51 protein-coding genes and 1 pseudogene (1 of these 52 only partly in view) are annotated in these 56,955 nt (G+C 73.1%); 20 read left to right on the forward strand and 32 right to left on the reverse strand.

Annotated elements, in window-relative coordinates; all coding sequences use genetic code 11:
* The 5 genes and pseudogenes from A8711_RS08770 to A8711_RS08790 all read right to left on the reverse strand — a co-directional run.
* A pseudogene (locus A8711_RS08770) lies at nt 1-611 on the reverse strand (ABC transporter permease); the annotation flags it as partial.
* 75 nt (nt 612-686) lie between these two features.
* Nucleotides 687-1,613 carry an ABC transporter permease gene (locus tag A8711_RS08775; protein ID WP_013288523.1) on the reverse strand — a complete coding sequence of 309 codons (927 nt, stop codon included), beginning with the start codon at nt 1,611-1,613 and terminating at the stop codon, nt 687-689.
* Nucleotides 1,614-1,759: 146 nt separating this feature from the next.
* On the reverse strand, nt 1,760-3,403 hold the full coding sequence (locus A8711_RS08780) for an ABC transporter substrate-binding protein (protein ID WP_064446567.1): 1,644 nt from the start codon (nt 3,401-3,403) through the stop codon (nt 1,760-1,762).
* Nucleotides 3,404-3,987: 584 nt separating this feature from the next.
* Nucleotides 3,988-4,665, reverse strand: coding sequence for a response regulator transcription factor (locus tag A8711_RS08785; RefSeq protein ID WP_030501521.1), 678 nt, complete (start codon nt 4,663-4,665; stop codon nt 3,988-3,990).
* Nucleotide 4,666: 1 nt separating this feature from the next.
* A complete protein-coding gene (locus A8711_RS08790) occupies nt 4,667-5,938 on the reverse strand; it encodes an ATP-binding protein (protein WP_082930979.1) in 1,272 nt (423 codons plus the stop codon).
* Nucleotides 5,939-6,093: 155 nt separating this feature from the next.
* Here A8711_RS08790 and A8711_RS08795 point away from each other — a divergent pair, with 155 nt between their 5' ends.
* The 3 genes from A8711_RS08795 to A8711_RS08805 all read left to right on the forward strand — a co-directional run bounded on the left by A8711_RS08795 (nt 6,094) and on the right by A8711_RS08805 (nt 9,746).
* Entirely contained in the window at nt 6,094-7,941 is a 1,848-nt protein-coding gene (locus A8711_RS08795; protein WP_069087930.1) for a PspC domain-containing protein, read from the forward strand.
* Nucleotides 7,938-8,339, forward strand: coding sequence for a hypothetical protein (locus A8711_RS08800; RefSeq protein WP_043328346.1), 402 nt, complete (start codon nt 7,938-7,940; stop codon nt 8,337-8,339). The genes A8711_RS08795 and A8711_RS08800 overlap by 4 nt, the downstream gene beginning before the upstream one ends.
* A gap of 159 nt (nt 8,340-8,498) precedes the next feature.
* Nucleotides 8,499-9,746: a phosphatidylserine decarboxylase gene (locus tag A8711_RS08805; protein WP_069087963.1), complete on the forward strand. Its 1,248-nt coding sequence runs from the start codon at nt 8,499-8,501 to the stop codon at nt 9,744-9,746.
* 57 nt (nt 9,747-9,803) lie between these two features.
* On the opposite strand, the gene A8711_RS08810 is transcribed toward A8711_RS08805, so the two are convergent.
* From A8711_RS08810 to A8711_RS08820, 3 genes are all read right to left on the reverse strand, one after another.
* Nucleotides 9,804-10,718 carry a phosphatidylcholine/phosphatidylserine synthase gene (locus tag A8711_RS08810; protein WP_043328345.1) on the reverse strand — a complete coding sequence of 305 codons (915 nt, stop codon included), beginning with the start codon at nt 10,716-10,718 and terminating at the stop codon, nt 9,804-9,806.
* 346 nt (nt 10,719-11,064) lie between these two features.
* A complete protein-coding gene (locus A8711_RS08815) occupies nt 11,065-11,976 on the reverse strand; it encodes an NUDIX hydrolase (RefSeq protein WP_069087964.1) in 912 nt (303 codons plus the stop codon).
* Nucleotides 11,977-12,103: 127 nt separating this feature from the next.
* Nucleotides 12,104-13,051: an NUDIX domain-containing protein gene (locus A8711_RS08820; protein WP_069087931.1), complete on the reverse strand. Its 948-nt coding sequence runs from the start codon at nt 13,049-13,051 to the stop codon at nt 12,104-12,106.
* Nucleotides 13,052-13,195: 144 nt separating this feature from the next.
* Between A8711_RS08820 and A8711_RS08825 the strand changes: the two genes are divergently transcribed.
* Complete coding sequence (locus tag A8711_RS08825) at nt 13,196-13,507, forward strand: PspC domain-containing protein (protein ID WP_069087932.1); 312 nt, start codon at nt 13,196-13,198, stop codon at nt 13,505-13,507.
* Nucleotides 13,508-13,513: 6 nt separating this feature from the next.
* On the opposite strand, the gene guaA is transcribed toward A8711_RS08825, so the two are convergent.
* A complete protein-coding gene (gene guaA / locus A8711_RS08830) occupies nt 13,514-15,070 on the reverse strand; it encodes a glutamine-hydrolyzing GMP synthase (RefSeq protein WP_069087933.1) in 1,557 nt (518 codons plus the stop codon).
* Nucleotides 15,071-15,189: 119 nt separating this feature from the next.
* Complete coding sequence (locus A8711_RS08835; protein WP_069087934.1) at nt 15,190-16,872, reverse strand: FAD-dependent oxidoreductase; 1,683 nt, start codon at nt 16,870-16,872, stop codon at nt 15,190-15,192.
* A 140-nt stretch (nt 16,873-17,012) separates the two neighbouring features.
* Between A8711_RS08835 and A8711_RS08840 the strand changes: the two genes are divergently transcribed.
* Nucleotides 17,013-18,113: an LCP family protein gene (locus tag A8711_RS08840; protein WP_043328340.1), complete on the forward strand. Its 1,101-nt coding sequence runs from the start codon at nt 17,013-17,015 to the stop codon at nt 18,111-18,113.
* 4 nt (nt 18,114-18,117) lie between these two features.
* On the opposite strand, the gene A8711_RS08845 is transcribed toward A8711_RS08840, so the two are convergent.
* The 4 genes from A8711_RS08845 to guaB form a co-directional block, all read right to left on the reverse strand.
* A complete protein-coding gene (locus tag A8711_RS08845) occupies nt 18,118-19,575 on the reverse strand; it encodes a M1 family metallopeptidase (protein WP_069087935.1) in 1,458 nt (485 codons plus the stop codon).
* An 89-nt stretch (nt 19,576-19,664) separates the two neighbouring features.
* On the reverse strand, nt 19,665-21,056 hold the full coding sequence (locus A8711_RS08850; protein WP_069087936.1) for a M1 family metallopeptidase: 1,392 nt from the start codon (nt 21,054-21,056) through the stop codon (nt 19,665-19,667).
* 88 nt (nt 21,057-21,144) lie between these two features.
* A complete protein-coding gene (locus A8711_RS08855) occupies nt 21,145-22,263 on the reverse strand; it encodes a GuaB3 family IMP dehydrogenase-related protein (protein ID WP_043328337.1) in 1,119 nt (372 codons plus the stop codon).
* A gap of 30 nt (nt 22,264-22,293) precedes the next feature.
* Nucleotides 22,294-23,856 carry an IMP dehydrogenase gene (gene guaB, locus A8711_RS08860; RefSeq protein WP_064446576.1) on the reverse strand — a complete coding sequence of 521 codons (1,563 nt, stop codon included), beginning with the start codon at nt 23,854-23,856 and terminating at the stop codon, nt 22,294-22,296.
* A 197-nt stretch (nt 23,857-24,053) separates the two neighbouring features.
* Here guaB and A8711_RS08865 point away from each other — a divergent pair, with 197 nt between their 5' ends.
* Nucleotides 24,054-24,458: a DUF5319 domain-containing protein gene (locus tag A8711_RS08865; RefSeq protein WP_043328334.1), complete on the forward strand. Its 405-nt coding sequence runs from the start codon at nt 24,054-24,056 to the stop codon at nt 24,456-24,458.
* A gap of 12 nt (nt 24,459-24,470) precedes the next feature.
* On the opposite strand, the gene A8711_RS08870 is transcribed toward A8711_RS08865, so the two are convergent.
* Nucleotides 24,471-25,283 (reverse strand): response regulator transcription factor, encoded by an 813-nt coding sequence (locus A8711_RS08870; protein ID WP_043328333.1) that lies wholly within the window; start codon nt 25,281-25,283, stop codon nt 24,471-24,473.
* A gap of 252 nt (nt 25,284-25,535) precedes the next feature.
* Here A8711_RS08870 and A8711_RS08875 point away from each other — a divergent pair, with 252 nt between their 5' ends.
* Complete coding sequence (locus tag A8711_RS08875) at nt 25,536-25,919, forward strand: WhiB family transcriptional regulator (protein ID WP_013288543.1); 384 nt, start codon at nt 25,536-25,538, stop codon at nt 25,917-25,919.
* Nucleotides 25,920-26,266: 347 nt separating this feature from the next.
* On the opposite strand, the gene A8711_RS08880 is transcribed toward A8711_RS08875, so the two are convergent.
* From A8711_RS08880 to groES, 3 genes are all read right to left on the reverse strand, one after another.
* Entirely contained in the window at nt 26,267-28,048 is a 1,782-nt protein-coding gene (locus tag A8711_RS08880; protein WP_369830104.1) for a molybdopterin-dependent oxidoreductase, read from the reverse strand.
* A gap of 60 nt (nt 28,049-28,108) precedes the next feature.
* Nucleotides 28,109-29,752 carry a chaperonin GroEL gene (groL, locus tag A8711_RS08885; RefSeq protein WP_064446579.1) on the reverse strand — a complete coding sequence of 548 codons (1,644 nt, stop codon included), beginning with the start codon at nt 29,750-29,752 and terminating at the stop codon, nt 28,109-28,111.
* A 70-nt stretch (nt 29,753-29,822) separates the two neighbouring features.
* Nucleotides 29,823-30,137 carry a co-chaperone GroES gene (gene groES, locus A8711_RS08890; RefSeq protein ID WP_018222648.1) on the reverse strand — a complete coding sequence of 105 codons (315 nt, stop codon included), beginning with the start codon at nt 30,135-30,137 and terminating at the stop codon, nt 29,823-29,825.
* 256 nt (nt 30,138-30,393) lie between these two features.
* Here groES and A8711_RS08895 point away from each other — a divergent pair, with 256 nt between their 5' ends.
* The 7 genes from A8711_RS08895 to A8711_RS08925 all read left to right on the forward strand — a co-directional run bounded on the left by A8711_RS08895 (nt 30,394) and on the right by A8711_RS08925 (nt 37,683).
* Nucleotides 30,394-31,626: a methyltransferase domain-containing protein gene (locus tag A8711_RS08895; RefSeq protein WP_069087938.1), complete on the forward strand. Its 1,233-nt coding sequence runs from the start codon at nt 30,394-30,396 to the stop codon at nt 31,624-31,626.
* A 54-nt stretch (nt 31,627-31,680) separates the two neighbouring features.
* A complete protein-coding gene (gene ybaK, locus A8711_RS08900; RefSeq protein ID WP_064446581.1) occupies nt 31,681-32,160 on the forward strand; it encodes a Cys-tRNA(Pro) deacylase in 480 nt (159 codons plus the stop codon).
* A 204-nt stretch (nt 32,161-32,364) separates the two neighbouring features.
* Nucleotides 32,365-33,468: a sugar ABC transporter substrate-binding protein gene (locus A8711_RS08905; RefSeq protein ID WP_043328325.1), complete on the forward strand. Its 1,104-nt coding sequence runs from the start codon at nt 32,365-32,367 to the stop codon at nt 33,466-33,468.
* Between the two features lie 103 nt (nt 33,469-33,571).
* A complete protein-coding gene (locus A8711_RS08910; protein WP_043328323.1) occupies nt 33,572-34,384 on the forward strand; it encodes an ATP-binding cassette domain-containing protein in 813 nt (270 codons plus the stop codon).
* Entirely contained in the window at nt 34,381-35,640 is a 1,260-nt protein-coding gene (locus tag A8711_RS08915) for a sugar ABC transporter permease (protein WP_043328321.1), read from the forward strand. Before A8711_RS08910 ends, A8711_RS08915 begins: the two co-directional genes overlap by 4 nt.
* A 31-nt stretch (nt 35,641-35,671) precedes the next feature.
* Nucleotides 35,672-36,847, forward strand: coding sequence for an ROK family protein (locus tag A8711_RS08920; protein ID WP_030501547.1), 1,176 nt, complete (start codon nt 35,672-35,674; stop codon nt 36,845-36,847).
* Between the two features lie 98 nt (nt 36,848-36,945).
* Nucleotides 36,946-37,683 (forward strand): DUF4142 domain-containing protein, encoded by a 738-nt coding sequence (locus tag A8711_RS08925; protein ID WP_043328319.1) that lies wholly within the window; start codon nt 36,946-36,948, stop codon nt 37,681-37,683.
* A gap of 13 nt (nt 37,684-37,696) precedes the next feature.
* On the opposite strand, the gene A8711_RS08930 is transcribed toward A8711_RS08925, so the two are convergent.
* The 4 genes from A8711_RS08930 to tsaB are packed head-to-tail and all read right to left on the reverse strand — an operon-like array spanning nt 37,697 to nt 40,138.
* On the reverse strand, nt 37,697-37,951 hold the full coding sequence (locus A8711_RS08930; protein WP_030501549.1) for a hypothetical protein: 255 nt from the start codon (nt 37,949-37,951) through the stop codon (nt 37,697-37,699).
* 17 nt (nt 37,952-37,968) lie between these two features.
* On the reverse strand, nt 37,969-39,015 hold the full coding sequence (gene tsaD, locus A8711_RS08935) for a tRNA (adenosine(37)-N6)-threonylcarbamoyltransferase complex transferase subunit TsaD (RefSeq protein WP_030501550.1): 1,047 nt from the start codon (nt 39,013-39,015) through the stop codon (nt 37,969-37,971).
* A 5-nt stretch (nt 39,016-39,020) separates the two neighbouring features.
* Nucleotides 39,021-39,464, reverse strand: a complete 444-nt coding sequence (gene rimI, locus A8711_RS08940; RefSeq protein ID WP_069087939.1) for a ribosomal protein S18-alanine N-acetyltransferase — start codon at nt 39,462-39,464, stop codon at nt 39,021-39,023.
* Nucleotides 39,461-40,138 (reverse strand): tRNA (adenosine(37)-N6)-threonylcarbamoyltransferase complex dimerization subunit type 1 TsaB, encoded by a 678-nt coding sequence (tsaB, locus tag A8711_RS08945; protein ID WP_069087940.1) that lies wholly within the window; start codon nt 40,136-40,138, stop codon nt 39,461-39,463. The genes rimI and tsaB overlap by 4 nt, the downstream gene beginning before the upstream one ends.
* Nucleotides 40,139-40,309: 171 nt before the next feature.
* On the opposite strand from tsaB, the gene A8711_RS08950 reads away from it, so the two are divergent.
* Entirely contained in the window at nt 40,310-41,035 is a 726-nt protein-coding gene (locus A8711_RS08950) for a helix-turn-helix domain-containing protein (RefSeq protein WP_043328314.1), read from the forward strand.
* Here A8711_RS08950 and ung read toward each other — a convergent pair.
* Nucleotides 41,024-41,722 (reverse strand): uracil-DNA glycosylase, encoded by a 699-nt coding sequence (gene ung / locus A8711_RS08955; RefSeq protein WP_043328313.1) that lies wholly within the window; start codon nt 41,720-41,722, stop codon nt 41,024-41,026. The two genes, A8711_RS08950 and ung, sit on opposite strands and share 12 nt — an antisense overlap.
* Nucleotides 41,723-41,903: 181 nt before the next feature.
* On the opposite strand from ung, the gene A8711_RS08960 reads away from it, so the two are divergent.
* Entirely contained in the window at nt 41,904-43,274 is a 1,371-nt protein-coding gene (locus tag A8711_RS08960; RefSeq protein ID WP_069087941.1) for a lipase family protein, read from the forward strand.
* A 1-nt stretch (nt 43,275) separates the two neighbouring features.
* On the opposite strand, the gene tsaE is transcribed toward A8711_RS08960, so the two are convergent.
* The 4 genes from tsaE to A8711_RS08980 all read right to left on the reverse strand — a co-directional run bounded on the left by tsaE (nt 43,276) and on the right by A8711_RS08980 (nt 47,510).
* Nucleotides 43,276-43,758: a tRNA (adenosine(37)-N6)-threonylcarbamoyltransferase complex ATPase subunit type 1 TsaE gene (gene tsaE, locus A8711_RS08965; protein WP_043328309.1), complete on the reverse strand. Its 483-nt coding sequence runs from the start codon at nt 43,756-43,758 to the stop codon at nt 43,276-43,278.
* The gene (locus tag A8711_RS08970; protein WP_043328307.1) at nt 43,755-44,840 is read right to left on the reverse strand and encodes an alpha/beta fold hydrolase; all 1,086 of its coding nucleotides are present in this window, start codon (nt 44,838-44,840) and stop codon (nt 43,755-43,757) included. Before A8711_RS08970 ends, tsaE begins: the two co-directional genes overlap by 4 nt.
* Nucleotides 44,837-45,955 carry an alanine racemase gene (gene alr, locus A8711_RS08975; RefSeq protein WP_043328305.1) on the reverse strand — a complete coding sequence of 373 codons (1,119 nt, stop codon included), beginning with the start codon at nt 45,953-45,955 and terminating at the stop codon, nt 44,837-44,839. The genes A8711_RS08970 and alr overlap by 4 nt, the downstream gene beginning before the upstream one ends.
* 85 nt (nt 45,956-46,040) lie before the next feature.
* On the reverse strand, nt 46,041-47,510 hold the full coding sequence (locus A8711_RS08980) for an NAD(P)H-hydrate dehydratase (protein ID WP_069087942.1): 1,470 nt from the start codon (nt 47,508-47,510) through the stop codon (nt 46,041-46,043).
* A 220-nt stretch (nt 47,511-47,730) separates the two neighbouring features.
* Here A8711_RS08980 and A8711_RS08985 point away from each other — a divergent pair, with 220 nt between their 5' ends.
* Nucleotides 47,731-48,033 (forward strand): type VII secretion target, encoded by a 303-nt coding sequence (locus A8711_RS08985; protein ID WP_069087943.1) that lies wholly within the window; start codon nt 47,731-47,733, stop codon nt 48,031-48,033.
* Nucleotides 48,030-49,682: an alpha/beta hydrolase gene (locus tag A8711_RS08990; RefSeq protein WP_069087944.1), complete on the forward strand. Its 1,653-nt coding sequence runs from the start codon at nt 48,030-48,032 to the stop codon at nt 49,680-49,682. The genes A8711_RS08985 and A8711_RS08990 overlap by 4 nt, the downstream gene beginning before the upstream one ends.
* Nucleotides 49,683-49,801: 119 nt before the next feature.
* Here A8711_RS08990 and glmS read toward each other — a convergent pair whose 3' ends face one another.
* Nucleotides 49,802-51,715: a glutamine--fructose-6-phosphate transaminase (isomerizing) gene (gene glmS, locus A8711_RS08995; RefSeq protein ID WP_069087945.1), complete on the reverse strand. Its 1,914-nt coding sequence runs from the start codon at nt 51,713-51,715 to the stop codon at nt 49,802-49,804.
* 271 nt (nt 51,716-51,986) lie between these two features.
* Between glmS and A8711_RS09000 the strand changes: the two genes are divergently transcribed.
* Both A8711_RS09000 and A8711_RS09005 read left to right on the forward strand, forming a co-directional pair.
* On the forward strand, nt 51,987-52,967 hold the full coding sequence (locus A8711_RS09000) for an MmpS family transport accessory protein (protein WP_069087946.1): 981 nt from the start codon (nt 51,987-51,989) through the stop codon (nt 52,965-52,967).
* A gap of 31 nt (nt 52,968-52,998) precedes the next feature.
* A complete protein-coding gene (locus A8711_RS09005; RefSeq protein WP_064446593.1) occupies nt 52,999-54,183 on the forward strand; it encodes a pyridoxal phosphate-dependent aminotransferase in 1,185 nt (394 codons plus the stop codon).
* A gap of 43 nt (nt 54,184-54,226) precedes the next feature.
* Here the strand turns inward: A8711_RS09005 and glmM are convergent, their stop codons facing one another.
* The 4 genes from glmM to A8711_RS09025 form a co-directional block, all read right to left on the reverse strand.
* A complete protein-coding gene (glmM, locus tag A8711_RS09010; RefSeq protein ID WP_030501566.1) occupies nt 54,227-55,582 on the reverse strand; it encodes a phosphoglucosamine mutase in 1,356 nt (451 codons plus the stop codon).
* Between the two features lie 116 nt (nt 55,583-55,698).
* Nucleotides 55,699-56,163 (reverse strand): 30S ribosomal protein S9, encoded by a 465-nt coding sequence (gene rpsI / locus A8711_RS09015; protein ID WP_030501567.1) that lies wholly within the window; start codon nt 56,161-56,163, stop codon nt 55,699-55,701.
* A 20-nt stretch (nt 56,164-56,183) separates the two neighbouring features.
* Nucleotides 56,184-56,627: a 50S ribosomal protein L13 gene (rplM, locus tag A8711_RS09020; RefSeq protein WP_013288574.1), complete on the reverse strand. Its 444-nt coding sequence runs from the start codon at nt 56,625-56,627 to the stop codon at nt 56,184-56,186.
* Between the two features lie 209 nt (nt 56,628-56,836).
* Nucleotides 56,837-56,955 carry the 3' portion of an MFS transporter gene (locus tag A8711_RS09025; protein ID WP_064446594.1) on the reverse strand. It continues 1,249 nt past the right edge of the window, so only the last 119 of its 1,368 coding nucleotides appear in the window; the start codon falls outside the window, past its right edge — the gene reads right to left on this strand; it ends in the stop codon at nt 56,837-56,839.

Here is a 56,955-nt window from a genome sequence, read left to right on the forward strand (position 1 = left end):
ACCACCGGCCAGCTCAGCACGCTCAGGGACAGGATGACCAGGCCCATGATCGTCCACTCGCCGTTGTCGGTGCCGGAGCCGTTGAACGTGGTCAGGATGACGATCGAGCCGAGCACGAACGGCAGGCCGAAGAAGATGTCCGCGACACGGGACAGCAGCGCGTCCACCCAGCCGCCGCGGTAGCCGGCGATGATGCCCATCGTGCCGCCGACGAGCAGCGTCAGGACGGTGGAGACCACTGCCACCACGATCGAGGCGCGGGCGCCGTAGATGACCCGGGCGTAGACGTCGCGGCCCTGCACGTCGTAGCCGAACCAGGCGGCCGACGACGGCTCGACCCGGCTGCGGTCCAGCGAGCCGTTGACCGCGTCGCCGGAGGTGAACAGCCACGGGAAGGCCGCCATCACGAGGAAGATCAGGATGATCGTCGCCGAGATCCAGAACAGCGGCTTGCGGCGCAGGTCGATCCAGGCGTCACCGAGCAGGCCACGCGGCTTGTTCTGCTTCGCGCTCTCCGGCAGGCCCGCGTTGGTGGGCGCGCCCGACCCCGCCTCGGTGGGCATGGTCGCGGGCGGCGTCGACACGATCGACGCGGTATTCGGGTCACTCATGCCCGTACCTCGCTGCGCTCGGCGCGGGCGTGGTTACCCGCGCAGACTGCTGGGACGTTTCGTACGCTGCGGCCGTCACTCATAGCGGATCCTCGGGTCGAGGGCGGCGTAGAGCAGGTCCACCACCAGGTTCATGATGAGATAGACGAGCACCAACACCACGACGATGCCGACAACGGTAGCGCTCTCCTTGGTGACGATCGAGCGGAGCACCTGACGGCCGATGCCGTTGATGCCGAAGATGCCCTCCGTCACGATCGCGCCACCCATCAGCGCGCCGAGGTCGGTGCCGAGCAGGGTGACCACCGGGATGAGCGAGTTGCGCAGCAGGTGCACGCCGACCACGCGGCGCATCGGGAGGCCCTTGGCGATCGCGGTGCGGACGTAGTCGGCACGCCGGTTCTCGGCGATGCTCGTACGCGCCACCCGGGCGATGTACGCCATCGATGCGCTTCCGAGCACGAAGCCCGGCACGATCAGTTCACTGAACCGCATCTCGTTGGACACGGTCGGGTTGATGATGCCCCACTTCACGCCGAGCAGCCACTGCAGCACGAAGCCGATGACGAAGACCGGGAGGGCGATCAGGAAGAGGGTGGAGACCAGGACCAGGTTGTCCAGGAAGCCGTTGCGCCGCAGGCCGGTGAGGATGCCGGCGCCGAGACCGATCACGGCCTCGATGGCGAGGGCGACCACCGCCAGCTTCAGGGTGTTCGGGTACGACGTGGCGATGATGTCGCTGATCTCGCGACCGCCGAACGTGATACCGAAGTCACCCTGCAGAAGGTTCTTCATGTAGCTGGCGTACTGCACCCAGATCGACTCGTCGAGGTTGTACTTCTCGGTCATCATGGCGCGGTAGTTCGGCGGGCAACCGCGGTCGCCGCACTTGCCGGCGAAGGGGTCACCGGGCACTGACCAGACGAGCCAGTAGATCAGGAACGTCGTACCGATGAACACCGGCACGAGTTGCAGCAGCCGTCTCAAGAGATAACGGCCCATGGGGTGGTCCTCCAGACAGGGAGCGCCGGGGCGGGCCGGCGCGGCGGCGACAACGTTGCGAGGGGTTCGTTGTACACCCCCTCGCGGAACGGCCCCGGGTCGGGCTCACCGGTAGGCGAGCCCGACCCGGGGTCAGAGCGTTCGGATCAGAGCTCGACCGAGGTGATGTCGAGCTCGCCGACGTTGGTCAGCTCGAGCTTCTTGATCTTCTCCGAGTGGCCGGACTGCTGGCCACCGAAGTAGATCGGCATCGACGGAACGTCCTGGTCGATCAGCTTGACGGCCTCAGCGAACTTCTTGTGGGCCTCCTCGATGCTGGGGGCCGCGGTGGCCTCCTTGGCGAGGGCGTCCACCTGCGGGTTGCTGTACTTGCCGTCGTTCGAGGAACCACCGGTGACGTAGAGCGGGTTGATCCAGTTCTCCACGTCCGGGTAGTCCTGCTGCCAGCCGGCCCGGTACGCGCCGGTCATCTTGTAGGCGTTGATGTTGGCGCGGAAGACCGCGAAGGTCGGCACGCCGACGGCGACCGCGTCGATGCCCAGGTTGGTCTTGATCTGCTGGGCGACGGCCTCCATCCACTCCTTGTGGCTGGCGTCCGCGTTGTACGACAGGGTCAGCTTGCCCTGGAAGCCACCGGACTCGGCGTAGAGCTTCTTGGCCTCGGCCACGTCGAACTTGCAGGCGGTGCAGTTGCCCGGCTCGGCGCCCGGGGTCAGCGGGTTGGCCCAGCTGTCGGCCGGCTTACGGGTACCGAAGAAGATCTTGTCGGTGATCGCCTGCCGGTCGATGGACAGCGAGATCGCCTTGCGCAGCTTCGGGTTCTGGAAGCGCTTGTCGTAGATCGGGAAGGCGATGATGCCGGTCGACGGGGTGGTCGAGGACATGGCCCGCTCGGCCAGGTCGGTCTTCCACTTGTCACCGGCCAGCGCGGAGACCGGAACCTGCTGCTGGAAGTCCAGGTTGCCGGCGAGCAGGTCGTTGTAGGCCGCCGTGTCGTCCTGGTAGATCTTGACGGTGACGTCCTTGATCTTCATCTTGTCGCGCAGGCTGTAGTCGTCGAAGCGGGTCAGCTTGATCTCGACGTCGTCCTGCCAGGAGACGAGCTTGACCGGGCCGTTACCGATCGGCTTCTTGCCGAACTCCGCCGGGGTGGTGGAGAAGAAGGCGTCCGGCAGCGGCACGAAGGCGCTGTAGCCGAGCTTGGTCGGGAACACGGCGGTCGGCGCGTTCAGCGTGACCTCGAAGTTCCAGTCGTCGACGACCTTGAGGCCGGACATGTCCTTGGCCTTGGGCTCCGGGGCCTTCTGCGGGCCGTCCGGGCCGTCCGGGTCCTCGGTGTAGACCTCGTCGAAGCCCTGGATGTCGGAGAAGAAGGAGGCGTTCTGCGCGCCGTTCGGGCCGTACGCCGCCCAGTTCCAGGCCTTGACGAAGCTCTCGGCCTTGACGGTGGTGCCGTCGTGGAACTTGGTGTTCTGCTTGATCTTGATCTTGAAGACCTTCGAGTCGCTCGTCTCGATCGACTCGGCGAGCAGGTTCTGCGGCGCCCCACCGTTGTTGGGGTACTCGACCAGACCGCTCCACATCCAGTCGATGATCGCGCCGCCACCGGTCTCGGTGGTGTTCGCCGGAACCAGGGGGTTCTCCGGCTGGGTACCGTCGATGACGATCGCGCCGTCCGAGCTGGCGCCGGCGTCGCCACCGTCGTTGTTCCCGCTGGAGCAGCCGGACGCGACGAGCGCGAATGCCGCGCCCACCGCGAGCGCGCCGCTCGCCCGCTTCGAGACTCTCATTCCGAGGGGCCTCCTCTTTCTTAACCTGGTTCCGTCGTGGGTTTCACGCACGTTTGGGGGTGACACCACCGGCGACCCGGACAAGCCGGACGTCGGTTTACCGCAGAGGATTTCGGGACACCCCAGGGGTACCGATCCGCCGGGCGCCACACCTTGGACGTGGGCACCGCGCAGGGTCGACAACCACGCGGCGACGCTGGTGGCGGCGTCCACGTGGTCGGCAGGCCCGACGAGATGCCTCACACCGGGGGGTGAGGTGCTGCCACTGTGACACCCACCGGCCCTTTCCGTGAAGGTGCCGTTATCAAGACGTTAGTTGCCCGCCACGTTGCCGATACTTGAGAAAAGATCACAAAGCGTACGGACGATAGGGCCCTGAACAGGCAAGACGGGCACATGGAGGTTGACGGGCATCCCTGCCGCCCGCATGCGCTGTGACGTGGACCGCGCCCGCTCCGGGCCCGTCAACGGGCGCACGGCTGCGGCTTTTTTGTCCGTCCGGGGGATACCGACGTCGACTGTGCGGACAACAACGACCCCCCGGGGGGACGATGCCTCCCAGGGGGTCGCCGAGCGACGTGGGCTCAGACCAGGCGGCGGTCGGCAGCCCAGCGGGACAGCTCGTACCGGTTCGACATCTGGAGCTTGCGCAGGACGTTGGAGACGTGCGTCTCGACCGTCTTGATCGAGATGTACAGCTCCTTGGCGATCTCCTTGTAGGCGTACCCGCGGGCGAGCAGCCGGAGCACCTCGCGCTCCCGGTTGGTGAGCTGGTCCAGCTCGGGGTCGGCCACCGGCGCGTCCGGCCGGGACGCGAACGCGTCAAGCACGAACCCGGCCAGCCGGGGGCTGAACACGGCGTCCCCGTCGGCCACCCGGCGGATCGCGTCGGTCAGCTCCTCCGGGGAGATCGTCTTGGTGACGTAGCCCCGCGCGCCGGCCCGGATCAGCCCGATCACGTCCTCGGCGGCGTCGGACACGCTCAGCGCGAGGAACCGCACCTGCGGGTGGGTACGCCGCATCGCCTCCAGCACCGCGCGGCCGCCGCCGTCGGGCATGTGCACGTCGAGCAGCACCACGTCCGGCGCGGTGGCCGCGATCCGGGTCACCGCCTCGGCCACCGAGCTGGCCTCGCCGACCACCTCGACCCGCGCGCCCAGCTCGGCGCGCACGCCGGCCCGGAACATCGCGTGGTCGTCAACGAGGAAGACCCGCAGCGGCCCGCGCGGCGCCGTGCCCTCGACCGGTTCCTGCTCGGACATGTCACCTGTCCCTTTCCGCCGTGGAGCCGGAGCCGCTGATCGGCAGGATCAGCCGGACCTCGGTCCCTTCTCCCGGCTCGGACCGGATCTCCGCCCGGCCGCCGTGCCGCTTCATCCGCCCGATGATCGATCCTCGGACGCCGTGCCGGTGATTCTCCACCGTATCCGGGTCGAAGCCCTTGCCCCGGTCCCGGACGAAGACGCTCACCTGCTCCGGCTCCACCTCGGCGTAGAGCGACACGGTCTGCACACCGGCGTGCCGGGCCGCGTTGACCAGGGCCTCCCGGGCGGCGGCCACGAGCGCGCCGACCCGCTCGTCGGTCTCCCGGTCGCCGACGACCACCGCCTCGACAGTGATGGCGAACGTGTCCTCCACCTCGGCGGCGGCCTGCTCCAGCGCGGCCGCGAACCGCTCGGTCGGCGAGGCGGTCGGCTTGTAGAGCCAGTTGCGCAGCGAGCGCTCCTGGCCACGGGCCAGCCGCTGCACCGTCTTGACGTCGCTGGCGTTGCGCTGGATCAGGGCCAGCGTGTGCAGCACCTGGTCGTGGACCATGGCGGCCAGCTCGGCCCGCTCCTGCTCGCGGATGCGTCCCTCCCGCTCCGAGCGGAGCTGGTTCCAGGTCCGCCAGAGCACTGGGCCGGTCACCACGCCGACGCCGGCCAGCCCGACCAGCGCGAAGATCACGCCGTTGAGCACCGCGTCGAAGTTCTGCGCCGGCGAGTAGACGGCCGCCACGCCGATGATGCCGACCGCGACGAGCACGCCGCCGCCGATGAAGCGCAGCACGAACGCGCGCCGGTCGGTCTCCTCCACCACCGCGCCCAGCCAGGGCACCGCCGCGTCGCCCCACTGCCGGCGCCGCTCCGGCCCGGACTGGTGCCAGATGACGCCCGCGCCGACCGCGATGATCGCCACCAGCCAGCCGGCGGTGCCGGCCGCGCCCACCGAGTTGAAGGCGAAGACCTGCAACAGCAGTACGCCCAGCCCGATCGCCACGAACGGCAGCAGCTGGGTCAGGTCACGGCGCGGCGGGACGGCGGTGTCGCCGGGGCGGGGTGGCACCACCGCCCAGAAGGCGGCGTACAGCAGCAGCCCGAGGCCGCTGAGCCCGAGCAGGACCATGAACGCCATCCGCACCCGCAGCACCGGGATGCCCAGGTGCTCGGCGATGCCCGCGGCCACCCCGGCGGCCAGCCGGTGCTCGGTGGCCCGGTAGAGGCGCGGGGCGTGCGGGGCAGGGGTGCTGCTGATCGGAAACTCCCAGGTCGAGATGGAGAGGGCGGCGGCGCCGACGCTCAGATCGTCACACGGCGGCGACGTCCCGGACCACGGGGACGCCCCGGACTTTCGCCACCGGCGGATCTCAGGGTGGGGTCAGGGTCGGGTCCTGAGGCAGTCCGGGCGGCCGGGCAAGCAGTATCGGAGGCATGACCGAGGACGCTGCCCGTCCGCCCCGCCCCTGGGCGGCAGCACAGGACGCCCCGCCGCCGCCCCCACCGGGGTCGGCGCCCCCCACCGACCACGCGACCACGCCGCCCGGCGGCGAGCCGTTCACCGGCCCGCCACCCGGGGGGTACGCCCCGCCGCCGGGTGCCGCCGGCTTCACCACCCGGTACGGGCTGGTGCGCCCTCGCGAAGGCCGCTACCTGGCCGGGGTGTGCGCCGCCATCGGCCGGGCCACGAACACCGACCCGGTGCTGTGGCGCGTGCTGCTGGCCGTGCTCGGCTTCTTCGGTGGCATCGGCATCATCGTGTACGTCGCCGGCTGGCTGATCATCCCCGGCGAGGGCGACACCGCTTCCCCGGTGGAGGCCATGCTCGGCCGCGGCCGGTCCAGCATGTCCCCGATCACCGTGATCGTGCTCGGCATCGTGGTGGCGCTCGGCTTCGCCTACGTCGTCACCGACGGGTTCCGGGCCATCCTGCTGGGCGCGGTGATCCTGATCGGCGGCGCGCTGCTGCTCAACCGCGAGCAGCGCGGCCCGGGGCAGCGGCCGGCTCAGCCGGCTCAGCCGGCACCGCCGCCCGGCCCGGTGCCGGGTCCGGTGCCGCCGGTGGCCTGGCCCGCGCCGCCGGCCCCCGGCACGTGGACCGCGGGGGCCGCCGGGCCGCCGTGGACCGCCGCGCCGCCGGTCGGTACCACGCCACCGGTACGCCCCGAAGCAGCGTCGTACGCCGCCCACGCCGAGCCCGGCTACCCGCCGGCCGGCCGCACCGAGCCGGGCTATCCCCCGGCGCCCGCCTCCGAGCCCGGCTACCAACCGGCGTCCCCGTCCGGCCCGGGCCACCCGGCGACGCCGGGACGCGAGCCGGGCCTGCCGGAGGCCGGGACGAGCTACCCGACGCTCCCGGCGCCGGGCTGGCCCGCCGCGGCCGGCACCCGGCCGGGCTGGTCCGAGCCGACGACCGCCGCGATGCCCCCGGTGAGCGGTCCGGTCGCGGACACCGCCACCTGGCCGGCCTACGGCGCGGCGCCCTCCTGGCCGGGTGCGCCGGGCACCGGCGCCCCGCTGGGTGAGCCGGCCGCCGTGCCGCCCCCCGCGCCGGTGGGCGCGCCGCTGCCGCCCGGCGGATACCGCCCGCCGTTCGCCCCGCACGGCCCGTACGCCGGGTCGCCGCCCTCGCCACCGCCGGGCCGGCCGCCGCGACCGCCGAAGCGGCCCAAGGAGCGGTCCCCGCTCGGCGCGATCACGTTCTCGCTGATCTTCCTGGCGCTGGGCGTGGTGGCCATGCTCGACCTGCTCGACGTCTTCCCGGTCGGCGCCGCCGGCTACTTCGCCGCGGTGCTCGCCACCATCGGCCTCGGCCTGCTCGTGGGCACCTGGTTCGGCCGGGCCCGCTGGCTCATCGCCCTCGGCCTGGTGACCGCGGCGGCGCTCGGCATCGCCACCGTCGCCGAGTCCTACGACCGGGTGCGCGGCATCGACGGCAACGTCACCTGGGCGCCGACCGACCTGCGCGACCTGGCCGACCGGTACGAGAACAACCTCGGTGACGCCGTACTCGACCTGCGTGGGATCAACTTCGACAAGCAGGACGTGCAGGTGACCCTCGACGTGAACCTCGGCAACGCCACAGTGGTCGTACCGCCGGACGTGGACGTGACAACCGTCGCCGAGGTGAACGCCGGTGACGCCTCGGTCTTCGGCAAGCGCAGCGGCGGGCTCGGCAACCGCCAGTGGGAGAGCACCGACACCGGCGCCGACGGCCCCGGCGGGGGCAAGCTGCGCCTCTACATCCACGTGAACGCCGGCAAGCTGGAGGTGACCCGATGAAGGCGCACCGCACCGACATCGTGTCGTTCGCTTTCGGACTCGTCTTCCTCGGCCTGTCCGTCTGGTGGCTGCTGGCCCGCATCCTCGGGCTGTCCGTACCTCCGGTCGGCTGGTTCCTGGCCGGCGGCCTGGTCCTGATCGGGTTGCTCGGGCTGATCGGCGCGCTGCGCTCGGGGCGGGCCGCGGAGCAGCCCGCGCCGCCGGAGGCGACGGTCTCCGCGCCGTACCGGGACGACAGCCCGGCCGGCGACGGCGAGACGACGTCCGACGTGGCCGACGAGTGGGCCACCGAGGCGACGACCGACGACGCGGGGCCCGCCACCCGCGAGATGCCGGCGGTGGACCCGCCGGCGGACGAGACACGCGAGGAACGGCGTACGCCGGGCGACCCGGCCTGACCGCGCCACTGCGGGGCCCTCGGAACGCGGCCTATGCTGGTCGGCGGAGATCTCGCCTCCGCCGGCCGGCCCGCGCACCCGACCACGCCGGAGCCGCCGGTCGGGACGCCGGAGAGCCGCCGCCCGTCCGTCCGCTACCTCGTCAGGAGCCCGCCCGACATGACCCAGTCCCCCGCCGTGCGCGTCACCGGTCCCTCCGGTGCGGTCCGCATCGGCGAGCGCGCCGCCCGCACGCTCGTCAGCGAGTTCGCCCGGCGTAACGACCCGAAGGCCGGCCTGCTGGTCGGCGCGACTCCGGAGTCCGCGGTGCTGGCCGCGGCGATCGAGGCGCTGCTACCCGGCGACCGGCTCACAGTGGTGCCGGCGGAGGGCGCCGCGGCGGCCGCGCTGCGGGAGCACGTCACCGCGCAGGGCCGTTGGGTCGCCGACCGGGTACGGGTGGTCGACACCCTCGCCGAGGCGGACGCCGCCGCCGTGGTGGTCGTCGCCGAGCCGTTCACCGGCACCGCCGAGCAGGCGCGTGCCGCTGTGGACGGGCTGACGAAATACCTGGCCGACGGCGCGGTGCTGAGCGTCGCCGCGCCGCTGTTCCGCACCGAGGGCGCGGACGGCGAACTGGACCGGCAGGGCGTGCTGCACGGCGTACGCACCGACCTGGTGCTGCGCAACACCCCGCCGGTACGCGTGCACCACCTGCGGTTCACCCCGGCGCCGGTCGCGCTCGCGGCCTCGCTGTCCCCGGCGTACCGGCCGTCGAGCGTGCCGCTGACCCGGGGCATGCACATCGACTCGAACGGGGTGGCCGCCGCCGGCATCACGCTCGGCCTGGCCGCCCTGGCCCGGGCCGCCCGCCCGAAGTCGAAGCTCTGGCTGCTGCCGACGCTGGCCGCCGCGCCGGTGGCCGCGTTCTTCCGGGACCCGGAGCGGGACGTGCCGGAGGACCCGTCGGCAGTGGTCGCCTCGGCGGACGGCCAGGTGCTCTCCGTGCAGCGCCTGCAGGACGAGCGCTTCGGCGACGGCGAGTGGCTGCGGATCGCGGTGTTCCTGTCCGTGCTGGACGTGCACGTCAACCGCGCCCCGGTGGCCGGCAAGGTGGTCGACTACTTCGTCGCCGACGGCGGGTTCGTCAACGCCATGAAGCCTGATGCCGAGCACAACGTGGCGGCGTACACGGTGCTGGACACCGACCACGGCACCGTGGTCGTGGCGCAGCGCACCGGGCTGATCGCCCGCCGGATCGTGCAGCGGGCGCCGGTCGGTTCGCTGCTGGCCCGGGGTGAGCGCTTCGGCCTGATCCGGTTCGGTTCGCGTACCGACGTCTACCTGCCGGCCGACGCGGCGGACCCGCTGGTCGGTCCGGGCGACAAGGTGGTCGGCGGCGCGACGGTGATCGCCCGCTGGCGCTGAACGCCGGACACGAAGAAGGGGCGCCGCTGCGGCGGCGCCCCTTCTGTCGTTCTCGGATCAGGCGGTACGGCGCTGGTGCAGCCAGAGCAGCGGCCCGCTGACCAGGTAGCCCACCACCACGAGGGCGAACGTGAGCCGGATGTCGACGAGCGCGCCGATCACCGGGGCCAGCCAGAGCCACGGCGGCAGCTTCAGCAGCCGGGCGAGCTTGGCGTACGGGAAGCTCGACACCATGGCGAAGGCGAGCAGCGCCACGCCGGCCACCATCACCAGGCCGGGGACCGGCACGCCGATGGCCACGGTCAGGGCCAGCACTGCCGCCGCCATGGTGGTCGGCACACCGCAGAAGAAGCGGCCGTCCTTCGGCGAGACGTTGAACCGGGCGAGCCGGATCGCCGCGCAGGCGGCGACGAGCGCGCAGGAGACCGCGGCGGCCGCCGGGGGCACCGAACCGGCCAGCGAGGCGTAGACCACCACCGGCGCGGCGAGGCCGAAGGAGCACATGTCGGCGAGCGAGTCCATCTGCGCGCCGAACGGGCTGGCCACGCCGAGCTTGCGGGCCAGCGCGCCGTCGAGGCCGTCGAACGCGACGCACGCGATCAGGCAGATCGCGGCGATCTGCACGTCACCGCGCATGGCCAGGAAGATGGCCAGCATGCCGAGCATGAGGCTGCTCAGCGTGCACGCGTTGACGAGCGCGAACTTGACCCGGCGGGCGGCGGTGCGCTCACCCGGCAGGAGCGGGATCGACATCGCCGATGACTCGTCGTCGACCGGGGCGGCCGGGGCGAGCGCCGGGCTGACCGGGCGTACCACCTCGATGTCGGTGTCGAGCCGGCCGTAGCGGAGACGCTGGCGGTCTGCGTAACGGTGGTCGGGGGTGACCAGGTCGGTCCCCGGAACGGCCGCGCCGTCCCGGCGGCCCACCCGGACCAGCAGCACCTGGCGGGCGAACGTGCTGCTGCGGCGCAACCGGCCCGCCCAGCGACGCCCTGCGGGGCGCGGACTGTCAGTCGTACGACGCCGGCGCCATGGGGCTCTCGGCACGTTTCCTCCATCACCGGATCGGCTGGCCGCCCTCGACGGGGCGGGTGTCCGGCTGTCTCGTGCCGGACCTTTCGGGTCCGGCAGCCCTTTTGCGGAGTACACCATTGCACAGGGAACAGGGGCTTGGCGATAGCTGCCGGCGGTACTTATATCTCCCTTAACCGCACGAACCGCTCAATCATTCCCATCTCGGGCTTCAACGTCCGTTTTTGTCGGCCAACCCTTCCTTCCGACTGTACCGGAGGTCACCCAGGGCGGCTCGGCGAGCGATTCACCTCACCCGCTGCCCGGTGGCGCGGGCCGCCACATCGGTCATCGACAGGCCGCCGACCTGCTCCGGCGCGAACCAGGCCGCCCGGGCGGTGGAGCCACCGGCCAGCTCGGTCACCACCGCCTCGGTCGGCGCGTCCACGCGTACCCGGTAGATCACCCGGATGCCGTGCCAGTCCAGCGGCCGGCCCTCCGGGCCGAGCGCGGCCGGGTTGTGCAGGTTGTCCACCGCCATCAGGTCGACCACCCGGCCCAGCTGTCCGGCCTCCTCGACCAGCTCACGCAGCAGCCCGGTGGCCGGCTGCTCGCCGTGGTCGGTGCCGCCGCCGGGCAGGTGCCAGCGGCCCGCGCCCGGGTAGCCGTCGGCGATCATGGTGAGCAGCACCCGGTCGGCCGGATCGGTGACCAGCCCGTACGCGGCGAAGCGCTGCCGTCGGTCGACGGCCGGCCCGGCCGGGTCGACGGGCAGCCCGCGGGGCATGTCGGCCGGCAGCGGAGTCACCGGCAGGCCGAGCAGCTCGGCGGTGAACACCATCAGCGGGAGGCTCGCCGCCTCCTGCGGGGTGAACCAGCCCACCTCGTCGGTGCCGCCGGCGGGCTCGGGTCGCAGCCGCCCGCCGCGCGCCTCGACGTCGAAGATCAGCCGGTCGGTGTGCATCGCGACGTTCTCGGCGCGGAACGCGGTCACGTCGGCGACGGCGGCCCGGATCGCGCCGGGCGCGACGGTCAGCCCGGTCTCCTCGGCGAACTCGCGGACCACCGCGTCGGCCGGGTGTTCCGCGTGCTCGACGCCACCGCCGGGCAGCTGCCACACCCCCGGGTACGGGCACTTCGCCGAGCCACGCGCCAGCAGCACCCGCCCCTCGGAGTCCCGCAGCATCCCGTACGCCCCGACCCGCCGCTGCTGCTCCACCCGCACCACTCCCCCGCACCCGAGCGCCCCACTCCGTCGATCATGAGGTTAGCGGTACCGGCGCGGACATTTCCCGCCGTCAACTTCATGATCGCCGGAGTGGGGCGCGGGTGTGAGCGGGGTGGATCTAGAGGAGGTGGGCGGCCTGGACCGCCTCGGCGGTCACCTCGGTGAGGCGATCGGTGGGCAGAGCGCCCAGCTCCTCGCGGCGGAACCAGCGGGCCTCGCAGGTGGAGCCGCCGACGTCGGCCACCGTGGGCGGCGCCGGCTGGTCCACGACCACGCGGTAGAAGGCGCGTACGCCGTGCCAGTCGATCGGGTAGCCCTCCGGGCCGAGCGAGGCCGCGTCCCGGTGGCTGGCCACGCCGAGCAGCTCGACCAGGCGGCCGGTCTGCCCGGTCTCCTCGACCAGCTCCCGGATCAGCGCCGCGCCCGGCTGCTCGCCGTAGTCGGTGCCGCCGCCGGGCAGGTGCCAGCAGCCGGCGCCCGGGTAGCCGTCGGACACCCGGGTCAGCAGCACGCGCTCCTCCGGGTCGGTCACCACCGCGTACGCGGCGAAGCGCTGCGCCCGGTGCAGCCCGTCCGGGCCGGGTACGGCGTAGAACGAGGGGAACTCGGGCACCTCCTCCGGCACGATGTCGGCGCTGGAGGTGGGCAGGCCCAGGGCGCGCGCGGTGAACGACCGCAGCGGCAGCTCCCGGGCCTCATCGAGGGTGAACCAGCGGGCCAGGTCGGTGGGGCGGTCGACCCGCTCGGTGAGCGTCCCGCCGCGTACCGAGACGGTGTAGAGGAGGCGGTCGGTGTGGATCGTGATGCGCCGCTCGGGCAGCGCCCGCATGTCGGCGAGCACGTCCTGAAGGCCGGCGACCGCTACCGAGAGCCCGGTCTCGGCCGCGGTCTCCCGGACGACTGTGTGCTTGGGGTCCTCACCGTGGTCGACCGCTCCTCCGGGGAGCGACCAGGTGCCGGGGGTGCCGGAGCGCTCCGATGCGCGGACCAGCAACACTCGGCCGTTTGAATCAGCACAAACTGCGTATGCCGCGATCCTGCGAAGCGGCTCCAGCGAGGTGGTCACGGGGTCAAATTCTCCCCGGAGCGGGTTACCGGGATCGAAAAGAGTCAGATTCCTGACTCTTCGCTGGCGTCTCAGGGATGCGTCAGGGTAGGGCTCCGGGCGGTCACCGAGGTCGTCCGCCGCGACGCGCGGGACCGTGGAGACATGACCTCTCCGAATCCCTCCCACGCCCCGTACAAGCAGCTCCGCCGCCCGGTCAGCGACCGCATGATCGCCGGCGTGGCGAGCGGCCTCGGCCGCTACTTCGCCGCCGACCCCACACTGATCCGGGTGATCTTCGCGACCGCCACGGTGCTCACCGGCGGGCTCGCCGCGCTCGCGTACCCGATCATGTGGTTCCTGATGCCCGAGGAGCCGGCCGGCGCGCCCGCCTGGCCGCACCCGCCGGGCACCGCGCCCGGGTGGCCGCCGGTCCCGCCGGCCGGGCCGGACGCCGGACCGCCGCCCGCGGCCTGAGCGGCGTCACTCCCACTCGATGGTGCCCGGCGGCTTGCTCGTCACGTCCAGGACCACGCGGTTGACCTCGGCGACCTCGTTGGTGATCCGGGTGGAGATCCGGGCCACCACGTCGTAGGGCAGCCGGGACCAGTCGGCGGTCATCGCGTCCTCGCTGGAGACCGGGCGCAGCACCACCGGGTGACCGTAGGTGCGCCCGTCACCCTGCACCCCGACGCTGCGGACGTCGGCCAGCAGCACCACCGGGAACTGCCAGACGCCCCGGTCCAGGCCGGCAGTGGTCAGCTCCTGCCGGGCGATCAGGTCGGCCTTGCGGAGCACGGCGAGACGCTCCTCGTCGACCGCGCCGATGATCCGGATGGCCAGGCCCGGGCCGGGGAACGGGTGCCGCCAGATCATCGCCTCGGGCAGGCCCAGCTCCAGGCCGATCGTGCGAACCTCGTCCTTGAACAGCGTGCGCAGCGGCTCGACCAGCGAGAACTTCAGGTCCTCGGGGAGGCCGCCGACGTTGTGGTGACTCTTGATGTTGGCGGTGCCGGTGCCGCCGCCGGACTCCACCACGTCCGGGTAGAGCGTGCCCTGCACCAGGTATTCCACGTCGCCGTGCGCCRCGATCTCCCGGGCGGCGGCCTCGAAGACCCGGATGAACTCCCGGCCGATGATCTTGCGCTTCTGCTCCGGGTCGGTCACCCCGGCCAGCGCGCCGAGGAACCGCTCCCGGGCGTCGACCACCTTCAGCTTGATGCCGGTGGCGGCGACGTAGTCCTTCTCGACCTGCTCGGCCTCACCGGCCCGCAGCAGGCCGTGGTCCACGAACACGCAGGTGAGCTGGTCGCCCACGGCACGGTGCACGAGCGCCGCGGCGACCGCCGAGTCGACGCCGCCGGAGAGGCCGCAGATGACCTCCTTGTCGCCGATCTGCTCGCGGATCCGGGCGACCTGCTCGTCGATGATGTTCGACGGCGTCCACGTCGGTTCGATGCCGGCGATGTCGTACAGGAAGCGGGTGAGCATCTCCTGGCCGTGCGCGGTGTGCCCGACCTCCGGGTGGAACTGCACACCGGCGCGGCGGCCGGCCAGGTCCTCGAACGCGGCGACCGGGGCGCCCGCCGACTCGGCGGTGACGGTGAAGCCCTCCGGCGCCTCGGTGACGCAGTCGCCGTGGCTCATCCAGACCGGCAGGTCGGCCGGGAGGTCGCGCAGCAGCACGCCGGGCTCGGTCAGGCGCGGGCGCAGCGGGGTGCCGCCGTACTCGCGGTTGCCGGTGCGCGCGACGGTGCCACCGAGCGCCTGGGCCATGGCCTGGAAGCCGTAACAGATGCCGAAGACCGGCACGTCGGCGGTGAACACGCCGGCGTCGATCTGCGGCGCGTCCGGCGCGTACACGCTGGCCGGACCGCCGGACAGGATGATCGCGGCGGGGTTCTTCGCCAGCATCTCGGACACCGGCATGGAATGCGGGACGATCTCCGAGTAGACCTTCGCCTCGCGGACACGGCGCGCGATGAGCTGGGCGTACTGGGCTCCGAAGTCCACCACGAGGACGGGGCGAGGCGTGCTCATGTGCGCAAAGCCTACCGACAGTCACCGGGCGCGCGGACGCGCCCCGGCGGTGTGGCGGGGTGAATGTGTTAACAGGGGCCCCTTCCTCTACCGGAGGCGTTAAGAAGGGGCCCTTCCTTTCACCGCAGGGCGGCGGGGGCGTGCGCGGGGACGGCGGGCCGCCGCGGCGGGACCGGCGCGACCCGGGTGTACGCCGACCCGAGCGCCGGGCGCGGGTCCGCCTCGCCCTTGTTCGGCCAGTACGACATGGCCCGCTCGGCCTGCGCGGTGATCGTCAGCGACGGGTTGACGCCCAGGTTCGCCGAGACCGCCGCGCCGTCCACCACGTGCAGCCCCGGGTGGCCGTACACCCGGTGCCAGGGGTCGATGACGCCCTCGTCCGGGGAGGCGCCGATGACCGCGCCGCCGAGGATGTGCGCGGTGACCGGGATGTTGAACGGCTCGGTGACCGCCCCGCCCGGGGTGCCGCCGATCTCCTCGGCGAGCAGCCGGGCCGCCGTGTTGCCGGCCGGGATCCAGGTCGGGTTGGGCGCGCCGTGGCCGGGGCCGGAGACCAGCCGGCCCCGGCGGTAGCGGGTGGTCAGCGAGTTGTCGACCGACTGCATGACGAGCGCGATCACGGTGCGCTCGGACCAGCGGCGTACCGACAGCATCCGCGCCGCCAGCAGGGGCTGCCGGACGATGCTGCCCAGCCAGCGCCGGGCGCGGCGGGGACCGCCGTCTACCAGCAAGGACTGGAGCAGGCCCATCGCGTTGGAGCCCTTGCCGTACCGGACCGGCTCGATGTGGGTCTGCGGGTCGGGGTGGAACGAGCTGGTGATCGCCACCCCCTCGGTGAAGTCGAGGCCGCGCTTCCGGGCCGCGCCGGGCGCCACCGAGGCGCCGAGGATGGCCTCGGAGTTGGTGCGGGTCAGCTCGCCGAGGCGGGGCGAGAGCGCCGGCAGCGCGCCGGTCGCCATCATCTCGTGCAGCAGCCGCTGGGTGCCGAGCGCGCCGGCCGCGAAGACGACCTGGTCGGCGTGGATCACCTCGCGCCGCTTGCGCAGCCACGCGCCGGTGCGTTCGGTGTGCACCGCGTACCCGCCGGCCGGGTCGGGGCGCACGGCGGTGACGGTGGTCAGCGGGTGCACCTGCACGCCGAGCCGCTCGGCCAGCCAGAGGTAGTTCTTCACCAGCGTGTTCTTGGCGCCGTGCCGGCAGCCCGTCATACAGGACCCGCAGTGGCTGCACCCGGTGCGGTCCGGCCCGGCCCCGCCGAAGTACGGGTCGGCCACCCGCTCGCCCGGCCGCCCGATGTGCACGCCGACCGGCGTCGGGTGGTAGGTGTGCGCCACCCCCATCCGCTCGGCCACCGCGCGGACGGCCCGGTCCGCGCGGGTGTCGATCGGGTACGTGGTGACGCCGAGCATCCGCTTGGCCTGGTCGTAGTGGCGGGCCAGCTCGTCGCGCCAGTCGGTGATGTCGCGCCACTGCGGGTCGGCGTAGAACGCGTCGAGCGGCTCGTAGAGCGTGTTCGCGTAGACGAGCGAGCCGCCGCCCACCCCGGCGCCGGAGAGCACGAGCACGCCGCCGCCGGCCTTGCGGTCGGCCGAGCGCAGCAGCGTGATCCGCTGGAGCCCGAAGCAGCCGAGCCGGGGCGCCCAGAGGAACCGTCGCGCCCGCCAGGACGTACGCGGGAACTCGTCGTCGGCGAAGCGCCGCCCGGCCTCCAGGACGCCGACCGAGTAACCCTTCTCGGCCAGCCGCAGCGCGGTGACGCTGCCGCCGAACCCGGACCCGATGACGACCACGTCGTAGCGCATGGACGCATCATTACCGACGAGTAGCTATAGCGCCAACGAGACCTTTTCGCACATCATGCAGAGCGCTCGATCGCCGGGATTCCCACCACTGCAACCTCTGGGCCCTCCTGGCGCGTCGAATCACACGGGGAGGCACGAACGTGACGAGACGACGCCTGCTGGGCCTGGCCGCGCTGGTGGCCGCGCTGCTGGTCGCCACCGGAGCGGTGGTGACCACCCGGCTGGTGGCGAACCGTCCGGCCGCCCCGGCCGCCGGCCCGAGCACCACGCCACCGGCCTCGCCGACGCCCGCCCCGACCACCGCCAGCCCGACACCGCCGCCCGGCGCCGACCTGAAAGGCCCGCTCAACCTGCTGCTCGTCGGCGTCGACACCCGGGTCAGCATCCCCGGCTGGGAGCCGCACGCCGACGCGGTGCTGCTGCTGCACGTACCCGCCGGGCTGGACCGGGCGTACCTGTTCTCGCTCCCCCGCGACCTGGTGGTGGACATCCCCGCCTACCCGAAGGCGCGCTACCCGGGCGGCCGGACCAAGCTCACCCACGCGATGAGCTACGGCAGCCGGGTGCCGGGCGACAAGGGCAACCCCAGCACCGCCCAGGGGTACGAGCTGCTGCGCACCACCGTCTCCCGCTACACCGGGCTGCGCATCGACGCCGGCGCGGTGATCACGTTCGGCGGCTTCGACAAGCTGGTGGACACGCTCGGTGGGGTCGACCTCTACGTGGACCAGCGGGTCGAGTCCCGGCACCGCCGCCCCGACGGCACCATGCGGACGCTGACCGGCGGCGGCTACACCGGGCCGCAGATGGTCTACGAGAAGGGCACCCGCCACCTGACCGGCTGGCAGGCGCTGGACTACGCGCGGCAGCGCTACACCGCGGGCGGCGACTACACCCGGCAGCGGCACCAGCAGCAACTGCTCCGGGCGCTGGCCCGCAAGATCGTCGACCAGGGCACCGCGCGCGACCCGCAGCGGGTCGAGCAGGTGGTCGCCGCGCTCGGCAAGACCCTGGTGTACGCCGGAGGCGGCCGCAACCTGGTCGACTTCGCGTACGCCCTCGGTGGCCTGCCCGCCGACCGGCTCACGCTCGTCGTGCTGCCCGGCGCCGGGGTGAGCAGCGGCGGCGCGTACCGGGGCGAGCAGCTCAAGCCGCTGGGCCGCGACTTCCTCACCGCGCTGCGCGACGGGCGGGCCGACGCCTTCCTGACCGCCCACCCGTCGCTGCGCGTCAAGAACTGAGGACCTACAGCGGTTTCGGGGCGGGCGGGCGCTCGGTGCCGTACAGCCACGGGTCGAAGACCTTCGCCAGCTTCTTGCCCGAGACCCGCTCGGCCAGCGCGACGAAGTCGGCTGTGGTGGCGTTGCCGTTCTTCCGCTCCGCCGCCCAGGTACGCAGGACGGTGAAGAACGCGGTGTCGCCCACCGCCACCCGCAGCGCGTGCACAGTCATCCCGCCCCGGTCGTAGACCGAGCGGCTGAACAGGTTCTCCACCCCCGGCTTGCCCGGCGGYGTCCGCCACACCTGCGAGCCGGCGTTCGCGTACTTCTGCTCGAACGTGCGCTGCACTGTGGTCGAGCCGCTGTGCTCGGCCCACAGCCACTCGGCGTACGTGGCCAGCCCCTCGTTGAGCCAGATGTCCTGCCAGCGCTGGATCGACACGCTGTTGCCGTACCACTGGTGGGCCAGCTCGTGCGCGACCACGCCGGTGTTGTCGCCCTGCCGGAAGAAGCTGGCCGAGTAGACCGGACGGCTCTGCGTCTCCAGCGCGTACCGGATCCGGTCGTCGTCGATCACCACGCCGCCGTACGAGTCGAACGGGTACGGCCCGAAGACGCTCTCCAGGTAGTCGGCGACCTCGACGGTACGCGCGATCGACCGGTCCGGGGCGCCCTGGGGCAGCTGGGTGGTGACCGCGCTGTACACCGGCCGCCCCTTGTGCTCGCCGGTGGTGACCCGGAACTTCCCGATCGCCACGGTGGTCAGGTAGCTGGCCGCCGGCGCGCCCTCCGACCATTTCCAGGTGGTCCAGTCGCCGCTTGTCGACTTCCCCTTCGGCACGCCGTTGGAGACCGCCGTCAGTCCCTTCGGGACGGTGATCTCGAAGTCGTAGGTCGCCTTGTCCGACGGGTGGTCGTTCACCGGGAACCAGGTGCTCGCCGACTCCGGCTGACCGAGCGCGATCGCCCCGTCCGAGGTGTGCAGCCAGCCGCCCTCGCCCAGCGACTCGGTACGCAGCGGCTCCGGCCGCCCGTCGTACCGGATCTCGGCGGTGAACCCGTTGCCGGAGGTCAGCCCGGTGGCCGGGGTGACCACCAGTTCGTTGCCGGTACGGCTGTGCCGGGCGGCGGCGCCGTCCACAGTCACCGAGCGGACGGTCAGCCCGGCCAGGTCCAGGTTGAACGCGGACAGGTCGGCGGTCGCGGTGGCCCGCATCGTGGTGGTGCCGCTGAGCTTGTCCGTCTCCGGGTCGTAGCGCACCTTCACGGTGTAGTGCGCGACGTCGTAGCCACCGTTGCCGTAGCTCGGGAAGTAGGGGTCGCCCGCGCCGGCCGCGCCCGCCGCGAAGCTGCGCGTGGCCGCTGGGCCGGCAGTGGTGGGAGACGCCGGTCCCGGGTCCGGCTCGGCCGAGCCGCAGCCGGCCACCAGCAGCGTCGTGCAGGCCAGCAGCCCGAGCCGTCGTCGTCCGCCGCGCCGCGTCATCGCCTCGATCCCTCCGGGGTCCCGAACAGCGGCCCCGCCCACGGGCCGCTCCGCCCGCGGCAGCCTACCCAGCGGCGGTCACGCCCACGTCACGGCAGTCCCGGTGGCGTCGCGCCGACCAGCCAGGCGTCCAGCAGCGTCCGCAACGGCCGCCCCGACGTGCGTTCGGCGTACCCGACGAAGTCGGCGGTGGTGACGTTGCCGTTGCGGTGCTGCGCCAGCCAGCCGCGCAGCACCCGGTAGAACGTCTCGTCGCCGACCGCGCGGCGCAGCGCGTGCACCGCGAGCGCGCCCCGCTGGTAGACCGCGTCGCCGAACATCCCGGACCGGCCCGGGTCGACAGTGGGCTTCGACCAGTCGGTGTCCGCGTACCGCTCGGCGACTGTCTGCGCCACCGTCCGGCCGCCGTCGTGCTCGGCCCAGAGCCATTCGGCGTACGTGGCGAAGCCCTCGTTGAGCCAGATGTCGCTCCACCGGGCCACCGATACGCTGTCGCCGAACCACTGGTGGGCCAGCTCGTGCGCGACCACTTCGGTGTTCGGGCGGTCGCCCCGGAAGAAGCCCGGCCCGTAGACCGGCCGGCTCTGCGTCTCCAGCGCGTACCGGATGCGCTCGTCGGCCACCACGATCCCGCCGTACGCCTCGAACGGGTACGGGCCGAAACGCTCGGCCAGGAAGTCGGCGATCTCGCCGGTGCGGGCCACCGACGCAGCGGCCGGCCCGTCCGCGGGCAGCGCCTCGGCGACGGCGGTGACCAGCGGCTTGCCCGCGTGCGTCCCGGTGCTGACCCGGTAGTCGCCGATCACCAGCGTGCTCAGGTAGCTGGCCATCGGCGCGCGCTCCGACCAGCGCCAGGTGGTCCATCCGCCGCTTGAGGTCTTGCCCTCCGGCACGCCGTTCGCGAGCGCGGCGAGCCCGTCCGGCACGGTGATCGTGAAGTCGTAGGTCGCCTTGTCCGACGGGTGGTCGTTGACCGGGTACCAGGTGCTCGCCGACTCCGGCTGGCCGAGCGCGATCGCGCCGTCCGGTGTGGCGTGGAAGCCGCCGTCGCCGAGTTCGGCGTTCGGCAGCGGTTGCGGCACCCCGCCGTACGTCACCTCGACGGTGAGCCGCTTTCCCGACGGCAGCCCGCGCGGCGGGGTGACGATCAGCTCGGCGCCGTCGTGGCGGTGCTCGGCCGCCTCCCCGTCCACCCGGACCCGCTCGACGTCCAGCCCGGCCAGGTCGAGCTGGAACCGGGACAGCGCACGGGTGGTGGTGGCGGTCAGCGTGGCGGTGCCGGCGAGCCTGTCGCCGGCCGGGTCGTAGCGCACGTCGAGCGCGTAGTGGCCCACGTCGTAGCCGCCGTTGCCGGCCCCCGGCACGTACGGGTCACCGGCGTCCGCCGCGCCCGGCCGGAACCCGTTGTCGTCGCCGCCCGTGCATCCGCTCACCGCGAGCGCCGCCGCCAGCCCTGCCGCCCAGATCCGCCCCCGTCTCACCCGGCGAGCCTAGACGCGCGACGGCGCGGGCGGGGCCGGAACACGTCCGGGCCGCCGCCCGCGCCGTCATGCGGTGCTCAGCCGGTGCTCAGCGGTCGAGGACCAGCCCGACCTTCTGGAACTCCTTGAGGTCGCGGTAGCCGCACTTGGCCATCGCGCGGCGCAGGCCGCCGAAGAGGTTGAGCTGGCCGTCCGGCTCGTCGGCCGGGCCGAACAGCAGCTTCTCCATCGAGCCGAGCGGCTCGCCGGCCACCTCGAACGCGCCCCGGGGCAGCGACGGGTGGCTGGCCGCGGAGTGCCACCAGGCGCCACCGGCCGGCGCCTCCTCGCAGAGCGACAGCGGCTCGCCGAGCATCACCGCGTCCGCGCCGCAGCCGAGCGCCTTGGCGATGTCGCCGGAGGTCTGCATGTCGCCGTCGGCGATCAGGTGCACGTACCGGCCGCCGGTCTCGTCCAGGTAGTCGCGGCGAGCAGCGGCGGCGTCGGCGATCGCGGTGGCCATCGGCACCCGGATGCCGAGCACCGACTCGGTGGTCGACCAGTCGTCGCCGCCGATGCCCACGATCACACCGGCCGCGCCGGTACGCATCAGGTGCAGCGCGGTCTTGTAGTCGGTGCAGCCGCCGACGATGACCGGCAGGTCGAGGTCGGCGATGAACTCCTTGAGGTTCAGCGGCTCGTCGGTGGTGGAGACGTGCTCGGCCGAGACGAGCGTGCCCTGGATGACCAGGATGTCCACGCCGGCGTCGAGGATCACCGGGGCCAGCGCGAGCGTGTGCTGCGGCGAGACCCGCACCGCCACCGTGCCGCCGCCCTCGCGCAGCTCGCGTACCCGCTCGGCGATCAGGTCGGGCCGGATCGGCTCGGCGTAGACCTCCTGGAGGCGCTTGGTCGCCCGCGCGTCCTCGCCGAGACCGGCCAGTTCCTCCAGCACCTTGGCCGGGTTCTCGTACCGGGTCCAGAGGCCCTCGACGTTGAGCACGCCGAGGCCGCCGAGCTGGCCCAGCCGGACCGCCGAGGCGGGGCTCATGGTCGCGTCCGAGGGGTGGCCGACGCAGGGGATGCCGAACTGGTACGCGTCGAGCTGCCACGCCGTGGAGACGTCGTCGACGTCCCGGGTGCGGCGGCTCGGCACGATGGCGATGTCGTCCAGGTGGTAGCCGCGCTGCGCGGTCTTGCCCAGCCCGATCTCGACCACGTCACGCATGAGGGACTCCAGGTGGTTGGGGGTGGTGGGTCAGCGGGAGTGGTAGTTGGGCGCCTCGACCGTCATCTGGATGTCGTGCGGGTGGCTCTCCTTGAGCCCGGCCGCGGTGATCCGGATGAGCTGGCCACGCCGGTGCAGCTCCGGGATGCTCTCCGCGCCCACGTACCCCATGGCGGCGCGGAGGCCGCCGATGAGCTGGTGGGCGACGGCGGACAGCGGACCCCGGTAGGGCACCTGGCCCTCGACGCCCTCCGGGACCAGCTTGTCCTCGGCGAGCACGTCCTGCTGGAAGTAACGGTCCTTGGAGTAGGACTTGCCCTGGCCACGCGACTGCATCGCGCCGAGCGAGCCCATTCCCCGGTACGCCTTGTACTGCTTGCCGTTGATGAAGATCAGCTCGCCGGGGCTCTCCTCGCAGCCGGCCAGCAGGCTGCCGAGCATCACCGTGTCGGCGCCCGCGACGAGCGCCTTGGCGATGTCGCCGGAGTATTGGATGCCGCCGTCACCGATCACCGGCACGCCGGCCGGGCGGGCGGCACGGGCCGCCTCCATGATCGCGGTGATCTGCGGTACGCCGACCCCGGCCACGATCCGGGTGGTGCAGATGGCGCCCGGGCCGACGCCCACCTTCACGCCGTCCGCGCCGGCCTCGACGAGCGCCTTCGCGCCCGCGTACGTGGCGATGTTGCCGCCCACGATGTCGATGCTGACGTCCCGCTTGAGCCGGGCCACCATCTCCAGCACGGCCCGCTGGTGCCCGTGCGCGGTGTCCACGATGACCACGTCCACGCCGGCGTCGACGAGGGCACGGGCCCGCTTGTAGCCGTCCTCGCCCACGCCCACCGCGGCGGCGACCCGGAGCCGGCCCGCGTCGTCCTTGGTCGCGTTCGGGTACTGCTCGCTCTTGGTGAAGTCCTTCACCGTGATCAGGCCGCGCAGCTTGCCGCCCGCGTCCACGATCGGCAGCTTCTCGATCTTGTGCTGGCGCAGCAGGCCGAGCGCGTCGTCCTTGCTCACGCCGACCGGGGCGGTGATCAGCGGGGTACGCGTCATGATCTCGCGGACCGGCGTGGCCGGGTCGGAGACGAAGCGCATGTCGCGGTTGGTGACGATGCCGACCAGCTGGCCCTGCCCGTCGATCACCGGCACGCCGGAGATGCGGTAGCGACCGCAGAGCGCGTCGACCTCGCGCAGCGTGTCGTCCGGGCTGGCGGTCACCGGGTTGGTGATCATGCCGGACTCGGAGCGCTTCACCAGGTCGACCTGGAGCGCCTGGTCCTCCACCGACAGGTTGCGGTGCAGCACGCCGATGCCGCCCTGGCGGGCCATGGCGATCGCCATCCGCCCCTCGGTGACCGTGTCCATCGCGCTGGACAGCAGCGGCACGGTCAGCTCGATGTTGCGGGTCAGGCGGGTACGGGTGTTCACCCGGCTGGGTACGACGTCCGACTCGCCCGGCTGCAGGAGCACGTCGTCGAAGGTCAACCCGAGCGGTACCACCCGGGCCGAACCGGCCGGCAGCTCGGGCAGATGGCCACCCAGCTCCCCGCCGTCGGTGCCGGCCGGGATCTCGGTGCTGGGCGAATTCTCCACGATTGCTCCCCTGAGCTGGTCGATCGGGCTGCAGCGAGGCGGCGCGCGGGGGCACCGGCAGGCGCCTGGTGACGGCGCGTCGCCTCATCGTACCCACTGGCCCGTTCCCGTCCGGGCAGCGGCGGGCCCGGGGGTAGGCCGGGCCACAGCGCGGCCTGGGGCGGGCTTTCCGGCGGCCCGGGGACTACGGTGAGGGGGTGCACGACGAGCCCATCGACCCGTTCAACGGCGACCCCGCCGATCCGGCTGCCGGTCTGCACGATCCCGGCGACGACGACGCGCTCGACCCGCTGACCGACGTCGAACGCCAGGACGTGCTGGAGGACCTCGCCGATCTGGAGATCTACCAGGCGCTGCTCCAGCCGATCGGGGTGCGCGGCCTGGTGATCGAGTGCGAGGACTGCCGCGAGCCGCACTACTTCGACTGGGACCTGCTGCGCGGAAACCTGCGCCACCTGCTCAACTCGGGGCGCCCCCGGGTGCACGAACCGGCCTACGACCCGGACCCGGACCATTACGTGAGCTGGGACTACGCCCGTGGCTACGCCGACGGCGTGCACGACACGCTCACCGAGGGCACCGACGATTCCGCGTCGGAGTGACTCCGGCCCGGGTCAGGCGACCAGGCCGGCCCGGAATCCGGCCGCCACGGCGTGTGCCCGGTCCCGCGCCCCGAGCTTGCGGAACAGCCGTCGGGCGTGCGTCTTGACCGTGTCCTCGGAGACGAACAACTCCCGCCCGATCTCCGCGTTGCTCTTGCCCTCGGCCATGCCGAGCAGCACCTGAAGCTCCCGCTCGGTCAGCCCGATGGCACCGCGCGGCGTCCGGGCCGGCCGCTGACCGGCGCCCGGGCGGGCCGCCTCCGCCGCGTCGGCCGCCGCCGGATCCTCCGCGTCCTCACCCCGCTGCACCGGCACCACTGTGGGCAGGCCGGCCGCGTCCACCGGCGCCGCCGCCGGCCAGCCGGGCCCACCCGGGGTACGCCCCGCCGACCGGGCCGGACCGCCGACCGCGGCCGCGTCCCGGGCGGTGTCCGCCACCCGGTGCCTGTTGCTCCGCCCGGGAGCGGACAGCAGCAGCAGCGCCTTGGCGACCGCGCTGGTCAGATCGTGGTCGGCGTTCTGGATCAGGCCGCGCGCTCCGGCGCTGATGGTGGCCGCCGCCGACTCCGACTCCTCGGCCCCGAGCAGCAGCACCGCCGCCTGCGGCGCGCGGGCCAGCACCCGGCGCACGAAACCGGCGCTGTCCGGCCGGGTCAGCGCGGTGTCGGCGAGCACCACGTCCACCGGGCGCTCCGCGAGCCGCAACATCACCTCCGGATCGGAGACGGCCGTCCGGACGACGCCGGACAGCCCGAGCCGCGCCGCCGCGGAGGTCAGATGCTGGGCCGCCAATGGTGTCCGAACGCACACAAGAACACTACGCACAGTGGTCTCCTCTCCGACTCAGAGCAGACCATGCGGAGGTGGGCTCGGGAGGGGGTTCCGGGCAATCATCCGAACTTTTCCGACAGATGGGGCATATGCCACCGACTGTCCGAGGTTTTCGATCACAGATGTGTGAGGCGCGGACCGCTCGGGTACCGAGGGGTTCATCCGGAACCGGCATCCCGCGCGGACCGCCGCCCGGTAGCTGGCCACGAACATTCTCCGCGGTGCCGCGCGGGAGGAGGGGTGCTGATGTCGAACGTACGTAGGCTGCCTGGACCGATCGACGAGCTCTGGGACTGGCAGCGGCTCGGGGCCTGCCGTGGCCGCGACAGCGCGCAGTTCTTCCACCCGGACGGCGAGCGCGGCTCCTCCCGGCTGCGCCGCGAGATGGGCGCCAAGTCCGTCTGCCGCGCCTGCCCGGTACGCGCCGAGTGCGCCGCCCACGCGCTCTCCGTACGCGAGCCGTACGGCGTCTGGGGCGGGTTCAGCGAGTCCGAGCGGCTGCGGCTGCTCGCGCTCGGCTGGGAGGACCTGGCCGACCGCCGCCAGACCAAGGTGGACATCGCCCGGCTGGAGGCGCGCCTCGGCCGCCCGCACAACACCGCCGTGCCGGACCAGCGCAAGGTCGCCTGACCGGCTTCACGACCCCCGACGCCGCGCCCCGGATCCCGGGGCGCGGCGTCGTGTCGTGGCCCGGGGCATCCGCTGGCCCCCGCACCCCGGCGCGGCGAAGGCCGCCGCTGGGCGACTCGCCTACCGTTTCGAATACCAGGATCGGCGTTCCAGAGGCTAGGACACCACATAGATCTTGGTATGAAACGGCCCTTATAGGGGCCGTTTCATACCAAGATCTCTCTCGTGAGCGCTCGGGAGTCTGGACTCAGGCCGGAGCCAAGCGGCGCGCACCCGATCGGCAGGCACCCGCCAGTGGCACGGGCAGGCCATCTCCCCACCGAGAGCGGTCCTCGCGACGGTGCGGGTCAGGTGACTGTGACCCTTACCGTGTGCCATCCCGTCGCGCCGTCCGGGGCGACCGGGGCGCGCTGTTCCGTCTGGGTCTCGCCGGTGCTGTCGGTCGCCCGGACCTGGAGCGTGTGCTCGCCCGGTGTGGCGTCCCACCGCCACGACCACTGCACCCACGTGTCCGCCGACACTGCCGGGGCCAGCGTCGCCTCCTGCCAGGGGCCGCCGTCCACGCGTACCTCGACGCGCCGCACGCCCCTGTGCTGCGCCCACGCCACACCGGCGACGGTCACCGGACCGGCGGCGGGACGGCTGCGGGGCCGGGGCGTGTCGATCCGGGACTGCGTCTTGACCGGGCCCTGCGCTGACCAGCCGCGCGGCACCCAGTACGCGTCGAAGTCGGCGAAGCTGGTCAGCTCCAGCTCGGTGATCCACTTGCACGCGGAGACGTACCCGTAGAGGCCCGGCACCACCATCCGCGCCGGGAAGCCGTGCTGGATCGGCAGCGGCTCGCCGTTCATGCCGACCGCGAGCAGCGCGTCCCGCCCGTCGCGCAGCACCGAGGTGGGCGTGCCGCAGGTCCAGCCGTCGACGGCGCGCCCGACCACCTGGTCTGCGCCGTCCTCCGGGTCCGCCTCGTCCAGCAGTTCCCTGATCGGTACGCCGAGCCAGCGCGCGTTGCCGATCAGGTCGCCGCCCACCTCGTTGGAGACGCAGGCGAGCGTCACGTAGCGCTCGACCATCGGGCGGGCGAGCAGGTCGTCGAAGCTCAGCTCGATCGGGTTGCGGACCCGCCCGTGGATGCGCAGCCGCCAGGTGACCGGGTCCACCTGCGGCACCACCAGCGCGGTGTCGATCCGGTAGAACTCCCGGTTCGGCGTGACGTACGGCGCGAGCCGGGACAGCGACAGGTCGGCTCCGGCCGGCAGCGGTGGGGCGGGCGCGGCCGGGGCGGGCAGCGTCACCGCGTCCCGGGCCGTCGACACGCCACGCCGGCCGGCCAGCCAGTGCCCGCCCAGCCCGGCCACCGCAGCCGCGCCGGTGAGCAGCCCGGCGCCACGCAGGAACCGTCGTCGCGACTCCGCGTCGTCGGGCCGGGCCGGCTCCCAGCCGCCCGGCGTCTCCCCCTCCCGGGCCAGCGCGGCGACCGCCGGAGGCGGGGCGGATGGCGGGGGCGACGCGGACGGCGGCTCGCTGTCCGCCGAAGCGGCCCCGTCGCGCTCCGCCGGGCCGGTCCCGGCCTGGTCGCGTCGCACGGCGTCGGACCGGTCACGCCCCGGTCGCTTCCGGTGCGCCGGGTCGGCGCTCAGCGGGCCGGCCACGAACGCCCACAGCGTCAGCGCGCCCAGTCCGCCGCCGACCAGGGAGGGCAGCGCGTCGAAGGCGTCCGCGCCGGCCCGGGTCAGCGCGGCGGCGACACCGAGCGCGGCGAACGCGGCGATGCCGGCCAGGCCGATCACCAGCCGCCGGGCCGCTGCCAGGCCCAGCAGCGCGCCGAAGACGGCCAGCAGCAGCGCCGTCCCCATCAGCAGCGCGATCTTGTCGTACGTGCCGAAGACGTCGATGGCGAGCTGCTTGAGCGACTCGGGCACCAGGTCGACGACGAGTCCGCCGACGGCGACGAGTGGAGCGGACCGGGGGCCGGTCAGGACCGCCACGGGTTCGGCGGCGCCGAGCGCCACCACGGCGGCGACGACACCGGCCGACGCCGCCCGGCGGGGGGAGAGGGTGCTCACGGGCTCCAGTCTGGTCGCCCCGCGGGCCCGGCTGCCAATCTCGTCAGCGATCCGTAAGGACATATGCGTCAGGGCACACCACCGGGTCGGCGGTGTGCCCTGACGTCGGGCGTACTCCTCGGGTCAGAAGCCCGGGCCGTGCTGGTGGCCGTGCCCGTGCGAGTGGCCGTGGCCACCGGCGGCCGGCTCCGGCTCGGCCGGCTTCTCCACCACGAGGCTCTCGGTGGTGAGCAGCAGGCCGGCGATCGAGGCGGCGTTGCTGACCGCGTTGCGGGTCACCTTCACCGGGTCGATGATGCCGGACTTGGCCAGGTCGACGTACTCGCCGGTGGCGGCGTCGAGGCCGTGGCCCCAGTCCTTGCCGACGACCTTCTGCACCACCACGTAGCCGTCGTGGCCGGCGTTCTGGGCGATCCAGCGCAGCGGCTCGACGAGCGACTTGCGCACGATCGAGACGCCGACCTTCTCGTCACCGGTGAAGCCCAGGTCGTCGTCGAGCGCCGGCAGGATCTGGGCCAGGGCGGCGCCGCCACCCGGGACCGTGCCCTCCTCGACCGCGGCCTTGGTCGCGGCGATGGCGTCCTCGATGCGGTGCTTGCGCTCCTTCATCTCGACCTCGGTGGCCGCGCCGACCTTGATCACGGCGATGCCGCCGGAGAGCTTCGCCAGCCGCTCGGCCAGCTTCTCCCGGTCCCACTCCGAGTCGGAGGCCTCGATCTCCTTGCGGATCTGGGCGACCCGGTCGGCGACCTCGGAGGCCTGCCCGCCACCGTCGACGACAGTGGTGTTCTCCTTGTCGACCACGACGCGGCGGGCGGTGCCGAGCACCTCCAGGCCGACCTGGTCGAGCTTGTAGCCCAGCTCCGGGGCGACCAGCTCGGCGCCGGTCAGGATCGCCATGTCCTGGAGCATCGCCTTGCGGCGGTCGCCGAAGCCGGGGGCCTTGACCGCGCAGACCTTGACGGTCTTGCGCAGCGCGTTGACCACGAGCGTCGACAGGGCCTGGCCCTCGACGTCCTCGGCGACGATGAGCAGCGGCTTGTTGTTCTGGAGAACCTTCTCCAGCAGCGGCAGCAGCTCCTCGATCGCCGAGATCTTCTGGGTGGTGATCAGGATGTACGGGTCCTCCAGGACCGCCTCCTGCGCCTCCAGGTCGGTGACGAAGTTCGGCGAGATGAAGCCCTTGTCGAACTGCAGACCCTCGGTCACCTCCAGCTCGGTGACGAGCGCGGAGCCCTCCTCGACGGTGATGACGCCGTCGCGGCCGACCTTCTCCATCGCCTCGGCGATCAGCTCGCCGATCGCGGCGTCCTGCGCGGAGACGGTCGCGACGTGCGCGATCGACTCCTTGCCGGCGACCTCGACGGCCTTGCCGAGCAGCGCCTCGGAGACCTTGGCGGCCGCCGCGTCGATGCCCCGCTTCAGGCCGGTCGGGTTGGCGCCGGCGGCCACGTTGCGCAGGCCCTCGCGGACCATGGCCTGGGCCAGCACGGTGGCGGTGGTGGTCCCGTCGCCGGCGACGTCGTTGGTCTTTGTCGCCACCTCCTTGACCAGCTGCGCGCCGAGGTTCTCGTACGGGTTGGTGAGCTCGATCTCCTTGGCGATGGTCACGCCGTCGTTGGTGATCGTGGGCGCACCGAACTTCTTGTCCAGGACGACGTTGCGCCCGCGCGGGCCGAGGGTGACCTTGACCGCGTCCGCGAGGGCGTTGACACCGTGCTCGAGCAGGTGCCGGGCGTCGTCCGAGAAGCTGAGGATCTTCGCCATCAGTATCCCTTCGAAGCGACGTTGCCCCGGCCCGGCGAGCCGGACCGGGGCAACGACACTGATCGGTTGCTTACTTCTCGATGACCGCGAGGACGTCGCGGGCGGAGAGCACCAGGTACTCCTCGCCGGCGTACTTGACCTCGGTGCCGCCGTACTTCGAGTAGAGGACGGTGTCGCCGACCTTCACGTCGATCGGCACGCGGTTGCCCTTGTCGTCGATCCGGCCCGGGCCGACAGCGAGGACGGTGCCCTCCTGCGGCTTCTCCTTGGCGGTGTCGGGGATCACGATGCCCGAGGCGGTGGTGGTCTCGGCCTCGTTCGCCTGGACCACGATGCGGTCCTCGAGCGGCTTGATCGCAACCTTGGTCGCGGTAGTCACGGGCATACCCTCCCGGGTACTTGGTGTCGTTGCCGGCCGGCGTGCCGACCAGCGTCAATCTGCCACATGCCACCGGGCGGGGCCGTCGTCGCGGGTGCCGGTCCGCCTGGCGCTCAACCCCCGGGCACGAGGCTCGGGCGTTGGCACCCTCAGGGTGAGAGTGCTAATCGCAGGTTATTCCTCGGCTAGCACTCCGTCAAGGAGAGTGCCAACGCGCGTCGCCCTCCGTGTCGCGCCGGAACCGGCCCGGGAGAATGGGCGCGTGGATCTCGACCTGCTCGCCGTGCTGCGTACCCCCGAGGGGTCGGCGGCGCTCGCCGCGGCCGGGCGGGTGGCCGGCGGCGACCCGCTGGCGGCGGCGGCCGCGCTGCGCTCGGCCGGGATTCCGGGCGACCTCGCCGCCGCCGCGCTGACCCAGGCCGAGCTGCGCCGCCGGGCAGCAGGCAAGTTCGGCGCGGCGGCGGCCGGGATGTTCCTCACCCGGCCCGGGCTGGAGCAGGCCACCCGCGGGGTGGTCGCCGGCCGCCGGGCCGCACGGCTGCGCGCCGCGGGCGTGACCACGCTGGCCGACCTGGGTTGCGGCCTGGGCGCCGACGCGCTCGCCGCTGCCCGCGCCGGCATCCGGGTGTACGCGGTGGAGGCCGACCCGCTGACCGCCGCGATGGCCGCCGCGAACGCCGAGGCGGCCGGGCTCGCCGATCTGGTGACAGTCGAGTGCGGCGACGCCACGGAGTTCGACGTGAGCCGCGTCGAAGGCGCGTTCTGCGATCCGGCGCGGCGGCGGGCCGGCACCGGGCGGCGCGTCTTCGACCCGAACTCCTACTCCCCGCCGTGGGACTTCGTCACCGGTCTCGCCGCGCGGGTGCCGCGCACAGTGGTGAAGGTCGCGCCGGGGCTGGACCACGCGCTGATCCCGGCGGGCGCCGAGGCGGAGTGGGTGAGCGTGGACGGCGACCTGGTCGAGGCCGCGCTCTGGTGCGGCGAGCTGGCCGGCGGCCCGCGCCGCGCCACCCTGCTGCGCGAGAAGGAAGGGCCCCTTCTTAACGCCTCCGGTAGTAAAAGGGTCCCTTCCTATCACCTCACCGGCACGGGCGCGCAGGAAGCGGAGGTGGGGCCGGTCCGGCGCTTCCTCTACGACCCGGACCCGGCGGTGGTGCGCGCGCACCTGGTCGCCGAGCTGGCCACGGACCTCGACGCCACGCTCGCCGACCCGTCGATCGCCTACCTGTACGCCGACGTGGCCCGGCCCACCCCGTTCGCCCGCTGTCTGGAGATCACCGACGTGCTGCCGTTCTCGCTGAAGCGGCTGCGCGCCCTGCTGCGGGAGCGCCGGGTCGGCCGGGTGGAGATCCGCAAGCGCGGGTCGGCGCTGGAGCCGGAGAAGCTGCGCCGTGACCTGCGGCTGTCCGGCGAGGCGGCGGCCGACCTGGTGCTGACCCGGGTGGCGGGCGACCCCACGGTGCTCGTGTGCCGGCCGGTTCCGGTCGGCGGCTGACCCGGCTCACGTTTCCAGCTCGCGGTGTCGCGGCGCGCGGGTTAGCTTGAGCCCGTGGCGGGCCCTGGCACTCCGGCGATCGCGTTGCTGAGCAAGCGGAAGATCGCCCACAGCATCCACCCGTACGACGTCTCGCCGGACGCGCCGAACTACGGCGCGCTCGTGGCCGCGGCGCTCGGGGTGGCACCGGACCGGGTGTTCAAGTCGCTGGTCACCGAGGTCGACGGCGGGCTGACCGTGGCGGTGGTGCCGGTGACCGGCGAGCTGGACCTGAAGGCGCTGGCCGCCGCGATGGGCGGCAAGCGCGCGGTGATGGCGGACCGGGCGGTGGCCGAGCGGGCGACCGGGTACGTGCGGGGCGGCATCAGTCCGCTCGGCCAGCGTAAGCGGCTACCGACAGTCGTCGACTCCTCGGCGCTGGCGCACCCGACCGTGTACGTGTCGGCGGGCCGCCGGGGATTGCAGGTGCAGCTCACGCCGACGGATCTGGTGGCGCTCACCGGGGCGGCCACGGCATCGATCGCCGCCGCCTGAGCGGGCTCGTGACGGTACGTGTGGGAGCGTTCCCGGAGCACGCTCTCCCGGCGGTGTCCCGCGGGTGACAACCGCGTTGCTGAATTGTTACCGCCGCCAACAAACTTCTGACCTCGGCAGTCTTGCGGCGCATGGGAGGCGGGGAATACGTTGCCGGACACAACAAAACATCACCACTCCCCCACCTCCGAAAGGACCCTGCACATGCGCAAGGGCTTCCTCACCTTCGCGGCCGTCGGTCTCCTCGCGACCGGCAGCATGGCCGCCTGCGGTGACAACGGCGGTTCTTCCGACGAGGCCGGCGGCTCCAACGCCAAGAAGCCGAAGATCGGCGTGATCCTGCCGGACAGCAAGTCCTCCGCCCGCTGGGAGGGCGCGGACCGCAAGTACCTCAAGGCGGCGTTCGACGCGGCCGGCGTCGACTCCGACATCCAGAACGCGCAGAACGACAAGACCGCGTTCCAGACCATCGCCGACCAGATGATCACCAGCGGCGTCAACGTCCTGATGATCGTCAACCTGGACTCCGGCACCGGCAAGGCCGTGCTCGACAAGGCCAAGTCGCAGGGCGTCGCGACCATCGACTACGACCGGCTGACCCTGGGCGGCTCCGCCCAGTACTACGTCAGCTTCGACAACGAGGCCGTCGGCAAGCTCCAGGGCGAAGGCCTGAGCAAGTGCCTGACCGACAAGGGCGTCAAGAACCCGTCGATCGCGTACCTCAACGGCTCGCCGACCGACAACAACGCCACCCTGTTCAAGAACGGGTACGACTCGGTGCTCAAGCCGAAGTTCGACTCGAAGGAGTACACCAAGGTCGCCGACGACCCGGTGCCGGCCTGGGACAACGCGCAGGCCGCCACGATCTTCGAGCAGCAGATGACCAAGGCCGGCGGCAAGATCGACGGCGTGCTCGCCGCCAACGACGGTCTCGGCAACGCGGCCATCTCGGTGCTGAAGAAGAACAAGCTCAACGGCAAGGTCCCGGTGACCGGTCAGGACGCCACCAAGGAGGGCCTGCAGAACATCCTCGCCGGTGACCAGTGCATGACCGTCTACAAGGCGGTCAAGAAGGAGGCGGACGCCGCCGCCGAGCTGGCCATCGCGCTCGCCAAGGGTGAGCGGAAGGACACCGGCCAGACGGTCAAGGACCCGGAGGGCAACCGGGACGTGCCGGCCGTGCTGCTGGAGCCCAAGGCCATCTTCAAGGACAACGTCAAGGACGTCGTGGCCGACGGCTACGTCACCAAGGAAGAACTCTGCACCGGTGCCTTCGCGAAGCTCTGCACCGACGCCGGCGTGAGCTGACCCACCCGCCTCAGGCGGCGCCGCCCGGCACGGGTTCTCCCGTGCCGGGCGGCGCCCGCGCCGGACGGGATCCGAGACCTCCCTCCGCCCAAAGGAGAACCCCGTGTCCGCAACCCCCCTGCTGGAGCTACGCGGGATCGACAAGAGCTTCGGTCCCGTCCAGGTGCTGCGCGACGTCGCCTTCGCCGCGCACCCCGGCGAGGTGACCGCGCTCGTCGGTGACAACGGCGCCGGCAAGTCGACCCTGGTCAAGTGCATCAGCGGCATCCACCCCACCGACGCCGGCGAGTTCCTCTTCGACGGCCGGCCGGTGACCATCAACAGCCCCCGGGACGCCGCCGCGCTCGGGATCGAGGTCGTCTACCAGGATCTCGCGCTCTGCGACAACCTCGACATCGTGCAGAACATGTTCCTCGGCCGGGAGAAGCGCAGCGGCATCGTGCTCGACGAGCCGACCATGGAGCAGATGGCCGCCGAGACGCTCGCCGGCCTGAGCGTGCGCACCGTGAAGTCGCTGCGCCAGCACGTGGCCAGCCTCTCCGGCGGCCAGCGGCAGACCGTCGCCATCGCCAAGGCCGTGCTCTGGAACAGCCGGCTGGTCATCCTGGACGAGCCGACCGCCGCGCTCGGCGTCGCGCAGACCGCCCAGGTGCTGGAGCTGGTGCGCCGGCTGGCCGACAACGGCCTGGCCGTGGTGCTCATCTCGCACAACATGAACGACGTCTTCGCCGTCTCCGACCGGATCGCCGCGCTCTACCTCGGCCAGATGGTCGCCCAGGTGAAGACCACCGACATCACCCACTCGCAGGTGGTCGAGCTGATCACCGCCGGCCGATCCGGCGGCCTCGGCCTCACCGGCGAGCCGGGCGGCAACGGCGCCGCGCCCGCCGACACCACCCCAGGAGCCATCCGATGACCGCCATCGTCGTGAAGAAGGAAGGCCCGGCCGGCGTCGCGCCGACACCGACCCTGAACAGCCACGTGAACAACTACTGGCGCCGGGTACGCGGCGGCGACATCGGCGCGCTCCCCGCGGTGGTCATGCTCGTGGCGCTGGCGGTGGGCTTCTCGATCGCCCGCCCGTCGTTCTTCACCGCCGGCAACCTGGCGAACCTGTTCACTCAGGGCGCGGCGGTCACGCTCATCGCCATGGGCCTGGTCTTCGTCCTGCTGCTCGGCGAGATCGACCTCTCCGCCGGCTTCGCCAGCGGCGTCTGCGCCGCGATCCTGGCCAACGTGGTCACCGTGCTCGGCTACCCCTGGTATGTGGCGGTGCTCGCCGCCGTCGTCACCGGTCTGGTGATCGGCACCGTGCTGGGCCTGCTGGTCGCCAAGGTCGGCATCCCGTCCTTCGTGGTGACGCTCGCCGGGTTCCTCGCCTTCCAGGGTGTCGTGCTGACGCTGATGGACGAGGGCGCCAACATCGCGATCCGCGACGACGTGCTCGTCGCGATCGCCAACCGCAACCTCTCCCCGGCGCTGGGCTGGGCGCTCGCCGCGGTGGCCGTCGCCGGGTACGCGGCAGTGCAGTTGCTCCGGTACCGCAACCGGGCCGCCCGTGGCCTGCTCACCGACCCGCTCACGGTGGTCGGCGCGCGGATCGCCGGCCTGGCCGTGATCCTCGGCGTGGCGGTCTACGTGCTCAACCTGGAGCGCAGCCGCAACGTGCTGATCACCTCGCTCAAGGGCGTGCCGATCGTGGTGCCGATCATCGCGGTGCTGCTGATCGTCTGGACGTTCGTGCTCCAGCGCACCAGCTACGGGCGGCACATCTACGCGGTCGGCGGCAACGCCGAGGCGGCCCGCCGGGCCGGCATCAACGTCGACCGGATCCGTATCTCCGTCTTCGTCATCTGCTCCTCGATGGCCGCCATCGGTGGCATCGTGGCCGCCAGCAGGGGCAACTCGGTCGACCCCAACACCGGGGGCAGTAACGTACTGCTCTACGCCGTCGGCGCGGCGGTGATCGGTGGCACCAGCCTCTTCGGCGGCAAGGGCCGGGTCCTCGACGCCGTGCTCGGAGGCGCGGTGGTCGCGGTCATCGACAACGGTATGGGACTGATGGGATACAGCTCGGGCGTCAAGTACGTGGTCACCGGCGTGGTGCTGCTCGCCGCGGCGACCATCGACGCGCTCTCGCGTCGGCGGGCCGCCGCGACCGGCAACCGCTGAGCAGGGGTACGGAAACACCATGGCAGTGGCAATGCGCGCGGGCCCCAGTCAGGACGAGATCCGTCGGCAGAACCTGGGCGCATTGCTCCGATACGTGCACGTCCACGGGGCCACCACCCGCGCCGAGCTGACCACCGCGCTCGGACTCAACCGCAGCACCATCGGCGCGCTGACCGCGGACCTGGCCGGCGCCGGTCTGGTCAGCGAGGGGACGCCGAAGGAGACCGGCCGGGCCGGACGACCGTCACTCGTCGTCCGGCCCGAGTCGGGGCGGGTCTACGCGTACGCGTACAGCGTCGAGGTGGACCGGCTGCGGGCCGCGCGGGTCGGACTCGGCGGTGAGGTGCTCGACCGCCGGGAGATGGACCGGCCGCGCAACCTGGTCGCCGGGGAGGCCGCCCCGCTGCTCGCCGGCGCGGTCAAGGAGATGCACCAGTCGGTGCCGCCGGACGCGATCTGCGTCGGCGCCGGCGTGGCGGTGTGCGGCATGGTCCGCCGCGAGGACGGGCTGGTCCGGCTCAGCCCCACCACCGGCTGGGTGGACGAGCCGATCGGTGCGGCGCTCGCCGTCGAGCTGGGGATAGACGTACCGATCACGGTGGGCAACGTGGCCGACGTGGCCGCGTACGCCGAGCACGCCCGGGGCGCGGCGGTCGGCTGCGACAACGTCATCTACATCTACGGCGACGTCGGTGTGGGCGCGGGCATCATCGCCGGAGGGCGGCGGCTGAGGGGGCACGGCGGCTACGGCGGCGAGGTGGGCCACATGGTGGTGGTCCGCGACGGGGTGCGCTGCGACTGCGGCCGGCGCGGCTGCTGGGAGACCGAGATCGGCGAGCACGGGCTGCTGCGCGCCGCCGGCCGGTCCGAGGCACGCGGCCGGGACGCGCTGCTCGCCGTCTTCGACGCCGCCGACCGGGGCGACGCCCGCGCGCAGACCGCGGTACGGCAAGCCGGCGACTGGCTCGGCTTCGGCGTCGCGAACCTGGTGAACATCTTCAACCCGGAGATGGTCATCTTCGGCGGCACCATGCGTGACCTCTACCTGGCCTCCGCCGCGCAGGTGCGCAGCCGGCTCAACTCCAACGGGCTGCCCGCGTGCCTGGAGCACGTGCGGCTGCGTACCCCGAAGCTGGGCGACGACGCGGCGCTGATCGGCGCCGCCGAGCTGGCGTTCGAACGACTCCTCGCCGATCCGCTGAACTGATCGGCCCGGTGATCCGTACCAGTGTGCGGACGGGCGGCCGGCTTGCGCGGCCGTCCACGACCCCGCGTACCGGTCCGGACCGAGGAGGCACCGCAACCATGGCATCGCTGGAATCCGCACGCCGCAAGCTGGCGCACCGGGTGGTACTGCTGCTCGCCGCGCTGGGCGCGGGGATCGGCGTCGTTCCCGGGACGGCGCAGGCCGCGCCCAACCCCGGCGTGCAGATGAACGCCGCCGACATGACGCTGCTCAACGGCGTACGGCTGGCCGGGCTGTGGGAGATGCCGGCCGGGCAGATGGCGGCCGAGAAGGGCCAGTCCGCCCGGGTACGCGAGGTCGGCGCGGAGATCGCCAAGCAGCACGCGGAGCTGGACCAGCTGGTGGTCGAGGCGGCCAACAAGCTCGGCGCCACCCTGCCGACGGATCCGACGGCAGAGCAGCAGGGGTGGCTGACCGAGATGCGGAACGCCACCGGCGCCCGGTTCGACCAGATCTTCGTCACCCGGCTGCGGGTCGCCCACGGCAAGATCTTCCCGGTGATCGGCGCGGTCCGGGCCAGCACCCGCGACCCGATCGTGCGGAAGCTGGCCGAGGACGCCAACAAGTTCGTCAACGACCACATGACCATGCTGGAGAGCACCGGGCTGGTGCGCTGGCAGCAGTTGCCGCCGGCCGCGCTGCCGCCCGCGCAGAGCGACTCGCTCGTCGCCGCCGCCCAGGCCAACGTGGGCAGCGGCGGTGGGCTCCAGGTCGGCACCGGACTGGTGTGGGCGGTGTTCCTGATCGCGCTCGGCACCGGCGGGTACGCCACCTGGCGGCTGACCCGCCGCTCCTAGCGGGGCGGCGGCGTCAGCGGTCGACCTGGGCGAAGTCCCAGCTGTGCGGCGGGCGGGCGATCAGGCGCGCCGGTGGCTCGGGCAGTTCCCGGGGGTTGTTCCGCCACTTGGAGATGACCACGAGCCGGTGGTCGGTGGAGGAGAACACCTCGCTGGAGACGTGCATCGGGTCGTGCTCGAACTCGGGCAGCGCGGTCTCGCAGACCCAGGTGATCAGGTCGGCGAAGCCGTACGACTCGGCCTTGGCCTCCCACATCCGGACGATCATGTCGGTTTCCTCCCCGCTCACACACTGACCACTGTCAGCGGCATCGCCGAGTCGGCCGGCAGGTCCAGCCGGCTCGGCGCGACGCCCGCGGCGACCAGGTGCGAGCCGAGCGCGGCCACCATCGCGCCGTTGTCCGTGCAGAGCTTCGGCCGGGGCGTACGCACCCGGATGCCGTACTTGCCGGCCCGCTGCTCGGCCATCGCCCGCAGCCGGGAGTTGGCTGCCACTCCGCCGCCGATCACCAGCGTGTCGATGCCGCTGGTGCGGCAGGCGTCGATCGCCTTGCCGACCAGCACGTCGCAGACCGCCTCCTGGAAGGACGCCGCCACGTCGGCGACCGGGACCGGCTCACCGGCCCGCTGCCGCGCCTCCACCCAGCGGGCCACCGCCGTCTTCAGGCCGGAGAAGGAGAAGTCGAACCGGTGTCCGACCAGGTCCTTCGCGGCGGTCAGCCCGCGCGGGAAGGCGATCGCCGCCGGGTCACCGGCACGCGCTTCGCGGTCGATGTACGGTCCGCCCGGGAACGGCAGCCCGAGCAGCCGGGCCACCTTGTCGAACGCCTCGCCGGCCGCGTCGTCGATGGTGGCGCCGAGCGGTACGACGTCGCGGGCCAGGTCGTCGACGCGCAGCAGCGAGGAGTGGCCGCCGGAGACCAGCAGCGCGATGGCGGGCTCGGGCAGCGGGCCGTGTTCGAGCGTGTCCACAGCCACGTGCGCGGCGAGGTGGTTCACCCCGTACACCGGCTTTTCCGCCGCGACCGCGTACCCCTTGGCGGCGGCGACCCCGACGAGCAGCGCGCCGGCCAGGCCCGGCCCGGAGGTCACGGCGATGGCGTCGATGTCGGCGATGGTGACGCCGGCCTCGCGCAGCGCCCGGTCCATGGTCGGCACGATCGCCTCCAGGTGGGCGCGGCTGGCCACCTCGGGCACCACGCCGCCGAACCGGGCGTGCTCCTCGACGCTGGAGGCGAGCGCGTCGGCGAGCAGCGTGTGCCCGCGCACGATGCCCACGCCGGTCTCGTCGCAGGAGGTCTCGATGCCGAGGATCAGTGGTTCGTCAGCCATGCGCGTCAGTCCTCGTTGCGCTGCATGACCAGCGCGTCGGTGTTGCTCGGTTGGTAATAGCCGCGCCGTACGCCGATCGGCTCGAAGCCGTAGCCGGCGTAGAGCCGCTGCGCCGGGGCGTTGTCCGCGGCGACCTCCAGCAGCGTGCTGCGGACGCCGCGCCGGGCCGTCTCGGCGAGCAGCGCCTCCAGCAGCAGCCGGCCGATGCCCCGCCGCTGCGCGTCCCGGCGGACCGCGACGTTCTGCACCCATGCCTCGTCGGGCGGGTAGACGGCCAGCCCGGCGTAGCCGAGCACGGTGCCGTCGTCGTCGGTGGCGGCGAGGTAGAAGTGGCCGTTGGCGAGTTCGTTCCAGAACATCGCCGCCGACCACTGCTCGGCGCCGAACAGGTCCGCCTCGATGGGCAGCACCTCCTCGACGTGCCACCAGCGGAACCGGCCCAGCCTCATGGCAGGACCGGCTTGTGGCCGGTGGCGGCGACCGCGTCCGGGCGGCGCAGGTAGAGCGGGGTGAGCGTCTCGCCGGGCGCGCCCGCGCGGATCCGCGGCGCGGCGAGACCGGCCAGCGCCAGCGGGTCCGGGTAGCGCGGCTCGTCCCGCACCGGCAGGCCGAGCACGTCCGCGTACCGGTGCGCGCCGTCGCCGACCGCGACGCTGACCGCCAGGTCGCGCGCCCGCTGCGCGACCACCGCCGGGGCCGCCACCTCCGGGCCGGCCAGGCGCTGACCGGCGCCGTCGTAGACGGCCCAGTAGATCTCCCGCCGCCGCGCGTCGCTCGCCGCCAGCACCGGCTCGCCGGCGGCCGCCGGGTGGCCGAGCCCGTCCAGCGAGCAGACACCGTACGTGGGGACGCCGAGCACCTGACCCATGGTGGCGGCGGTGACCAGCCCGACGCGCAGCCCGGTGAACGGGCCCGGGCCGAGGCCGGCGACGATCGCGGCCAGGTCGGCGGGACGCGCGCCGACGTCCGCCAGCACGGCGTCGACCTGCGGCGCGAGCAGCTCGCCGTGGGCGCGGGCGTCGACTGTGCACCGGGACGCACGAACCGCGACGCCGTCCGCCGAGACCTCGGCCAGCGCCGCGGTCACCGCGGGCGTCGAGGAGTCCACCACGAGTACGAGCACGGTAAGCCAGCCTAGCCGTCCGCCCCGTCCGCCCTCGGCACGCCCTCGCCGCTGACCCGGTCACGGTGCGTAGTGTCCCGACGGAAGAGGTGACCTGGGAGCGATATACCTCTCGGTCATAAATATGACTCACAGGTATATCGCTCGACGGCGAGTTGCCATCCTCCGGAGATGACGGAGAGTCGCCTGGCCCAGGAGATCGCCCGCGCCCTGCGCCACGAACGGGAACTGGCCGGGCTCACCCAGCAGGCCCTGGCCGCGCGGGTCGGGATCAGCCAGGCCGCCGTCGCCCGGATCGAGCGCGGCGACCGGCTGCCCAGCCTGACCACCGCGGAACGTCTGCTCGCCGCGCTGGATCGGCAACTGCGGATCGAGGTCGAGCCGCTGGACAGTCACCTGGACGCGGCGCTTGACGAAATGGCCGGGACCGCGCTGACCGAGCGGATCGATCATCTCCGGCTCGACCCGATCATGGACGCGCTGGGCGACCTGCCGTACGTGCTGGCGGGCGGCACGGCGGCCCTGTTGCAGGGCGCGCCACTGCCGGTGGACGCGGTCGAGATCGCGGTGCGGTGGCGGGACTCCCCGCGGTTCACGGCGTTCCTGGAGCGGGGCCGCGCGCAGCGCTGGGATGCCCGATGGCAGGAGTGGGGCGGGGGCCACCCGGAGCCCGAGGAACCGGGCGAGCACCGCTGGCGGACCCGGTTCGGCGAGCTGCGGGCCCGGATGTGCGACGAACTGCCCGAGCCCATCGAGGTCCGCCTCGGTGAACGTACGTACCCGGTGGAGCCGCTGATCGAGGTGGAGGTGACCGACAAGCGTACGGCCGAGCTGCTGTCCCGGTACCGCCGGCGCCTCGCCGCGGCGGGCGAGGCGCCGGACGGGTCAGCCGGCTGAGCGTTCCCAGTCGACGGTGGGCAGCCCCGCGTCGGCGAGCGCCTTGTTTGCCGCGCTGAACGGACGGCTGCCGAGGAAGCCGCGCGGGTTCATCGGGCTCGGGTGCCCGGCCTCCAGCACCACGTGCCGCGGGTTGGTCACCAGCGCCGCCTTCTTGCGGGCGTAGCCGCCCCAGAGCAGGAAGACCACGCGCTGGTCGAGCGCGTCCAGCGCCCGGATCGTGGCGTCGGTGAACTCCTCCCAGCCCTTGTTCGCGTGCGAGCCGGGGGTGGCCTGCCGGACCGTCAGCACCGAGTTGAGCAGCAGCACGCCCTGCGCGGCCCAGCCGTCGAGGTTTCCGCTGCGCGGCTTGGGCACGCCCAGGTCCTCGCTCAGCTCCTTGAAGACGTTGCGCAGCGACGGCGGCACCGCCACCCCCTCGCGCACGCTGAAGCTCAGCCCGTGCGCCTGGCCCGCCTTGTGGTACGGGTCCTGGCCGAGGATGAGCACCCTCGTGTCGGCCGGCGCGCAGTGCCGGTAGGCGGAGAACAGGTCCTCCAGCGGCGGGAAGACCGTGGCGGTCGCGTACTCCCGGGTGACGAACTCGGCCAGCGCGGCGGTGCGGGCCGGGTCGAGGTGGGGGGTGAGCACGGCACGCCAGGCCTCCGGCAACAGCGCCGGCAGGTCCAGGGTGGGGGCGTCGGGCATCGGCAACCTCTCCTAGTCGGTCGCCATCTTCCTACCAGCCGCGACCGACACTCCCGGGCAGCGGCCGGGCCGGGTACTGGACGAGAAAAGTTACCGGAGCGTAACCTACTGGCAAGTTACTTACGCCACACCACCACTGCTAGCTTGCATCCACCACCATCGATGCTCGCTAGGAGTGCCCGTGAGCAGCAGGAACACCCGTCCCCGCACGCCCTCCGCCCGCCGCGCGATCGGCCTCCGGATCCTCGCCGTCGCCGCGGCGGCAGCCACCTACCTGGCCGGATCCGGCGCAGCCGCAGCCGCCGACGACGCCACGCCCGTGGTCTCCCGCGGCGTGACCATCCCCGCCTTCTACCACCCGCCCGCCGACCTGCCCGCCACCAACGGCACGCTGATCCGCACCGAACCCCTGCCGCTCGGCCTGAGCATCCCCGGGCTCGACGGCCGCCCGATGCCCGGCACCGCCACCCGGCTGATGTACCGGTCAACCGACTCCAACGGACGGCCCGTCGCGGTGACCGGCGCCTACATCGAACCGTCGGCGGCGTGGCGGGGCGCCGGCCCGCGCCCGCTGGTCGCCGTCGCCTCCGGAACCATGGGGCAGGGCGACCAGTGCGCGCCGTCGTTCTCGCTGCAACACCCGCTCACGCTCACCGGCGACACCCTGTCCGTCGGCTACGAGGCCCTGGCGATCTATCGCCTCCTCGCCACCGGCGCGGCGGTCGTCGTCACCGACTACGTCGGCCTGGGCGCGACCGACCGGCTGCACACCTACGTCAACCGCCTCGACGGCGGCCACGCCCTGCTCGACGCGGCCCGCGCCGCCCGCGCCGTACCCGGAGCATCGGTCACCGCCCAGTCCCGGGTCGGTCTCTACGGCTACAGCCAGGGCGGGGGCGCCAGCGCCGCGGCCGCCGAACTCCAGCCCACCTACGCGCCCGACGTGCCGCTCGCCGGCACCTACGTCGGCGCGCCGCCCGCCGACCTGACCGCGGTCATCGGCGGCATCGACGGCAGCGCGCTGGTGGGGGCGCTGGGATGGTCGCTGAACGGCTTCGCCCAGTCCGACCCGGCGCTGCGGGACGTCATCGAGGCCGCCGTCAACGACACCGGCCGGGCGGCGCTGAAGGACACCTCGACCATGTGCGTCGGCGACGCGATCCTCCGGTACGCGTTCACCAGGAGCAGCAAGTGGATCACCGGCGGCCGCTCCCTCACCGCCGTCATCGCCGCCTCGCCCGAGGCCCAGGCCGTCCTCGACCGGCAGCGCATCGGCACGCTCAAGCCCACCGGCCCGGTACGTGTGGCAACAGGCATCCAGGACGACATCGTGCCCCACCGGCAGGCCCGTCAACTGGCTGTCGACTGGTGCCGCAAGGGCGGCAACGTGACCTACCAGGCGATCAGCCTGCCCAACCTCGGCGACAAGATCCTCACCAACCACCTGGTGCCGCTCATCACCGACCAGGGCGACGCGGTGGCCTGGATGAGCGACCGGCTCGCCGGGCGGACCGCCTACTCCAACTGCTGGACGATGCCCCTTCAGCCCTGACTCAGGACAGTTCGGCGACCCGGGCGGCCCAGTCGCCACCGACCGGTTCCAGCGTGACCGCCCGGGTGTCGTCGTCGCGGCGGTCGATGCGTACCCGCAGGTGCGCGTCGACCAGCTGCTCGACCATTCCCTCGCCCCACTCCACCACTGTCACCGCCTCGTCCACCGAGGCGTCCAGGTCGAGGTCGTCGATCTCCGCCCGCGGGTCGGCGGCCTCACCCAGGCGGTACGCGTCGGCGTGCACGAGCGTCACCCGGCCGCCCCGATCCGGGTCGGGGCGGTGCACCCGGGCGATGACGAAGGTGGGCGAGGTGATGTCGCCGCGTACGCCCAGGCCGGCGCCGATGCCCTGGGTCAGCGCGGTCTTGCCGGCCCCGAGCGGGCCGCTGAGCAGCAGCAGGTCACCCGCGCGCAGCACACCGGCCAGCCGACGCCCGAACTCGTGGGTGTCGTCGACCGTCTTCAGCTCCACGACCACTGTCATAGCGAATCCAGGAACCTCTCCAGCGCCGCGTTCACCTCGTCGGCGTGCTCCAGCATCACCACGTGCCCGCTGTCGTCGATCTTCACGAACTCGGCGTGCGGCAGCCGCCGGACGATCTCCTCGGAGTGTGTCACCGGCGTGATCATGTCCTTGTCCCCCACGATCACCAGCACCGGCGTGCCGGCCAACGCGGCCAGCGCCGGGAACCGGGAGTGGGTGGCGATCGTCCGCAGGTAGCGGGTGACCGTGTCGGCCGAGGTGCGCGAGTTCATCATCTCGACGTACGACACCAGGGCCGGGCTCGGCGCCGAGGTGCCGAAGCCGTACTTGCGGGTGAGCAGCCAGGCCACGTTCGAGGTCGACCGGCGCGCCCGGTCGATCACCGTGCCGCCGTACCGGGTGGCGTTGCTCATCATGTAGAGCACCGGCGAGCCGACGCGGCCGAGCAGCGCGGGCGCCACCAGCTTCGTCTCCGCCGCCAGACCGCCCGAGGTCGCCATCAGCACGGTGCCGACCACGCGGTCACCGAACATCTCCGGGTACAGCTCGGCCAGCGCCATGATCGTCATGCCGCCCATCGAGTGCCCGACCAGCACCAGCGGGCCCTCCGGGGCCACCTCGTCGAGCACCCGGCGCAGCGTGTGGCCCAGCGCGGTCAGGTCGTACTCGCCGCTCTCCAGCCGGCCGGAACGGCCGTGCCCCGGCTGGTCGTACGCGACCACCCGGTAGTCGCCGCGCTCGGCGAGCCGCTTGCGCTGGAAGTGGAACGTGCCCATGTCCAGGCAGAACCCGTGCACCAGCACCACAGTCGGGTGCCCGGCGACCGGGCGGGTCGGCTCGACCACCTCCACGTGGATGTCGGTGCCGTCCGGCATCTCCAGCCGGTACGCCTGGTCGTAGCGCTGCTCGCCGAAGACCTCGTCGGCGTACCTGTCGGTGGGGTCGTTCTTGAGCCGGCGGACCAGCACCCGCTCGCTGACCACGCCCGCCGCGAGCCCGGCGGCGGCCACCCCGACGGCGGCGCCGACCAGCCCGGCGACCTTGCCGGCGGCGGTACGCGGACGCGGCAACCGGAGACTCATGCGCGCTCGCCGTCGTAGAACCGGGGCACGCGCACGCCGCCGAAACGGGTCACGATCTCGTAGTTGATGGTGCCGACCGCCTCGGCCCAGTCGTCGGCTGTGGGCCCGCCGTCCGCGCCGTCGCCGAACAGCGTCACCATGTCACCGGCGGCCACCTCGTCGTCGCCGCAGTCGACCACGAACTGGTCCATGCAGACCCGGCCGGAAATGTTCCGGCGCTTGCCGGCGAGGTGCACCGGGCCGGTGTTGGAGGCGTGCCGGGGCACACCGTCGGCGTAGCCGAGCGGCACCACCGCCAGGTTGGTCTCCTGCTCGGTGAGGTAGGTGTGCCCGTAGGAGACGCCGGTGCCGGCCGCGACCCGCTTGGTCAGCATCACCCGGGCGCGGGCGGTCATCGCCGGGCGCAGGCCGAACTGCTCGCCCGCGACCGGCGACAGACCGTAGACCGCGATGCCGGGCCGGACCAGGTCGAAGTGCGTGTCCGGCCGGGTCAGCGTGGCGGCCGAGTTGGCCAGGTGGCGGTACCGAGGGCGCAGACCGGCGCGCGTCACCATCTCCAGCCCCTCGTGGAAGACGGCGAGCTGGCGGTCGGTGGTGGGGTGGCCGGGCGAGTCCGCGTACACGAAGTGGCTCCACACGCCGACCACCTCGACCAGGCCGTCGGCCTGGGCCTTCGCGGCGGCCTCCAGCAGCGCCGGCCAGTCGGCGACGGTGGCGCCGCCCCGCGCCAACCCGGTGTCGATCTTGAGGTGCAGCCGGGCCGGGCGGTCCGCCCGGCGGCTCGCCTCGATCATCTCGTCGAGCTGGGTGAGGCTGGCGCAGCCGAGGTCGACGCCGACGGTGATCCCGTCGTGCAGCGGCAGCCCGGGTGTGAGCAGCCAGGCCAGCACCGGCGCGGTGATGCCGTCCTGGCGCAGCCGCAGCGCCTCGTCCAGCGTGCAGACGCCGAGCTGGTCCGCCCCCGCGTCGAGCGCCGCGCGGGCGGCGGGCACCATGCCGTGGCCGTAGCCGTCGCCCTTGACCACCGCCATCAGCTCGGCGCTGGTGCCGGCCTTGAGCCGGGTCACGTTCTCCCGGATCGCGTCCAGGTCGACGCGCACCTCCGACTGCCACATGTCCCCAGCCTACTTCCGTCAGTGATCATCAGCGCCCTGAGTCGTGCGGGCGGTGCCCGTCGCCACCCGGGCGTCGCCGCCCGGATCAGCCCAGCCGGGCCAGTACCGGACGCAACGCCGTCGCCACGTCGGGCGCGGTGACCGGACCGCCGCGCGCCGCCTCCCGGCCGGCCAGCCCGTGCAGGTACGCCGCCGCGGCGGCCGCCCGCTCCGGGGCCAGCCCGGCGGCGAGCAGCGAACCGAGCAACCCGGCCAGCACGTCGCCGGTGCCACCGGTGGCGAGCACCGGCGTGCCGGTCGGGTTCACGTACGCGCGGCCGTCGGGCGTACCGATGATCGTGTGGTCACCCTTGAGCAGCACCACCGCGTTCATCCAGGCGGCCAGCCGCAGCGCGGCGGCGACCCGGTCCTCCCCCGGCATCTCGCCGCAGAGCCGGGCGTACTCCCGGTCGTGCGGCGTCACCACGATCGGCGCGTCCCGGCCGCGCAGCCGGTCGGCCAGCTTGCCGTCGACGAGCAGCGTCAGCGCGTCCGCGTCGAGCACCACCGGCACCGGCGCGGCAAGCACCGCGCGCAGCTCGGCGGCGGACTCCTCGCCCGTACCGAGGCCGGAGCCGCACACCCACGCCTGCACCCGGCCCGCGTCCGCGACCCGGCCGGTGGCGATCACCGACGGGTGCTGGTGCAGCACCTCGCCCTTGGCGCTCCCGGCGTAGCGGACCAGGCCGGTCGGGCCGGCGAGCGCCCCGGCGACCGAGAGCACCGCGGCGCCGGGGTAGGTGGCCGAGCCGGTGGCCACGCCGACCACGCCCCTGGTGTACTTCTCCGACGACGCGCCCAGCTCCGGCCACCAGCCGACCACGTCCGTCTGCTCGATCACCTGGAGCGCCGGGGTGCCGCGCAGCCACGGCGTCAGCCCGATGTCGACCAGCTCGACCTCGCCGGCCAGCTCGGCGGCCGGGCCGACGACCAGCGCCGGTTTGAGCGCGCCGAAGGCCACCGTCACGTCGGCGCGGACCGCGCGGGGCCGCCCGGCGTCGGTCAGCGGGACGTGGCCGGTGTCGACAGCGACGCCGCTCGGCACATCGACAGCGACCACCGTGGCGGGCCCACCGTCGCGCCCGCGCTGCCCGGTCAGGCTCGCGGCCAACTGCTCGGCGGTCTCCCGCAGCCCACCGGTGCCGCCGATGCCCACGATCCCGTCGAGCACCAGGTCGGCTCCGGCGGGCGGCCGGTCGACGACGCGCCCGCCGGCGGCACGCAGGGCCGCCAGCCCTTCCGCGTGCGCCCGCCCGGGGCTCAGCAGCAGCGCGGCCACCGCCGCGCCCCGGCGGGCCAGGTGCGCGCCCGCGAAGAGCGCGTCACCGCCGTTGTCGCCGGAGCCGATCAGCAGCAGCACCCGGGCGCCGTAGACCCCGCCCCGGTCACCGAGCAGCAGGGCGCAGCGCCGGGCCAGCCCGGCCGCGGCCCGCTGCATCAGCGCCCCGGGCGGAAGGGTGGCTATCAGGCCCGCCTCCGCCGCGCGAACGTCCGCGACGCGCCATACCGGTCTCATGCCACCCCGTCCCGTTCGTCGCGCCGGCTCAGCGCCCGCCCGCGGCTGTCCCGATCACGGCCTCACCCTACCGGCGGTACGAACCCGGGACCGGCTGACGGAAACGCCCTGTGGAAAACCCCGGCCGTTGTCCACAGGGGTCGGCGGCCGGGTCGCCGGACGGCCTAGCGTCCCGGTGTCCGGGGCCGGTGGGTGGCGTCGGGCGACCTGGGGAGGTCACGTGGTGGAGAAACCGTTCGACGTCGACCCGGAGCTGCTGCGCGCGGTCGCACGGGAGCTGGCCGACGACGCGTACCGGCTGGCCCGAGGGCCGGGGGCGGCGCCGGAGGCGCTGCTGGTGGCGGCGCCGGACGGCTGGCGGGCCGGGGCGGCGCTGGCCGACCTGGAGTCCGCGGTAAGGCGCTGGTCCGGCGCGCTCGGCGCCCGGGTGGCCGACACCGCCGGGGCGTTGCGCCGCGGGGCGGACGGCTACGAGGCGGTGGACGAGCGCGCCGCGCGCCGCCTCAGCGGGGTGCTCCGGTGACCGGCGGCGCTCCCGGGCGGCCCGATCCGAGCTCCGGAGGACTCGGCGAAGGCCCGGCGGACGTCGGGTACGCGCAGCTCTGGCGGGCCGATCCGGGCGCCTGGTCCACGGCCGGGGTGGCCTGGCGAGGGCTCGCCGGGCCGGTGCGCCGTCGCGCCGACGCGCTGACCGCCCGGATCGGCACGCTCCGGCCCGGGTGGTCGGGCACCGCCTCGGTCGCGGCCCAGCAGCGGATCGGGGACCTGCGCACCGACCTCACCGACGTCCTGCCCGCCCTGTTCGAGGTCGACCAGGTGCTGGCCGAGTTCGGCGCCCGGCTGGGCGCGGCGAAGGCCCGCCTCGGCGCGGAGGTGGCCCGCGCCGAGTCCGGCGGCCTGCTCGTCGACCGTGCCGGCGCGGTGCGGCCCGATCCGGCCCGCCCGGTGTCCCGGGCCGGTCCGGCGGTGGTGGACGCGCGGGCCGGGATCCGGGGCGCGCTGACACTCGCCGGCGCCGCCGACCGGGAGGCGGCTCGCCGCCTGGCGGAGCTGACCACCGCCACGGTGACCGGCTGGGTCAGCGTCCCGCCCGCGTGGCGGCCGGGCCCCGGCGCCGGGCCGGCCGAGGTGAGCCGCTGGTGGGCCGGGCTGAGCGCGGCCGAGCGGCGCTGGCTGGTCGGGCGGGAACCGGATCGGATCGGCCGCCTCGACGGCGTGCCGGCCGCCGCCCGGGACCAGGCCAACCGGCTGCTGCTCGGCGACCGGCGGGAGCAGTTGCTCGTCCGGCGGCTCGCGCTGCTGCGGCCGCTGCCGGCCGGACCGTTGGAGGCGTCCCGGCGGGTCCGGCTCGCCGGCGTCGAGGCGGCGCTGCGCGGGCTGAACCGGCTGAGCGAGCGGCTCGCCGCGCCCGGGCTGCCGCGGGCGTACCTGCTGGGGCTGGACCCGCGCGGCGACGGGCGCGCGGTGGTGGCGCTCGGCAACCCGGACCGGTCCGCCGCGGTGCTGACCTACGTCCCGGGCATGACCTCGGACCTCGCCGACGCGCCGGACGAGCTGGGCCGGGCCGCCCGGGTGCTGCAGCGGTGCGCGGCGCTGGGGCCGGGCGAGGAGGCGGCGGCGGTGCTCTGGCTGGACTACGACGCGCCCGACTTCCTCACCGAGGCGGCCGGCCCCCGGCAGGCCGAGGACGCCGGGCCGGCTCTGCACCGGTTCCAGGAAGGGCTACGCGCCGCACACGAGGGTTCGCCGGCCCGGCAGACGGTGCTCGGGCACAGCTACGGCTCACTGGTGGTCGGCGCCGCCGCCCGGGACCACGGGCTGAGCGCGGACGCGCTGGTATTCGTCGGCTCGCCCGGCGTCGGCGTCGACCACGTCACCGAGCTGCGGATGCGCGCCGGAGAGGTCTGGTCGTCGACCGCGCCGGACGACGTGATCCGGCTGGCGCGTCCGCCGGACGAGCTGGCCCGCCGCGCCCTGCTCGCCGGCACGCCGCTCGGCCCGGCGCTGGCCGTGCTCGACCCGCACGCCGAGCGGCTCTGGTTCGGCGCCGACCCGAGCGCGCCGGGTTTCGGCGGGCGGCGGTTCCCGAGCGCCCCGCACGGTCACACCGGCTACTGGGACCCGGACAACCCGGCGCTGGACGGGATGGCCCGGATCGTGCTGGGCCGATGAGCCGCCCGATGCCGTCCGGCGGCCGTCCGAAAGGATCCGGGAGCCGCCCGGGGCGGGCCGGAGACGGCGCGGTCCCTCCACCCGGTCGACGGGTGGAGGGACCGCTGACGAAAAGCGGACTACTCGACGGTGACCGACTTGGCCAGGTTCCGGGGCTGGTCCACGTCGTGCCCGCGGGCGGCGGCGATCTCGGCGGCGAGCACCTGCAACGGCACGGTGGTCACCAGCGGCGCCAGCAGTGTCGGCGTACGCGGCACGTAGATCAGGTGATCGGCGTAGCGGACCACCGCCTGGTCGCCCTCCTCCGCGATCACGATCGTGCGGGCGCCCCGGGCGCGTACCTCCTGGATGTTGGAGACGACCTTGTCGTGCAGCATGCCCCGGCCGACCGGCGACGGCACGATGCAGATCACCGGGGTGCCCTGGTCGATCAGCGAGATCGGGCCGTGCTWCAGCTCACCGGCGGCGAAGCCCTCGGCGTGCATGTACGCCAGCTCCTTGAGCTTCAGCGCGCCCTCCAGCGCCACCGGGTAGCCCACGTGCCGGCCGATGAACAGCACCGTCGGCTCGGACTTCAGCTCGCGGCCCAGCTCACGGACCGGCTCGATCCGGTCCAGCAGCTCCCGCAGCTTGCCCGGCATCTCCTGGAGCTGGGCGACCACCGCGCCCACCTCGTCGGCGAACTTGATGCCGCGCACCTGGGCCAGGTGCAGGCCGATCAGGTAGCAGGCGACGACCTGGGTGAGGAACGCCTTGGTGGAGGCGACGGCGATCTCCGGGCCGCCGTGGGTGTAGAGCACGGCGTCGGACTCGCGCGGGATGGTCGAGCCGTTGGTGTTGCAGATGGCCAGCACGCGGGCCTTCTGCTCCTTGGCGTGGCGCAGCGCCATCAGCGTGTCCATCGTCTCGCCGGACTGCGAGATCACCACGATCAGCGTGGACCGGTCCAGCACCGGGTCGCGGTAGCGGAACTCGCTGGCCAGCTCCACCTCGCAGGGGATTCGGGTCCAGTGCTCGATGGCGTACTTGGCGACCAGGCCGGCGTGGTAGGAGGTGCCGCAGGCGACGATGAAGATCTTGTCGACGTCGCGCAGGTCCTGCTCGCTGAGGCGGACCTCGTCGAGGGCGATCTCGCCGGTCTCGGTGAGCCGGCCCAGCAGCGTGTCGGCGATGGCCTGCGGCTGCTCCTCGATCTCCTTGAGCATGAACCAGTCGTAGCCGCCCTTTTCGGCGGCCGACGAGTCCCAGTCGATGTGGAAGTCGGTGCCGCTGGCCGGCTGACCGTGGAAGTCGGTGATGTCGATGCTGTCCGGCGTGATCAGGACGATCTGGTCCTGCCCCAGCTCGACCGCGTCCCGGGTGTGCTCGATGAACGCGGCGACGTCGCTGGCCAGGTAGTTCTCGCCGTCGCCCCGACCGACGACCAGCGGCGAGTTGCGCCGGGCGCCGACCACCGCGCCGGGGATGCCGGCGTCGACGGCGAGCAGCGTGAACGCGCCCTCCAGGCGCCCGCAGACCACGCGCATGGCGGCGGCGAGGAGCTGCGGGCTGTCGGTCTCGCCGGCCGCGCGCAGGTCGGCCAGCGCGCGGGCGATCAGGTGCGCGGCGCACTCGGTGTCGGTGTCGCTGGCGAACTCGACGCCCTCGTCCTCCAGCTCGGCGCGGAGCTTCGCGAAGTTCTCGATGATGCCGTTGTGGATCACCGCGACGCGGCCGTCCGGGGAGAGGTGCGGGTGGGCGTTACGGTCGGTCGGGCCGCCGTGGGTGGCCCAGCGGGTGTGGCCGATGCCGGTGGTGCCGTCGCCGATGCCGATCGGGCTGGCGGCGCAGTCCTCGGGGTTGTCGGCCGCCCGCTCGGAGAGGACCTTCTCCAGGTTCGCGAGCTTGCCGGCCTTCTTCTCGGTCAGGAGCTCGTCCTCGCAGACCACGGCGACACCGGCCGAGTCGTAGCCGCGGTATTCGAGCCGCCGCAGTCCGTCAAGCACGATGCCGAGCGCCGGGCGGGCACCGGCGTAACCCACGATTCCACACATGGTCCGCAGCCTAACCGAGTTTCGCTCATCGCGCGTGCTCGGAAGGCCGGTTAACGATCACTGAATTTGAGCGAACCGAACACCGGGGTTGCTATGTCGGACAACGCACCAGCCGGGCTCATCTGCCGTTTGCGTACCGGTTCGGGACGTGCCGCGCACCGGGCGGACCGGGTCCACGCGGGTGGCCGCCACGGCCTACATTGGGGCCGGGCTCCGCCCCCGGGCCCATCGTTCCGCGGGCGTCCGCGCCGTACCCCTGTGAGCTGAGCCGATGTCCGAGACGACCCCTACCCCCGAGCCGACCTCCGGACCGGTCGACCCGACCGCCGCGCCGGTGACCCCGCAACCCTCCACCTGGACGCCGCCGGACCCGCTGGCCGCTCCGCAGCCGTGGATGCCACCCGAGCCCTGGTCGCCGTCGTCGCCGTCGCCCTGGAGCGCCCCCGGCGCCGGTCACCCCGGTCCGGCGGGCGGCGCCGAGGGGCGGCCGGCGGGCGACCCGGGCCGGGCCACCCCGGCCGACTCGCCGGGCGCCGGCGACCAGGGACAGCCCGGGACGCCGGGCGGGCCCGCCAACCCGGACGCACCGCAGTGGCCGGCCCAGCCGGGAGCACCGGGCTGGCCGGCGCAGCCGGGCGCCCCTGGCTCGTCCCCACCGCCGAGCGCCTACCAGCCCGGCACGTATCCGCCCGGGCCGTACCCGCCCACCGCGTACCCGCCGGGGCCCTACCCGCCGCCGTACGCGTACCCGGGGATGCCGCCGCGCCGCAGCGGCGGCGGTTGGGCGGTCGGGGTGGTGGTCGGCATCGTCACCGTCCTGGCGCTGATCGTCTGCGGCTGCGTCGGGCTGGCCTTCCTCGGCAGCACCATGGACGACGGGTCCGCAGCCGGCACCGGGTACGAGGAGCCGATCTACGGCGAGCCCGGCGACTGGACCGACGACCCGAGCGCGCCCCCGGCGAGGCCGGCGACCACCCCGTCCGGCGGCCCCGGCAAGTACACAGTGCTGTACGAGGTGACCGGCTCCGAGGGCGACGCGGAGGTGCAGTACTACGACGCGAACGGCGACTTCCACCAGCTCAACCTGGTGGACTCGTCCTGGCGGCTGAGGTTCACCACGAACAACCGTGAGCGGGTCCAGATCGTCACCATGCCCGGAAGCGCTGCTGGGTTGACCTGCCGGATAACCATCGACGGCAAGGTCGTCTCCCAGAAGTCGGGAAGGTGGGGCGTGACCTGCTTCGGCTGGTGAGCCCGTGGTGGCGGGCCGTAGGCTCGCAGCCGTGACGACGACCGATCCCCTGGTGGCCCGGATGCGGCCGTTCGGCACCACCGTCTTCGCCGAGATGTCCGCGCTGGCCGTGCGTACCGGCGCGGTCAACCTCGGGCAGGGCTTCCCGGACACCGACGGCCCGCCGGAGATGCTCGCCGCCGCCGCCGAGGCGCTGCGTACCGGCCACAACCAGTACCCGCCCGGCCCGGGCATCCCCGCGCTGCGCGTCGCCGTCGCCGCGCACCAGCGCCGGTTCTGGGACCTGGAGTACGACCCGGACGGCGAGATCGTCGTGACGGCCGGGGCGACCGAGGCGATCGCGGCGAGCATCCTCGCGCTGTGCGAGCCGGGTGACGAGGTGATCTGCTTCGAGCCGTACTACGACTCGTACGCCGCCTCGATCGCGCTGGCCGGAGCGGTGCGCCGCCCGGTGACGCTGCGGCCCGGCGCCGACGGCAGGTACGCGTTCGATCCGGACGAGCTGCGCGCCGCGTTCGGGCCGCGTACCCGGCTGGTGCTGCTGAACTCGCCGCACAACCCGACCGGCAAGGTCTTCACCGCCGACGAGCTGACGACGGTGGCCGAGCTGTGCCGGGAACACGACGTGTACGCGGTCACCGACGAGGTGTACGAGCACCTGGTGTTCACCGACGCCGCCGCGCCGCACGTGCCGCTGGCCACGCTGCCCGGCATGCGGGAGCGGACGCTGCGCATCTCGTCGGCCGGCAAGACGTTCTCCTGCACCGGCTGGAAGGTCGGCTGGGTGAGCGGCCCGGCGCCGCTGGTGGCGGCGGTGCTGCGGGTGAAGCAGTTCCTGACGTTCGTCAACGCCGGGCCGCTGCAACCGGCGGTGGCGGTGGCGCTCGGGTTGCCGGACGCCTACTTCACCGAATTCCGGGACGACATGCAACGCCGGCGGGACCAGCTCGCCGCCGGGCTGGCCGACGCCGGGTTCGGCGTGCTCGCGCCGGAGGGCACCTACTTCGTCACCGCCGACGTCACGCCGCTGGGCGGCCGGGACGGGGTGGAGTTCTGCCGGGCGCTGCCGGAGCGCTGCGGCGTGGTGGCGGTGCCCACGCAGGTGTTCTACGACGACGTGGAGGCCGGCCGCCGGCTGGTCCGGTTCGCGTTCTGCAAGCGGCCGGAGGTGCTGGCCGAGGCGGTGACCCGGCTGCGCGGTCTGCGCGGAAACTGAACCGCCCGCTGGAGGGAGATCCCCAGCGGGCGGGCGGCGTGGCTCAGGCGACCGGGCTGGCGGTGCGGACCTGCTCGGCGATGCGCTCGGCGACCTCGCGCGCGGTGTCCTCGGTGGCCGCCTCGACCATGACCCGCACCAGCGGCTCGGTGCCCGACGGGCGCAGCAGCACCCGGCCGGTCTCGCCCAGCTCCGCCTCGGCGCGCTCGACCTCGGCCCGGACGGCCGGTGCGGCGGCGCCGACGGTACGGTCGCCGACCGGCACGTTGATCAGCACCTGGGGCAGCTTGGTGACCACGGCGGCCAGCTCGGCCAGCGAGGTGCCGGTGGCGGCCATCCGCGCCATCAGGTGCAGGCCGGTCAGCACGCCGTCGCCGGTGGTCGCGTACGCGGGCAGCACGATGTGCCCGCTCTGCTCGCCGCCGAGCGCCAGGCCGGAGGCGCGCAGCTCCTCCAGCACGTACCGGTCGCCGACCTTGGTCTCGACCAGCCGGATGCCGTGCTCGGACATGGCCAGCCGGAGACCGAGGTTGCTCATCACGGTGGCGACCAGGGTGTCCTGGGTCAGCTCGCCGGCGTCCCGCATGGCCAGCGCGAGGATCGCCATGACCTGGTCGCCGTCGACCTCGTCGCCGTCGGCGGTGACCGCGACGCAGCGGTCGGCGTCGCCGTCGTGGGCGATGCCCAGGTGCGCGCCGTGCTCGACCACGGCGGCGCGCAGCGCGTCGATGTGGTTGGAACCGCACTCGTCGTTGATGTTGAGCCCGTCCGGCTCGGCGTGGATGGCGATGACCTCGGCGCCTGCCTCGCGGTAGGCGACCGGGGCGACGTCGGCCGCCGCGCCGTTGGCGCAGTCGACCACGACCTTGATCCCGTCGAGGCGGTGCGGCACGGTGCCGACCAGGTGCTGCACGTAGTGGTCGGCGCCGTCGAGCAGGTCGTGTACGCGGCCGACGCCGGCGCCGGTGGGGCGCTTCCAGGCGGTGGTGGCGTTCGCCTTCACCGCCTCCTCGATCCGCATCTCGATCTCGTCGGGCAGCTTGTGCCCGCCGGCGGCGAACAGCTTGATGCCGTTGTCCGGCATCGGGTTGTGCGAGGCGGACAGCATCACGCCCAGGTCGGCCTTGGCCTCGGCGGTGAGGAACGCCACGGCCGGGGTGGGCAGCACGCCGACCCGGACCACGTTGGCGCCGGCGCTGGTGAGCCCGGCGACCACCGCCGCCTCCAGCATCTCGCCGCTGGCCCGGGTGTCCCGGCCGACCACCGCGAGCGGCGGATGGCTCTTGTCGGTCTCGGCCAGCGTGTGGGCCGCGGCCACCGCGACCGCAAGCGCCAACTCCGGGGTGAGATCCGCGTTCGCCCGCCCGCGTACGCCGTCCGTGCCGAACAACCGGCCCATACCCGCCAACCTCCGTGGAACTGCCGATGAGGAGAGAAACGCGGAACGGCCGGTCCGCCTCCCGGGAAGGGGAAGCGGACCGGCCGTCCGTCAGAAGTACAAGGCGCTTGTGGTGATCAGCGCTTCGAGTACTGAGGAGCCTTGCGGGCCTTCTTGAGGCCGTACTTCTTGCTCTCCTTGACCCGGGCGTCACGGGTCAGGAAGCCGGCCTTCTTCAGGGCCGGGCGGTCGTCGGGCTCGCTGACGATCAGCGCCCGGGCGATGGCGAGCCGCAGCGCGCCGGCCTGGCCGGTGGTGCCGCCGCCACGCAGGTTGGCGATCACGTCGAACGCCTCGGCCTTCTCGGCGGTGACCAGCGGGTCCTTGATGAGCTGCTGGTGCACCTTGCTCGGGAAGTAGGCCTCGAGGTCGCGGCCGTTGCAGGTGATCTTGCCGCTGCCCGGGACGATCCGGACCCGGACGATGGCTTCCTTGCGCCGACCCACGGTCTGGATCGGGCGGTCACCACGGGGCGCGCGCGCGACGGGCGCCGGCGCCTCGGTGGCCTCGGGGGCGACCTCGGTGGCGGTGATGTCGGTCATGCTGCTTCCTTCGCCCGCGCTCACTGCGCGATCTGCTTGATCTCGAACGGCACCGGCTGCTGCGCGGTGTGCGGGTGCTCGGCACCGGCGTAGACCTTCAGCTTCTTGAGAAGCTGACGGCCCAGCTTGTTGTGCGGGAGCATGCCCTTCACGGCCAGCTCGATGGCCCGCTCGGGCCGCTTGGTGAGCAGCTCGTCGTAGCCGACCCGCTTCAGACCACCCGGGTAACCGGAGTGGCGGTAAGCGACCTTGGTCTGGCGCTTGTTGCCGGTCAGCGCGACCTTGCCCGCGTTCACGATGACGACGAAGTCGCCCGTGTCGACGTGCGGCGCGAAAGTCGGCTTGTGCTTGCCACGCAGGAGCGTGGCGGCGTGGGTCGCCAGGCGGCCCAGCACGACATCAGAGGCGTCGATGACGTGCCACTGACGCTCGATCTCACCCGGCTTCGGGCTGTACGTACGCACAGGTCTACCTTGTCTCGTCGTCGGTCTGGGGTCGCGCGCCGAGGTGACCGGGAATACCCAGCCGGACCAGCGCGCACGAACGACCAAGCGTACCTGATGCGGCACGCCTAAGAATGTCGTACAACAGCAGGCAACGATACCCGGCCGCCCGGCGGCAGGTCAAAACGGGGTGGTACCCCGCGTGGCCTGCGCGTTCGCCATGGCGCAGCTCACACGCCGACCAGCGTACGCGGCCCGGGACGCAGGTAGACCACCCAGGTCACCAGGAAGCAGAGCGCGTACCAGGCGATGAATGCCAGGTAGGCGGCGTCAGCCGTGCCGGAGGTCA

Origin of the sequence: Micromonospora sp. II (genome assembly GCF_001709195.1) — a bacterium.
Taxonomy (GTDB): Bacteria; Actinomycetota; Actinomycetes; order Mycobacteriales; family Micromonosporaceae; genus Micromonospora; species Micromonospora chalcea.

Coding starts and splice junctions, on each gene's coding strand:
- A8711_RS08775 (WP_013288523.1), bottom strand. CDS start 1,613: ATGGGCCGTTATCTCTTGAGACGGCTGCTGCAACTCGTGCCGGTGTTC.
- A8711_RS08780 (WP_064446567.1), bottom strand. CDS start 3,403: ATGAGAGTCTCGAAGCGGGCGAGCGGCGCGCTCGCGGTGGGCGCGGCA.
- A8711_RS08785 (WP_030501521.1), bottom strand. CDS start 4,665: ATGTCCGAGCAGGAACCGGTCGAGGGCACGGCGCCGCGCGGGCCGCTG.
- A8711_RS08795 (WP_069087930.1), top strand. CDS start 6,094: ATGACCGAGGACGCTGCCCGTCCGCCCCGCCCCTGGGCGGCAGCACAG.
- A8711_RS08800 (WP_043328346.1), top strand. CDS start 7,938: ATGAAGGCGCACCGCACCGACATCGTGTCGTTCGCTTTCGGACTCGTC.
- A8711_RS08805 (WP_069087963.1), top strand. CDS start 8,499: ATGACCCAGTCCCCCGCCGTGCGCGTCACCGGTCCCTCCGGTGCGGTC.
- A8711_RS08825 (WP_069087932.1), top strand. CDS start 13,196: ATGACCTCTCCGAATCCCTCCCACGCCCCGTACAAGCAGCTCCGCCGC.
- A8711_RS08835 (WP_069087934.1), bottom strand. CDS start 16,872: ATGCGCTACGACGTGGTCGTCATCGGGTCCGGGTTCGGCGGCAGCGTC.
- A8711_RS08855 (WP_043328337.1), bottom strand. CDS start 22,263: ATGCGTGACGTGGTCGAGATCGGGCTGGGCAAGACCGCGCAGCGCGGC.
- A8711_RS08875 (WP_013288543.1), top strand. CDS start 25,536: ATGTCGAACGTACGTAGGCTGCCTGGACCGATCGACGAGCTCTGGGAC.
- A8711_RS08880 (WP_369830104.1), bottom strand. CDS start 28,048: ATGTCCTTACGGATCGCTGACGAGATTGGCAGCCGGGCCCGCGGGGCG.
- groL (WP_064446579.1), bottom strand. CDS start 29,752: ATGGCGAAGATCCTCAGCTTCTCGGACGACGCCCGGCACCTGCTCGAG.
- groES (WP_018222648.1), bottom strand. CDS start 30,137: ATGCCCGTGACTACCGCGACCAAGGTTGCGATCAAGCCGCTCGAGGAC.
- A8711_RS08905 (WP_043328325.1), top strand. CDS start 32,365: ATGCGCAAGGGCTTCCTCACCTTCGCGGCCGTCGGTCTCCTCGCGACC.
- A8711_RS08915 (WP_043328321.1), top strand. CDS start 34,381: ATGACCGCCATCGTCGTGAAGAAGGAAGGCCCGGCCGGCGTCGCGCCG.
- A8711_RS08920 (WP_030501547.1), top strand. CDS start 35,672: ATGCGCGCGGGCCCCAGTCAGGACGAGATCCGTCGGCAGAACCTGGGC.
- A8711_RS08925 (WP_043328319.1), top strand. CDS start 36,946: ATGGCATCGCTGGAATCCGCACGCCGCAAGCTGGCGCACCGGGTGGTA.
- A8711_RS08930 (WP_030501549.1), bottom strand. CDS start 37,951: ATGATCGTCCGGATGTGGGAGGCCAAGGCCGAGTCGTACGGCTTCGCC.
- tsaD (WP_030501550.1), bottom strand. CDS start 39,015: ATGGCTGACGAACCACTGATCCTCGGCATCGAGACCTCCTGCGACGAG.
- rimI (WP_069087939.1), bottom strand. CDS start 39,464: ATGAGGCTGGGCCGGTTCCGCTGGTGGCACGTCGAGGAGGTGCTGCCC.
- A8711_RS08950 (WP_043328314.1), top strand. CDS start 40,310: ATGACGGAGAGTCGCCTGGCCCAGGAGATCGCCCGCGCCCTGCGCCAC.
- ung (WP_043328313.1), bottom strand. CDS start 41,722: ATGCCCGACGCCCCCACCCTGGACCTGCCGGCGCTGTTGCCGGAGGCC.
- tsaE (WP_043328309.1), bottom strand. CDS start 43,758: ATGACAGTGGTCGTGGAGCTGAAGACGGTCGACGACACCCACGAGTTC.
- A8711_RS08970 (WP_043328307.1), bottom strand. CDS start 44,840: ATGAGTCTCCGGTTGCCGCGTCCGCGTACCGCCGCCGGCAAGGTCGCC.
- alr (WP_043328305.1), bottom strand. CDS start 45,955: ATGTGGCAGTCGGAGGTGCGCGTCGACCTGGACGCGATCCGGGAGAAC.
- A8711_RS08980 (WP_069087942.1), bottom strand. CDS start 47,510: ATGAGACCGGTATGGCGCGTCGCGGACGTTCGCGCGGCGGAGGCGGGC.
- A8711_RS09000 (WP_069087946.1), top strand. CDS start 51,987: ATGTCCGAGACGACCCCTACCCCCGAGCCGACCTCCGGACCGGTCGAC.
- glmM (WP_030501566.1), bottom strand. CDS start 55,582: ATGGGCCGGTTGTTCGGCACGGACGGCGTACGCGGGCGGGCGAACGCG.
- rpsI (WP_030501567.1), bottom strand. CDS start 56,163: ATGACCGACATCACCGCCACCGAGGTCGCCCCCGAGGCCACCGAGGCG.